We start from the raw sequence: 55532 nt of genomic DNA on the forward strand, positions 1-55532 counted from the left end.
GGGTCATGGCCGCCGAGGTGTTCGACGATGACGACAAGGTGGTGGTGCGCCTGGAGGCCCCCGGCATGGACAAGGCCGCCTTTGACATACAGGTGATCGACGATCACCTGGTGATCCGCGGGGAGAAGAGCGTACAGAAGGAACACACCCAGGGGCGTTATCATATTGCCGAGTGTGCCTACGGCCGCTTTGAGCGGGCGATTCCGCTGCCGGGGCCGGTGGAAACGGAGCAGGCCAAGGCTTCCTACGAACACGGGGTGCTGCGTATCGAGCTGCCTCGCCTGATCGCCCGGGTGGGGCGTCGGATCCCGGTGGTTGTGGGGTAGGCCGCCTTGGAGCAGATCCAGGCCCCCATGGGGGAAGTGATCGAGCTGCGGCAGGTGCTGCATGAGTCCGGAGTGCCCCTGCTGCGGGTGCTGATCCGTGACGGCGAGCGTTATACCCACCTGGATCTGGATCCGGCCACGGCGGATCGCTGGGGTGATCTGATGCAGGTCTGGGCCCGAGCTGCGGCGGAGCGTCCGGGCGACGGTCAGGAGGGGTAGGGAAAATGCACGAGGCCCGTGATGCGGGCCTCGTGCACAGGACCTCGCTGGAGCGAGGTCATCAGCCAGGTCGTGCCGGGTACTACTTGATCTTGGCTTCCTTGTACATCACATGCTGGCGCACGACGGGATCAAACTTCTTGATCTCCATCTTGTCGGGCATGTTGCGCTTGTTCTTGGTGGTGGTGTAGAAGTGGCCGGTTCCGGCGCTGGACACCAGGCGGATCTTTTCGCGAACACCTTTTGCCATGGTTGCGTCTCCTTAGACCTTTTCGCCGCGGGCGCGCAGCTCGGCGAGGACCGTATCGATCCCCTTCTTGTCAATGATGCGCATGCCCTTGCTGCTGGTCCGGAGCTTGACGAAACGATTTTCGCTCTCCACCCAGAAACGGTGCTCATGCAGATTGGGAAGGAAGCGACGCTTGGTCTTGTTGTGGGCGTGGGATACGTTGAACCCAGACACTGGACGCTTACCCGTGATTTGACAGACTCGGGCCATTGGATATTCTCCGGAAAAACCAGGCTGATTTGAATAAAGCCGGGAACGATAGCAGAAGGGGGGGGAAGTCTCAAGCCTGAAGGGTGGTCCTTCCCTGCGTCTCTGCATGCCTTTATAGTCGCTTCCCATGGATATCGTCTACATTCGCGACCTCAGGGTCAAAACCACGGTCGGCATCTTCGACTGGGAACAGAGCATTCAGCAGACCGTGCGTCTGGATCTGGAACTGGGCTGTGACATCCGCAGGGGTGCGCAGAGTGACCGCATCGAGGACGTGCTGAACTACAAGGCGGTGGCCAAGCGGGTGATCGAACTGGTGGAAAACAATCGGCGGCAGCTGGTGGAGGCCATGGCCGAGGACGTCGCCCGGATGATCATGCAGGAGTTTTCCGTGCCCTGGCTCCGGCTCACCCTGGGTAAGCCCGGGGCGGTGAGGGGGGCCTCGGAAGTGGGGGTCACCATTGAGCGGGGTGAGCGGAACTGAATGATGCGTCGGGCCTACATCAGTATCGGTACCAATGTGGACCGGGTTCGTCATGTGCGGGCCGGAGTGGAGGCACTCAGGGCCGCCTTCGGCCCGGTGCAGATCTCTCCGGTGTATGAAACGGGGTCGGTGGGATTCGAGGGGCGTACCTTCTATAACCTGGTGTCGGCGGTGGATACCGCGTTGCCGCCGGAGTCGCTGGTGGCCTGCTTCAAGGCCATTGAGGATCGGCATGGTCGGCAGCGGGGGGGCGACCCCTATTCGGACCGCACCCTGGACCTGGACCTTTTGCTGCTGGGGGACTGCGTTCTGGAATCCGGGCGATTGCATCTGCCCCGGCGGGAGATCACTCGCCATGCCTTTGTGCTCAGACCGCTGGCGGACATAGCCCCTGATCTGGAACATCCGATACTGAAACAAACCATGAGGGCGCTGTGGGCCGGTTTTGATGACCCCGCTCAGTGGCTGCGCCCGGTGGATTTTCCCTGGTAGCTTGAAGTGGCGCGCCGGCCTACTGGGCCGTGGTACGCCCGCCATCCACCGCGATCACCTGCCCGGTGATGTAATCTGCGTCACGGATCAGGAACAGGGCCGTGCGGGCGATGTCGTCCGGACCCCCTTCCCGCTTGAGGGCGGTGCGCTGGATCATCTCCTTATGGCTGGCTGCATTTTCCTCCGCTTCGGGCCATAGGATCGCCCCCGGGGCAATGCCGTTCACCCGTACCCGGGGACCCAGCTCCCGCGCCAGGGACTGGGTGAGCAGCCAGAGTCCGGCCTTGGCCGCGCAGTACACCGGGTAGTCCTTCAGGGGGCGCAGGGCATGGATGTCGACAATGTTGATGATGCAGCCTTCACGCGCTGTCAGGGCCGGGGCCAGGGCCTGGGAGAGGAACAGTGGGGCCTTGAGATTGGTGCCCATGAGATCGTCCCAGTGGGCCTCGGTGATCCGACCCAGCGGGGTGGGGTAAAAGGTGGAGGCATTGTTGATCAGGACGTCCAGGCCGCCGAAGGCTGCCGCCGCTTCCCGGGCCAGTCGCTCGGTAGCGCCTGGTTCCAGCAGTTCCCCGCCGACCAGAGTGACGGAGTTTGCGCGCCGTTGCTCCAATGCATCCTGCAAGGCGCGGGCGTCGTCGCTGGAACGACGGTAATGGATGACCAGATTCATGCCCTGGGCATGAAGGCGTCGCGCGATGGCGGCGCCGATGCGCCGGGCGCCGCCGGTGATGAACACGGTCTTGCCTTGAAGTGAGGGGGTGTCCGGTTGTGCCACTCTGCTTCCTTTTGCCTGTTTAACGATTTGACGCGGCCGGGGGGTGCTGATCCGGTGGGGAATCCTGCCTCGGCGTCCGTGCTGTCCCTCTCGTGATCAGGTTAAGTTACCCTAACCCCCCTGCCGGACTTAATCAAAATTTCGACCATGCCGCTGAACAAGGATTCCCGACTGCCTTCACCCGTCCCCGAGGCCCTGGTCCTGAGTGATCGTCTGTTGCAGATGATGCAGGACGAGAGTAGCGCAACCGGGGGCTGGCTGTCGTTTCATCGCTACATGGAACTGGCCCTCTACGCTCCCCGTCTTGGCTATTACGCAGCGGGCAGCCACAAGCTGGGCGCGGCCGGGGACTTTGTCACCGCGCCGGAGATATCCCCCTTGTTCGGCCACTGCATGGCCCGTCAGTGCGCCCAGGTGCTGGATGCCCTCGGGAGCGGCGAGGTCCTGGAGTTCGGGGCTGGTACCGGCCGGCTGGCGGCCCATGTGTTGGAGACCCTGGCCGGGATGGACGCACTCCCGGACCGTTACCTGATTCTGGAGACGAGCCCGGATCTGCGGGAACGGCAGCAGGCCGCGTTGTCCCTGTTGCCGCAGGCATTGTCGAGCCGGGTGCACTGGCTGGACGGTCTGCCCGAGCCCGGCAGCTTCCGGGGGGTGATGCTGGCCAACGAGGTGCTTGACGCCATGCCGGTGGAGCTGTTTGTCTGGGGCCGGGACGGGGTGATGCGCCGGGGGGTGCAGGTGTCGTCCGCAGCGTTGGCCTGGGCGGACCGGCCCGCCGATGCATGGTTGGTCCGGCAGGTGAGGGCGCTGCATCAGGCGGCCGGCGCGAACTGGGGGGAAGGCTACGTGTCGGAACTCAATCCGGGGCTGGCCCCCTGGCTGGCGGCGGTGTCCGAGGCCATGGCGGCCGGGGTGTTGTTGCTGGTGGACTATGGCTATCCCCGCCGGGAGTACTACAGTGCCGAACGTTGCCGGGGCACCCTGATCGCCCATTACCGCCATCGCATGCTGGAGCATCCCCTGCTGTGGCCGGGACTGATGGACATCACCGCCAACGTGGACTTTTCGGCGGTGGCCGAGGCCGGTGCGGCGGCGGGCCTGTCATTGCTGGGCTATACCAGCCAGGCTTGGTTCCTGTTCGGCACGGATCTGGAAGCGGCCTTTCAGGCCCGTTGCTCCGAAGATCTCAAATCCCAGCTGGCGCTGGCCTCTCAGGTCCGCACGCTCACCCTGCCGGGGGAGATGGGAGAGCGGTTTCAGGTCATGGCCCTGGGACGGGGCGTAGAAACACCCCTGATGGGGTTTGCCCGGCAGGACCTGAGCCACCGCCTCTGACCCGTTGGTCGATTCAGGAAGCGCCTGCCGCCCTGGTCTCGTGGGCCTGCTTGAGCTCGGTGAGCGCCTCGATGCGCAGTCGACGCAGGGCCTGGGTGATGGCCTGTCCCTTGAGACCCTGTGCCACCAGTTCCCGTGCCTGGATGTCCAGGCAGCGGGCATGGGCCCGGCGCACATAGTCCGCCTGGGGGTAGGGGCGCTCTTCGAATCCGGTTCGGCCCCGGTAATCGGCCTCGCAGGCCAGCAGGACTCCTTCCATGCGCTCGGGCCGACGGTAGGCATCCAGTCCTTCCAGGGTCTTGGCCAGGGTGTCCGGACGCAGCTCGAAGACCCTGTGCATGTGGCCGTGGTAGCGGGCTACCATCCGGGCCGGTTCCCGATAGCGATTGGGGATACGGTAGCGGTCGCAGAGCTGATCGATCAGCACCACACCGCGCTGCTCATGACCATGGTGGCTGGGCAGGATGTCCCGGGGCGTGTTGCCCTTGCCCAGATCATGGGTGAGGGCGGCGAATCGTACCACCGGGTCCGGGGACAGCCGTTCGGCCTGGTCCAGCACCATGAAGGTATGGACGCCGGTATCCACCTCCGGGTGGTGTCGGGGTGGCTGGGGGACGCCATAGAGGCATTCCAGCTCCGGAAACAGCACGGCCAGGGCGCCGCATTCCCGCAGGACCTGGAAGAATCGGGAGGGGCAGGGGCCTGTCAGGGCGCGCTCCGTCTCCTGCCAGACCCGTTCCGGCACCAGGGCATCCACTTCGCCGGCGGCCACCATGCGGCGCATCAGGGTCATGGTCTCGGGCGCTACCGTAAAGCCCATGGGGGCCAGGCGGGCGGCGAAGCGGGCCACCCGCAGGATCCGGACCGGATCTTCGGCAAAGGCACAGGAGACATGGCGCAGCCGTCGTGCCTGCAGATCTGCCTGACCGCCGAAGGGGTCGATGAGCCGGCCCTGGTCATCCCGGGCCATGGCATTGATGGTCAGATCCCGGCGTTCAAGATCCTCTTCCAGGGTGACCTCCGGTGCCGCATGGACCTCGAACCCCCGGTAGCCGGGCGCGGTCTTGCGTTCGGTGCGGGCCAGGGCATGTTCTTCGTGGGTCCGCGGGTGCAGGAAGACGGGGAAATCCCGTCCCACCTGCCGGAAGCCCCCGGCCAGCATCTCCTCCACCGTGGCGCCCACGACCACCCAGTCCCGTTCCTGCACCGGCAGTCCCAGCAGGGCATCCCGGACCGCGCCGCCGACCAGATAGATGTCCATGGTCAGCGCGGCCCGCTGCGCAGACGCTGCAGCCGGGCATGTCGCTCCCGGTCACCGAGATAGCCCGGGACGATGGATTCGATGGCGGTGGGACAACAGCCGCCGGCGCGGCAGACACTGTCCCGGCTCATGGAATGATAGTTGTCCAGGCTGAAGGGCTTGCCGGGGACATATTCCATGATCCGGGCCTGCCACAGGGACAGGCCGTCCGACAGGCCGAGGATCAGACGGCGACGGGCCATGACCTGGGCGGTGTAGCTCACCAGTTCCTTCAGGCTGTAGACGGACGGTCCACACAGCTCGATGCGTTGTCCCCAGGTTCCGCGGTCTTCCAGGGCATCGACGAAGTGCTGGGCCACATCGCCCACGTAGACCGGCGCAAAGCGGGCCTCGGGGCAGGCCAGGGGCAGGACGGGGCTCAGTCGCAGCAGGCCGGCGAAGCGGTTGAAAAAGCTGTCCGTGGGACCGAAGATCACCGAGGGGCGGAAACTGGTGACCCGCACGCTGCCCGCCATGGTATGGACGATGTTTTCCGCCTCGCCCTTGGTGCGCAGGTAGTGGCTGGGGCCGCTGGCCGCATCCGCGTTCAGGGCGCTCATGTGCAGGAGGCGTTTTACCCCGGTCTCTCGAGCACATTCGATCACCTTGCGGGCCAGTTCCACATGGGCATGACGGAACCCGCTGCCGTCCCGGCCCCGTTCGTTCAGGATGCCCACCAGGTTGATGACCCCGTCGCAGTCACTGAAATGCTGTCGCAGGACCTGCGGGTCGTGGCAGTCCGCTTCCACCAGCCGTACCCCCGGCAGTACCAGGAGATGCCGGTGGCGGCTGACATGGCGGGTGATGACCTTGACCTGGCGGCCACCGGCGGCCAGTCGTGCCACGACATGGGTACCCACGAAGCCGGTGCCCCCCAGGACACAGATCGTCCGGATGTTCATTGTTCGAATTGTCCTATGTGACGAATGCATGCAAGCGCCGTCGAGTGCTGTGATCTGGATTGTGCCTGTGCCGGACAAATGCAAGGCCCTGCCGGGGACAACATACCCCTTGCCGATGTCCAACCTGTGAATGCCCGGGACAGGCCCCCGTGCCGATCCTGCAAACAAGCTCCTGTTCCAGGGCCGAATATACTATTGTATGCGCCCTCTGCATCCAAAGGAGTCCCCCAAGTGCCTCTGAGTTCCGTCAATCCCGCCAACGGTTCCGTGCTCCATGTGTTCGAGACCTGGGACCGGCCGCGCATTGACAAGGCCCTGAGTCAGGCCGCCCGCATCGTCCCCGAGTGGCGCGAGATCCCGCTGGATCAGCGCGCCGTGCTGGTGCGTCAGGCCGCCCATGTGCTGCGTCATCGCCGGGATCATTTTGCCGTCATGATGACCCAGGAGATGGGCAAGCTTCTGACCGAGTCCAGGGCCGAGATTGACCGCTGTGCCTTGGTCTGCGACTACTACGCCGATCATGCCGCTGAGTTTCTGGCCGATGAATCCATGGCTGCCGGTGAACTCAATGCCCGGGTGGTGTTCCAGCCGTTGGGCACCATTCTGGGCGTGATGCCCTGGAACTTCCCCTTCTGGCAGGTGTTCCGATTCGCCGCGCCGGCGCTGATGGCAGGCAACACGGTACTGCTCAAGCATGCCTCCAATGTACCCCGCTGTGCCCTGGCCATCGAGGAAGTCTTCCGGGATGCCGGTTTCCCGTCCGGGGCCTTCCAGACCTTGATGATCGCCTCTGACGAGGTCAGGCGCGTGATCGAGGATCGCCGCGTCCATGGGGTCACTCTGACCGGCAGCGAGGCCGCCGGGCGGGCCGTTGCCGCCGTCGCCGGTGGTGTACTCAAGCCCTGTGTCCTGGAACTGGGCGGGTCCGATCCCTTCGTGGTGCTAGAAGATGCCGACCTGGACCTGGCGGTGGCGCAGGCCGTGGTGTCCCGTTATCGCAATGCAGGCCAGAGCTGCATTGCCGCCAAGCGCTTCATCCTGGTGCCCCAGGCGGCGGACGGTTTCCTGTCCCGGCTCAAGGATGCGGTGGCGGCCATTCGCCCGGGAGATCCCATGAAGGAGGAATCCGGTATCGCGCCCATGGCCAGGATGGATCTGCGTGATGAATTGCACCAGCAGGTGAAGGACTCCATCGCCGAAGGGGCCATCCCTGTCATGGGCTGTGAGCCGTTGCCGGGCAAGGGTGCCTGGTATGCCCCTTCCATCCTGGACCGGGTGGTCCCCGGCACTCGGGCCTATGAAGAGGAGATCTTCGGGCCGGTGGCCTGCATCCTGCGGGCCGAAGACGAGGGCGACGCCCTGCGCCTGGCCAACGATACCCGCTTCGGACTGGGGGGCAGCGTGTGGACCCGCGACATCGCCCGGGGCGAGGTCTTTGCCCGTCGCATGGCCTGTGGCAGTGCCTTCGTCAATGCCATGGTGAAGAGTGACCCGCGCCTACCCTTCGGCGGTATCAAGGACTCCGGCTTTGGTCGGGAACTGGCCCGCCCCGGCATCCGCACCTTCATGAATGCCAAGACCCTGGTCATCCGCTAAGCCTTGTCTGAGTCCTCGCCATGGAACTGACCGAACTGGTGGTTGATGCCATCCAGACATATGGCTACTGGGCCCTGGGTCTGTTCCTGATCGTGTTGGCCCCGGAGGCCCTCATGCCCTTTGCCGGCTTCCTGGCCCACGAGGGGATGGTGGGGCTCTGGTGGGCGGTACTGGCGGGGAGTCTGGGCGGGACCCTGGGTTCCACCCTGATCTATCTGATGGTGCGCCGGGTGGGGGAGACCCGGGTGCGCGGCATGCTGCAGCGACGCGGCCGCTGGCTGCTGATGCGGGAATCGGACCTGGACGGGGTGTTGGAGATCTACGGTCGCCACGGCAACTGGATCGTGGCCGGCGGGCGTCTGATTCCCACCGTGCGCAGCCTGGTGTCCATCCCGGCCGGCCTGCTGCCCATGCCCCTGGCCCGTTTCGTGGGCCTGACCTTCCTGGGTACCTTTGCCTGGAATACCGTGCTGGCCCTGACCGGCTATGTCCTGGGTGCCAAGTGGAACCTGTTGGAACCCTACCTGGGTTTCTATGGTTCTCTGGTCGTCGTGCTAGTGTTGGCGGTAGTGGCCATTTTTGTCGCCAGGCGTCTGGGAGAAACCTGGCGTGACGGGTGACGGGTGACGGGTGACGGGTGGAGGTACTGATGAGGGCGGGACTGAATGATCGAGATGCTGGGACGTATTGGAGTCGGGCTCTGTATCCTGCTGGTCATGCTGAGCGGCGCGGCCTGGGCAGTCGAGTCCCCCGATGACACCCCGGCGGCGCCCCGTGTCCATCAGGGGTTGCTGATCTCGGATATTCGCTTTGAAGGTCGGCGTATCACCCGGGAATCCGTGCTGCTGCAGGAAACGGTGCTCAGGGCGGGGGATGTCCTGGATGCCCGCCAACTGGAGCGTGACCGGCAGGCCATCATGAACCTGGGACTGTTCAAGACCGTGACGGCCAGGACGGATGAGGAAGCCGGAGAGATCCGGGTGACCTACGTGCTGGAGGAAAAATACTATCTCTTTCCCCTGCCTCGACTGAGCCGGACCTCCGACGGAGATCTGCGCTTTGGCGGCGAGTTGCGCGTCGACAACCTGCTCGGACTCAACCAGGAGCTGCGCATCCTGGCCGAGTGGGAAGACGCCGGCAGTGACACTACGGAAGAAGAGTCCCGCACCCTGAGCGTGGACTATGACATCCCCCGTCTGCCCTGGACCGCCTGGGGGCTGAACATCTCCTTCAAGGATCAGTACACCCTGGAGTCCGAATCCGACGACGGCGAATACGGCCCACACCGGGAAGATGCCCGCCAGGTGGGTCTCTCCATCAGTCGCTGGCTGGATCGCCGTGGCCCCAGTGCCGGCTGGCGAGCGGGTCTGGGGATCGCCTGGGACGGCCGGCGCTATCGTGCCCTGGAAGAGGGCGCGACCATTCCCCGGGATGGTGAAGACGTGAGCTGGTCGGGCAGTCTGACCTTTTCTGAGGTCAATGACCTGGGCGTGAGGCGGGAGGGTGTTGCCTACGGGGCGCGTTTTTCCTGGGGCAGCGATGTCCTCGGGGCAGGACGATCCCATCAGCGGCTGGATCTGTTCTATCGCGCCTACCGTCCCTGGCGCGATGCCCCCCTGTCCGCCAACCTGAACTATCAGGCCCGCTTTGGTATCGCCAGCGGCACACCCTTCGGCGACGAGGCCTATGCCCTGGGGGGCGGGGGCAATCTGCGCGGATATCCCCGGGATTACCGGGAAGGGGATGTGTTCATGCTGCTGAACATGGAGTACCTCAAGCCGATCATGGGCAATACCGCCGTGCGCGGCGTGGGCTTCATGGACCTGGGGGGGGTCTGGGAGCGGGATGACATCGACCTGGCGGATGTCCATGGCAGTGCAGGTTTGGGGATGCGAATCAACCTGCGCTGGTTCGTGCGGACCCACCTGCGCTTGGACTACGCCTATGCCTTCACCACCGGCGAGACCCGGGTCTATGCGGGCACCAGTCATACCTTCTGAGCGGGCCAGGCGCGGTGCGGTGCATCGGTGCCGCTATTCCAGTATCCTTTTCGCCCCGCCTTTTCTGATCGAACCAGACAACGAGACATCACATGGCCGGACATAGTAAGTGGGCGAATATCCAGCATCGCAAGAATGCCCAGGACGCCAAGCGCGGCAAGCTCTTCACCAAGCTCATCAAGGAAATCACCGTGGCGGCCCGCATGGGCGGGTCCGATCCAGCCACCAACCCCCGGCTGCGACTGGCGGTGGACAAGGCCCTGGATGCCAACATGACCAAGGACACCATCGATCGTGCCACCAAACGGGGCGCCGGTGAGCTGGAAGGGGTCAACTACGAGGAACTGCGCTACGAAGGCTACGGGCCCGGTGGTGTCGCCATCATGGTGGATTGCATGACCGACAACCGCAACCGCACCGTCTCCGAAGTGCGTCATGCCTTCAGCAAGTGCGGCGGCAACCTGGGTACCGACGGCTCCGTGGCCTATCTGTTCGAGAAGACCGGCATTCTCAGCTATCCCGCCGACAGCGATGAGGAGCAGGTCATGGAAGCCGCCCTGGAGGCCGGCGCCAACGATATCCTGGTGAACGACGACGGGTCCATCGACGTGCTGACCAGCCCCGAAGACTATGACGCCGTGCGTGAGTCCATGACCGGAGGGGGGCTCAAGCCCGAGCGCAGCGAGGTGACCATGCGTGCCGCCACCGGCAGCAGCGTGGCGGACACGGACACGGCCAAGGCCCTGCTCAAGCTGCTGGACATGCTGGACGACCTGGACGATGTGCAGAACGTCTACACCAATGCCGACTTCCCCGATGAGGTCATGCAGGCCCTGTGACGGCACCCATACGCATCCTGGGGATCGACCCGGGCTCGGTGGTCACCGGCTACGGCATCGTCGATACCGATGGCCGTCGCAGTACCCATGTGGACAGCGGTTGCATCCGTGTCAGGGGCGAGGACCTGCCGGCCCGTCTGGGCCATATCCTGGTCGCGGTCGCCGAGCTGGTGGCCCGCCACCAGCCCCAGGTGATGGCTATTGAACAGGTCTTCGTCTCCCGCAACGCCGCCTCTGCCCTCAAGTTGGGGCAGGCGCGGGGGGCGGCCATCTGCGCGGCGGTGCAGGGCGGGCTGGCCGTGGCCGAGTATGCCCCCCGATCCATCAAGCAGGCGGTGGTTGGGACCGGTGCCGCCGACAAGACCCAGATGCAGCACATGGTCACCATGATTCTGGGGCTGGCCGCCCGGCCCGCCGCCGATGCCGCCGATGCCCTGGCGGTGGCCCTGTGCCACGCCCATACCCAGGCCACCTTGTCCCGCCTGCCGGCGGGGTATGTGAGGAGATCCCGATGATCGGAAGACTGCGTGGTGTGCTGATCCACAAGCAGCCCCCCCACCTGATGCTGGATGTGCAGGGCGTGGGCTATGAGCTGGAGGCCCCCCTATCCACCTTCTATGACCTGCCGGCGGAAGGGGCCGAGGTGACCTTGCACACCCATCTGCATGTGCGCGAGGATGCCCATGTCCTCTATGGTTTTGCCGGTGCGCGGGAGCGGGCCCTGTTCCGTAGCCTGATCCGGGTGAGCGGTGTCGGTGCCAAGATGGCCCTGGCCATCCTCTCGGGCATGACCACCGAGGCCTTCAGCCGCTGCGTCATGGACAACGACATCACCCAGCTCACCCGCCTGCCGGGTATCGGTCGCAAGACGGCGGAGCGGTTGGTGATCGAGATGCGCGACCGGGTGGCGGCACTGGGAGAGGGGGCCATCCTGCCCGGCATGACCGGCGGCGTCTCGACGCCGCGTCCGGCGGACCCGGTCTCCGACGCGGTGGCGGCCCTCATCTCCCTGGGTTACAAGCCTCAGGAGGCCAGCCGCCTGGTCAGTCTGGTGGAGGATGAGGCCCGTACCAGCGAAGAGCTGATCCGGCTGGCCCTCAAGTCCACCCTCAACAAGTAGTAATGTGACATGTCCGAGCGCATCATCAGTGCCGACACCGCCCCCGACGATGAAACCCTGGAACGCTCCATCCGTCCCCAGCGTCTGGCGGACTACGTGGGTCAGCCGGTGGCCCGGGAACAGATGGAGATCTTCATCTCCGCCGCTCGCGCCCGCGGCGAGGCCCTGGACCATGTGCTGATCTTCGGTCCGCCGGGGCTGGGCAAGACCACCCTGTCCCATATCATCGCCCAGGAACTGGGGGTGAACATGCGCCAGACCTCCGGCCCGGTGCTGGAACGCCCTGGCGACCTGGCGGCCCTGCTGACCAACCTGGAGCCCCATGATGTGCTGTTTGTGGACGAGATCCACCGGCTCTCCCCAGTGGTGGAGGAGGTGCTGTACCCGGCCCTGGAAGACTTCCAGCTGGACATCATGATCGGTGAAGGCCCGGCGGCCCGCTCCATCAAGCTGGACCTGCCTCCGTTCACCCTGGTGGGCGCCACCACCCGCGCTGGTCTGCTCACCTCACCCCTGCGGGACCGCTTCGGCATTGTCCAGCGCCTGGAGTTCTATTCCAACGAGGATCTGGCCCATATCGTGCGCCGTTCCGCCCGTATCCTGGGGGCGGAGCTGGACGGGGAGGGGGCCGTGGAGATCGCCCGCCGTGCCCGTGGTACCCCCCGAATTGCCAATCGTCTGCTGCGGCGCGTCAGGGACTATGCGCAGATCAAGGCTAATGGCATTATCAGCGCCCAGGTGGCGGATCGTGCCCTGAACCTGCTGGATGTGGACGCCCATGGTTTTGATGCCCAGGACCGGCGGCTGCTGCTGTCGGTGATCGAGAAATTCGATGGCGGCCCGGTGGGGCTGGACAGTTTGGCGGCAGCCCTGGGGGAGGAACGAGGGACGATCGAAGATGTGATTGAGCCCTATCTGATTCAGCAGGGCTTTCTCATGCGCACCACCCGCGGCCGCATGGCCACCAGCAACGCCTACCGGCACTTTGGTCTGCGAGTGCCCTCGGCCCTGGAGGCCCGGGTCGCCCTGCCGGATCTGTTTGAATCCGCCGCTACGGTGACGGATTCAAGCCCTGAAAACCCCAAACTGTGACCGATCTCCGTGCCTGACACACCCCCATCCCCCACCATGAGCCCCGCTTTTGTCTGGCCTGTCCGCGCCTACTACGAAGACACCGATGCCGGCGGCGTGGTGTTCTATGCCAACTACCTCAAGTACATGGAACGTGCCCGCACCGAATGGCTGCGCCACCTGGGGATCAGCCAGGAACGGCTGCGGCAGGAGCAGGGGGTGATCTTTGCCGTACGCGCCGCCTCCCTGGAGTATCTGCGCCCGGCAGTGCTTGACGACCTGCTGCATGTCACCGCCCGGGTCACGGATCGGCGCCGGGCCAGCCTGGTGATCCGGCATGAGATCTGGCGCCGTTATGAGACCGAGACACCGGAACTGTTGAACCACGGCGAGGTCAAGATAGCCTGTCTCGATGCCGGGAAATTTGCCCCTCGCCCCCTCCCTGACCTGATTGTGGACGCCATGACCGCCGGAGACCCTGAGCAGTGAGTGTCGATCTTTCCCTGTACCGCCTGATCCTGGACGCCAGCCTCATCGTCCAGTTGGTGATGCTGATCCTGGTGCTGGCCTCGGTGTTCTCGTGGATGATCATTGTCCTCAAGTGGCGGGTGCTGCGGGAGGCCCGCCGGGTGGCGGACGAGTTCGAGGAGCGTTTCTGGTCCGGCGTGGATTTGACCCACCTGTATGACGGCATCCGGCGCAAGACGGAGGTCTCCGGGTTGGAGCACGTGTTTGCCGCTGGATTCAAGGAATTCCTGCGCGGGCGCAAGCAGCTGAGGGATCCCACGGTCGGGGTCTTGGTGACCGGCGGCACTGAGCGTTCCATGCGGGTGGCCATCTCCCGGGAAGGGGATGGGCTGGAGTCGTACCTGAACGCCTTGGCCACGGTGGGTTCCACCAGCCCGTATATCGGCCTGTTCGGCACGGTATGGGGCATCATGCATGCCTTCATGGGGCTGTCCGGGGCCCAGCAGGCCACCCTGGCCATGGTGGCCCCCGGCATTGCCGAGGCGCTGATCGCCACGGCCCTGGGCTTGTTTGCCGCCATCCCGGCAGTGATTGCCTACAACAGCTTTTCCTCGGATATCGACCGTCTCATGGCCCGTTACGACAACTTCTCCGAGGAATTGGCCACCCTGCTGCAGCGTCAGATGGGCGGTCGCGAACGGGACGAGGTCGAGGCATGAACTTGCGCGCCCCAAATTCTGTTGACGCGATCGCCTGGGGGCCGCCGCCATGGCGGTAGCCTCCCGTCGCACGGGGCGTCGTCGCTCCATGTCCCAGATCAACGTGGTGCCTTTCATCGACGTGATGCTGGTGCTGCTGATCATCTTCATGGTCACCGCACCCTTGCTGCAGCAGGGCGTGGAGGTGGACCTGCCGGAGGCGGATGCCCAGCCGCTGCAGGATGAAACCAGCCAACGGGAGGCCATTGTGGTCACCGTCACCCGCGACGGGCAGCTGAGCCTTAATCAGGGGCCCCAGGTGGGTGTCCCCCTGGACCGGGAGACATTGCGTGAGATCGTGGCCGGCCTGCTGGGGCAGCATCCGCAGACCCAGGTCTACGTGCGGGGGGACCGCTTCGTGGACTACGGTCAAGTGGTGGATGCCATGGTCAGCGTCCAGTCCGCCGGTGCCCAGCGGGTGGGACTGATCACCGACCCCCCCGATGTCTCGGCCAGGGACCGCTGATGCCATGTGGTCCCTGCTGCGCCGACATTATGGTCTGTTCGGGGGCATCCTCGGTATCCACCTTTTGCTGTTCGTGTTGCTGGGACTGAATATTCATTTCAAGTCCCGGGACGAGGCCGGCGCTCTGCAGGCCAATCCGGATGCCGCCGTGGAGGTCATCGAGGCGGTGGCGGTGGATGGTCGCACCTTCGACCGCATCGAACAGCAGCAGCGGGATACCGAGCAGCGAGCCCGGGCGGAGGCGGAACGCCAGCGCCAGGAGGCCTTGCGGCGAGAACAGGAAGAACGGCAACGTCAGGCGGAGGCCGAGCGCCAACGCCAGGAACAGGTCCGCCAGGCGGCGGAACAACGGCGCGCCGAAGAACAGCAGCGGGCTGAAGCGGCCCGTCGCCAGGAAGAGACTCGACAGCAGGAGGCGGAACGCCAGCGCCGTGCCGATGAACAGCGCAAGGCGGAAGAACAGCGCCGTGCCGATGAACAGCGCAAGGCGGAAGAGCAGCGCCGTGCCGATGAACAGCGCAAGGCGGAAGAACAGCGCCGTGCCGATGAACAGCGCAAGGCGGAAGAGCAGCGCCGTGCCGATGAACAGCGCAAAGCGGAAGAACAGCGCAAGGCCGAAGAGGCGCGCCAACAGCGTCTGGCGGAAGAACGGGCCGCCGAGGAGCGCCGTCGGCAAGAGGCAGCGGCCGCCGAACAGCGCCGCCAGCAGGCGGAAGAGGCCGCCCGGCGTCAGGCCGCCGTCCGGCAGGGCCAACAAAATGAATACATGGCCGCCATCCGCGCCGCCGTGGAAAGCCGCTGGCACCGTTCGGCCGGTCATCAGTCCGGTTACCGTGCCGTGGTCTTCATTCGCCAGGCCCCGGGGGGCTACCTCCACGAAGTCCGGGTGGAACAATGCTCGGGCGATCGGGCCTTCTGCGACTCCGTGGAACGGGCGGTGCGCCTGGCCGAGCCTTTGCCAAGTCCGCCCAGCCCCGATGTCTTTGCCCGCGAGATCCGATTCACCTTCGAGCCCGCCTGAACGGGGGCCATGAGATACCGGTCATGATTCAGATCCGACACGTCATCTTTTTGCTGCTGCTCTGTCTGCCCCTGGCGGGACAGGCCGCCCTGGAGATCCGCATCACCCAGGGCGTGGAAGGGGCCATGCCCATCGCCATCGTGCCTTTCGGCTGGCAGGGCGAAGCCCAGGTCCCCGAAGACCTGGCCACCATCATCGGTGCCAATCTCCACCGCAGCGGGCGTTTTGCCCCGGTGGATCGGCAGACCATGCCCCAGCGGCCCACCCGGGCCGATGAGCTGGACTTCCCCGCCTGGCGCGGTCAGGGCAGCAATTACGTGGTCATCGGCCGTCTGCAATCCACCGGAGCCGACCGTTTTTCCGTCCAGTTCCAGCTCTTCGACGTCGCCGGTGGGCGCCAGCTCACCGGCTACAACATCCCAGTGGAACGGGCCGACCTGCGCCGGGCCGCCCACATGATCAGCGACATCATCTACGAGCGCCTGACCGGTGAGCGGGGGGCTTTCGATACCCGGGTGGCCTATGTGAGCGTCACTGGGCAGGGCGGTGAGCGCCGCTTTGCCCTGCAGGTGGCCGATGCGGATGGTCATCATCCGCGCACCATCTTCCGCTCCGCCCAGCCCATCCTGTCCCCGGCCTGGGCCCCGGATGGTCGCCGGATTGCCTATGTGTCCTTCGAGAACGGCCGTTCCGAGGTCTTCGTGCAGAACGTGGACGGCGGGGATCGTACCCGTCTGGCTGCCTTCGAGGGCATCAACAGTGCCCCGGCCTGGTCCCCGGACGGCCGGCGTTTGGCACTGACCCTGTCCAGGGACGGGGCTCCCGACGTCTATGTGATGAATCTCGCTGACCGCTCGGTCACCCGCGTCACCCAAAGCCGGTCCATCGACACCGAACCGGCCTGGATGCCCGATGGCCGCTCTTTGGTCTTCACCTCGGACCGGGCGGGTCAGCCCCAGCTCTATGAAGTGCCGGTCACCGGCGGCCAGCCCCGGCGCCTGAGCTTTGAAGGACGTTACAACGGCGGCGCCAGCATTTCCCCGGATGGGCGTCGCGTGGCGATGGTGCATGGTGCCGGCGGTGGTTTTCGCATCGCCATACTGGACCGCCAGACCCGCCTGTTCCGGGTGTTGACCGATGGCCGTGCCGATGAGGCTCCGAGTTTTGCCCCCAATGGCAGCATGATCATCTACGCGACCTCCGAGCGCGGCCGGGGTATTCTGGCGGCGGTCAGCGAAGACGGCCGCGTCCACCAGCGTCTGGTGTTGCAGGAGGGCGAGGTTCGAGAACCCGCCTGGTCGCCGTTTCGTGAGTAAATCGAGCACCGAAGTTCAGATGCAGTACCCCTTGATCCTCCGGGATCAAGGCATTTAACAACCTAACCGATACCCCGAGGATTACCTCAATGCGCAGTTCCCATGTCATTAGTCGTTCCCTGCTGTTCGTCCTGATGGCCATCGTTCTCCTGACCCTGGGCGCCTGTGCCTCGGTGGACAAGACTGCAACCACCGATCCGGTGCTGGTGGGTGATGTCCATGACGATGGCCGCGCCCCGGGCGACCGCTACCCGGGTGAAACCACCCCCCTGGGCCGCGATGGCCGCCTGACGGCCGATGCCCTGTCCGATCCCTCCAGCCCTCTGTCCCAGCGAGTAATCTATTTCGAATTCGACCGTGACGATGTCCGTGCCGACTTCGTCGACGTGGTGGCGGCTCATGGTGCCTATCTGGCCCGCAATTCACAGACCCGCATCCGTCTTGAAGGTCATACCGATGAGCGCGGCACTCGCGAATACAACCTTGGCCTGGGCGAGCGCCGTGCCCATTCTGTGCGTCGCATGCTGCTGCTGCAGGGGGCGTCCGGTGACCAGATCCAGGTGATCAGCTATGGTGAAGAGATGCCCGCCGCCATGGGCAGCAGTGAACAGGCCTGGCAGCAGAACCGCCGGGTGGAATTGATCTATGAGGGGCACCGCAGATGAAGGGATCGATGACCGCTGTTCTGGTCGTAACGGCGCTGCTGGCAGCGCCGTTGTCCCCCGTTCAGGCCCAGAGCCGCGCCCAGGCCGCGGCTCTGGAGGAGCGCATGCAGCAACTGGACGTTCGCCTGGAGCGTCTGGAACGGCTGCTGGAAAGCGAGGCCCTGATGGAATTGATGCAGCGGGTGGACGCCATGGACCGGGATGTGAGGGAGCTGCGGGGTGAATCCGAAACCCTGCGCCATGAGCTGGAGGGGCTGCGGGCCCGTCAACGTGACCTGTACCTGGACGTGGACGGACGCCTGGAAAACCTGGAGCGGGGCGGATCTTCCGCGCCTGCACCCGCCTCCGGGGCGGCGCCCGCCACATTGCCGGATGGGGCTGCCGCTGCCGTGGATCAGGGCGATGGGGCGGCCTTCGGCGAAGTGATCGTCGGCACCGACAGCGATCCCGCGTCGGAGCAGGCGGCCTATCAGGCCGCTTTCGAGCTGCTCAGGCAAGGTCGGTATGAGCCGTCGATCACCGCCTTTCGCGGCTTCCTGGAGCGTTTTCCCAATGGCAACCTGGCATCCAATGCCCAGTACTGGATTGCCGAGGCCTACTATGTGACCCGTGATTTTCCCCGCGCCCTGGCGGAGTTCAAGCTGGTGAACGAACGCTATCCGGGCAGCAACAAGGGGAGTGACGCCCTGCTCAAGCAGGGCTTCACCCACTATGAGCTGGAGCAATGGGCCGAGGCCCGGCGTGTACTCACCCAGGTTCGGGATCAGAACCCCAGCAGCTCGGTGGCCCGGCTGGCGGAACAGCGGCTGCAGCGCATGAACGAGGCAGGGCGTTCGTGACCGTGGTAGGTCGATTGCGCATCACCGAGATCTTTCTCTCCCTGCAGGGGGAGTCCCGCAGCGTGGGCTGGCCCACGGTCTTCGTACGTCTGACCGGCTGTCCCCTGCGCTGCGGTTATTGCGATACCGCCTATGCCTTCACCGGCGGCTCCTGGATGACCCTGACGCAGATCCTGGCGCAGGTGGCCGGGTACGGTGTTCACCATGTCTGTGTGACCGGCGGCGAGCCCCTGGCCCAGCCGGACTGTCTGCCCCTGCTCACCGCCCTGTGTGATGCCGGCCACGAGGTGTCTCTTGAGACCAGTGGGGCGCTGGATCTTGCCCCGGTGGACCCTCGTGTCATCAAGGTCATGGACCTCAAGACACCGGCCTCCGGGGAGTCCGGGCGCAACCGCTGGGAGAATCTGCAATGCCTGGGTTCGGCGGACCAGATCAAGTTCGTCCTCTGCGACCGGGCCGACTACGAGTGGGCACGGGAGGTAATGCAGACCCACGACCTGGCGTCCCGGGCGGAGATCCTGTTCTCCCCCGTACACGATCGTCTATCGCCCCGCGACCTGGCCGAATGGATCCTGGCGGACCGCCTACCGGTCCGTTTCCAGATCCAGCTCCACAAATGGCTCTGGGATGACGCCCGGGGTCGATGAAAGCGCCCCCCCCCCGGAGTCCGCCATCCCCGATAATTAACCCGGTGATTCCCGATAATTGGCCCCGTCATTCCCGCGAAAGCAGGAATCCAGCGAGGCCCCCCCTGGACTCCCGCCTTCGCGGGAGTGACGATACCAACCCAACCCCGTCATTCCCGCGAAAGCGGGAATCCAGTCTCTCGGAGTAACCATGAAAAACGCAGTCGTCCTACTCTCCGGCGGCATGGACTCGGCCACCGTCCTGGCCCTGGCCAAGGCCGATGGTTTTGCCTGCCACTGTCTCAGCTTCCGCTACGGCCAGCGTCACAGCGCCGAACTGACGGCAGCGGCGGAACTGGCCCGCAGCCTGGGCGCGACGGATCACCGGGTGGTGGACCTGAACCTGGGCCTGTTCGGTGGTTCCGCCCTCACGGACGACACCATCCAAGTCCCGGACCAGCTCTCCGACGGTATCCCCGTCACCTATGTCCCGGCCCGCAACACCGTGTTTCTCGCCGTGGCCCTGGCCTGGGCGGAGGTGCTCAAGGCCCGGGACCTGTTCATCGGCGTCAACGCGGTGGATTATTCCGGCTATCCGGACTGCCGCCCCGAGTTCATCCAGGCCTTCGAGACCATGGCCAACCTGGCCACCAAGGCCGGCGTGGAAGGGGATCGCATCCGCATCCGCACCCCCCTCATCGACCTGAGCAAGGCCGAGATCATCCGCCGGGGCGTAGCCGCGGGCGTGGACTTCTCCCGCACCGTCTCCTGCTACAGCGCCGATGCCGAGGGACGCGCCTGCGGCACCTGCGATGCCTGCCGCCTGCGGGCCAAGGGCTTCGCCGACGCCGGCATCCCCGACGTCACCCGCTACCGCCCCTGAACATGCCCGACGGCTTCTACACCAGGAAAACTGATCCGGACATACAAAACACTGAATGTCCCGGTCAGCGGCCTGTTGCACAATGACGCCGACATGACAAGAATCAAGTCGGCGGTCCGATTCGGAACAAGACCGACCTGCACCCAAGGCAAGCCTAGCCGCCGGCTGGCAGCCGGCCCCGGGGCCCCAGGAGGAGATCCATGCTGTTCGAGAGCTTTCCCACCGCCGCCGCCGCCGTGCTGGCCTCCATCTTCGTGCTGGCCTTCATCCTCGGCGCGGTGGCCAACAAGACCAACTTCTGCACCATGGGTGCCGTCTCCGACTGGGTGAACATGGGGGACACCGGGCGCATGAAATCCTGGTTCCTGGCCATAACCGTCGCCATGCTGGGGGTGATCCTGTTCGAGGCCTTCGGCCTCATCAGCGCGGATGGGGCCTTTCCTCCCTACCGTTCACCTCAGTTCGCCTGGGTGGAGCACCTGTTGGGCGGCCTGATGTTCGGCATCGGCATGACCCTGGCCAGCGGCTGCGGCAACAAGACCCTGGTACGGGTTGGCGGCGGCAACATCAAGTCCATCATGGTGCTGCTGATCATCGCCGTGATCGCCTACTTCATGATCAATCCGTTCCCGGGTACCGCCCACACCCTCTATTCCCTGCTGTTCTACCCCTGGACCAATCCCCTGAGTATCAGCCTGTCGTCCCAACAGGACCTGGGCTCCCTCGTGGCCGGCAACGAACATGGGGCGATGGCGCGACTCATCATCGGTCTTGTGATCGGCGCGGCGGCCCTGTTTCTGATCTTCCGCAAGGCGGACTTCCGAGGCAGCTTCGACAACATCCTCGGCGGCCTCGTGGTGGGGCTGGTGATCGTCGGGGCCTGGTACGTTACCAGCACGGTACAGATCGACGACGGCATGGACGGTCGGCACAGCCTGCAAAGCTATGTCCAGGACTGGGACTTCCTGGCCGATGATCCGGGCGGACGCCCCGGCGAGGCGGCCCCCTGGGCCGCCCAGTCCTTCACCTTCATTAATCCCATGGGGCAGACCCTGCGCTATGCGGGCAGTGGTTTCGACGCCACCCTGCTATACATCGGCGTTATCGCCCTGGTGGGGGTGATCGTGGGTTCCCTGTTCTGGGCCATGGTCTCAGGCGCCTTCCGGGTGGAATGGTTTGCCTCCCTGAGGGACTTCTTCAACCACGTCATCGGCGCCATCCTGATGGCCTTCGGCGGTGTCCTGGCCATGGGCTGCACCATCGGCCAGGGCATCACCGCCATCTCCACCCTGGCCCTGGGCGGTTTTCTCACCTTCGGCGCCATCGTCCTGGGCGCAGCCATGACCATGAAGATCCAGTACTACAAGATGCTCTACGAAGACGAAGCCACCTTCTTCAAGGCCTTTGTCACCGGCTTGGTGGACCTGCGCCTGCTGCCCGCCCGACTCAGAAAGCTGGAGGCCATGTAGCCGTTATTTTCCGCCCTTCTCCCCAAAGGGGAGAAGGGCGGGGGATGAGGGGGGTGACCTTTCCTGCAAAAAAACTTGCACTTCCCGGAAAATCCAGTAAGATACCTGCCCTTTCCAGGGGTAACCAAAACCCTGGAACATCCCTCCCAGTGGGTCGTTAGCTCAGTTGGTAGAGCAGGAGACTTTTAATCTCTTGGTCGTAGGTTCGAATCCTACACGACCCACCATTTAAATCAGGCGCTTACGCCACCCTCCCGCTCCCGATGATTTCAGGATTATGGTGCCGGGCGTCGCTGTGGCACCTAAGCGGCCATCGCGCTGCCGCGATCCGTATCGATCTGTTACTGCCCCTGTGCCCCTATGGTTGATGGGCTTTCAGGTGCTTTTTTGCGTGGCATTTTGTGATTTTCCTCGCAGAGCGAAGAAAATGCTTTGCCAAACGCACACACGGTCCCGAGTCTGTAGATGCCGCTTAGCGGCTAATGGCTAATGGCTGGAGGGTCGTGGACCGGGCTGTGCCCGGTACGGACTGCACGCGACGCCGGCAGTCTGTTACTTCACAGAACAGAATGCTCTTTTTTGTAAATAAGGGGGCATTGGAGATTTTACTGTGGCCGCCCTCAGGTTAGTTCTTCCGCTCCGAGGGATACATTTTTGTCCGGGCTATCACTTCCCTTTATCAGTTATGTAAGGGACTTTCACCACCCCCAAGTCATCCCGAGGCGCCATCCTCGGGAACAGCGCCCTTCTCGGCATGAACCCCGTCGACTGGCGCTCATGGGCAAATACCCGCAATGACAATCCCCAGAGGTCCCTTGCGGTCCGCGCAGGACTGATGGCTTCTCCCATCAAGACCAAGCCCGCATGGGCAGTGAGGGTGCGGCGAGGGGACTGTTCCAGGCGCGGCGCTTGGCGGGGCATGTGGGTTCACCCAGCTGGTGCAATGGAATGCGCTTATTTTCTTATGCATCTCTTTGTTTTTAAAGCAAAATAATCAAATTCTCCGGAAGCTCTTCACGGATTTAGGTCTTCTTCAATGGCGACAGCACGCATGGTTTTGCCAAGGTGCTCTTGAAAATCACTGAAACGGACTCGGAAGGCAGCCAGTGTTTCGTGGTTTTCCTGGGTCAATCGCATGATTTTTTGGATTTGCTCCGTGCCTTGACCTCACTATAGTGTAGAAATCGTCTTTGAACCATTCACTCGAACAGAATGCACGATAACGGAGGATTTCCATGCCCAAGCCATGTCTGCTTGCCCTGTCCGGCAGTGCCCGCCGGGATTCCCTGAACCGCAAGGTGCTGGCCGTGATGGTGCGCGGTGCCGAGGCGGCGGGGGCCGAGGTCCGGGTGGTGAGTCTGGGCGACTACCCCTTGCCCCTCTATGACGGCGACCTGGAAGACACCCAGGGGTTGCCCGACAATGCCGCCCAGTTGCAGCAGTTGTTCGCCGATCATGACGGCCTGCTGCTGGCTTCCCCCGAATACAACGGCTTCTTCACCCCCCTGCTCAAGAACGCCCTGGACTGGGTGTCTCGTCCGCTGCCGGACGGCTCCGGCCGGCCGGGCACCGCTTGTGTGTGGGGCAAGCCTGCCGGCATCGCTGCCGCATCCCCCGGTGGTTTGGGTGGTATCCGTTCCTTGCAGCATACCCGCCAGTACCTGGCCAATCTGGGTTTCCTGGTGGTGCCGGAGCAGATGGGGGTGGGCCAGGCGGACAAGGCGTTCACGGACGCCGGTGAGCTCAGGGACGAGGGCGTTCGCAAGGCGGTGGAGGGTGTGGGCGCCGCGGTGGTGCGTGTGGCCATGGCCGTCAAGGCGAGCTGATCAGCCTCAGCCAGGCTTGCCATTCCCGCATCAGGTCGGGGCTTGCTGCACATACCGCGGAGCGGGGGCGCAGGTCCAGGGTGTCGGATGCCGGTCCCGTCAGGGTGGCAAAGTGGCCGCCTGCCTCGCTCAGGATGAGCTGGCCGGCGGCGTAGTCCCACAGGCCCTGCCGGCCGTGCACATAGACGGCAAAGCGTCCGGTGGCCACCCAGCACCACTCCAGGGCAATGGAGCCGATGGAGCGCTGGGAGGCGTAGGGCGGGGCATTGGCCAGCCGGGTGGCCAGTGCCTTGGGCAGACGTTTGAAGTCCACGCCCGCCAGGGCCTCGCACAGGGGTGGGGCATCGTCGGGGGCCAGCTTCATGGGGGCACCGTTGAGTTGCGCGCCGGCGCCTCGTCGGGCGGAAAAGGTCTCGTTGCGGCAGGGGTCATGGACTAGGCCAAAGACCGGTTGGCCGCGTTCCAGCAGGGCCAGGCTGGTGGCGTAGGCCGGCAGGCCCATTCTGAAGTTGCTGGTGCCGTCCAGCGGGTCCAGTACCCAGACCGGACGATCCTCGGCCAGGGCAGCCTGTTGGCGATCCGGGGACATCTCCTCCCCCAGAAATCCGGTCTCGGGGTAGTGCCGTCCCAGCCAGGATTGCAGGCCGTGCTGAATGTCCAGGTCTACTTGGGTCACCCAGGAGCCGTCACTCTTGCGCGTGGCGGCGGGTGTTTGTGCCTCCAGGGCCCGGCTCACCTGGCTGCGGACGGCCTGGATGACGGCTTCGGGATCGATGGTCAGGGACATGTCGGTCGCGTTGCTCCTGGGACGGTCGGCTCTGGCTGGGCTACTGTATGCTTCCGATCCATGGTGGTGAGTGTAGTCTGGCATGAGTGGGGAGGAAAATGATGACGCCCGGCGTCCAGCAGGTGAAAAGGGCAGGGGTTGCGCACACGGTGCACGAATATGACCACGATCCATCCAGCGCCGCCTATGGCAGGGAGGCGGCGCAAAAGCTGGGCCTGCCGGAAGGCCGGGTCTTCAAGACCCTGGTGGTGAGCCTGGACGGCGCAGGGTTAGCCGTGGCCGTGGTGCCCGTCTCCTCCATGCTCAACATGAAAGGCATCGCCCGGGCCGCCGGGGCCAAGAAGGCCGCCATGGCGGACAAGGCCCTGGTGGAGCGTACCACTGGTTATGTCCTGGGCGGTGTCAGCCCCCTGGGCCAGAGAAGGCGCCTGACAACCTATATCGACGACTCAGCCCAGGGTTTTCCCACGATGTTCGTGAGCGCCGGTCGCCGGGGCCTACAGATCGAACTGTCTCCCCGGGACCTGGCGCGGCTGACTCAGGCCCGGTTTTTTCCTCTGTGCCAGTAGCGGCTTCCGGGCGGGCGAGACCCGTTCACATCCAATCCTGATACCGCTTGAGACCCCTCGGTCGTGGTATGGCTGCTCATGCAGTCGCCTTGAGGCACCGCTTTCCCTTGTGAGTGCTTTTGCGCTGGCGCACCTGGGTAATTCCCATTGCCTTGATTCGGGAGGCCAGGGTGGTGGCCGGAATGCCCAGCAACTCGGCCGCGCCGCTTCGGCCAAACACCTTCCCGTGACAGGCCTCCAGGGCGGCGATGATGTTCTGCCGGTCCCGTTCCCGGCGCTCCGCTTCCGTGAGCACGGGGTGTGTCTTCTGCGCTTCCTCCGCAGCCGCCGTGGCCTCGGTACGTTTCTCGCGAGGCTCAGACGCTTCACCCAGGGCTACCAGCAGCAGTTTCCGCTTTTGCACCGTCACGGCGCGAATGGAGCAATTCACTTCAAGCAGCGCGCCATCGACCAAGCCGATCTCCAACGCCTGCGTACCAGCCTGGCCTTCAGTCACGGCTTGCTCCACCATGCGGACCAACTGCCGGGGCCGGCCGGGAGCCCAGTGTGTCGGCTTTATGCCCACTACGTCCTGAATCGGCCGCCCCAGCAGGGCGCAGGCCCCATGACTGGCGTCCAGTACCCGCATGTCATCCGGTTCCAGCAACAACAAGGCCGCCGGGCTTGCGCTAAACAGAGCACGGTAGGCCGCATCGTCCGGAACCCCCTGATCCGTCGGGTTTTCCGGCTTGGCCATGATCATCCTTGGTGCGGCATGGCCAAGCGTGTGCATCAGCCTGTCTTCCGATGCGGGTTGTTGCTGATAAACGCTTTTTTTTGTATGGTTTTTCATTATGTTACGGGCTCACTGTCGGATCGGGTCGCCACGGCTCCGAAGTTCCGAACACGGGAAACGATGCCGGAACAGGCTGGAGCGGCTATCGGGGCTGCACTGATTCCGTGCGTATCAAGGGCACTTGGGCCTGCAAACACTGGAGGTATGATTTTTTAGCACGATGCGTGCCAGGCGGGTCGTCATTCGCGGGGCGGGATGGGACCGACCGAAAGGGCAGGAATGGGGAAACGCCGATTCTGCGGCGTGATCAGACGGCCAGGGGGGCTCTGAACAGATCTCCCCCGCTTGGGCGGGGGGGATGGTAGGGGGAGTTGATCCGGTGTGCGGCAGGCCGTCACTTGAGTTGGCGGTTGATGATGTCGCTGTACTTTCTTTCGATCACATGACGCTTTTTCTTGAAGGTGCTGGTGATTTCCTCTCCCGGAGTGAACTCCTTGTCCAGGAAGTAGATGCTGTGCAGCTTCTCGTGGGGCCTGAAGCCCTTGCGGGGGTGGAGCAGCTTGTTCATCTCACCGCGGAGGCGATCCAGCAGATGTTTGTCCTTGAGGGCCTCGTCGGCTTCTCCCACGATTTGGTTGTACTTTTCCTGGACAAACTCCCGCAGCTTCTCCATGTCGGGCACGATGAGGGCGCCCAGTCCTTTCTTGTCCTGCCCCACCAGCACGGCGTCCTTGACGAAGGGGAACATGGACAGGGTGGCCTCAATGTTGGTCGGGTCCACGTTCTCGCCGCTGGCCAGGACGATGATGTCCTTGGCCCGTCCGGTGATGACCAGTTCTCCGGTCAGGGTCATGCGCCCCAGATCACCGGTGCGCAGGAAGCCGTCGTTGGTGAAGGCCTGCGCATTGGCGATGTCGTTGTCGTAATAGCCCTTGAATACCTGGGCGCCCCGCACCTGGATTTCCCCTTCGGTGCCGGGGGGGAGCGGTTGATCGGTGGCGTCCACGATGCGCAGTTCCGTTTCGCCCACCGCCGGACCCAGGGTGCCGAACACATTGCATTCCAGGCCGCGACCGGCAATGCCCGGTGAACACTCGGTCATGCCGTAGGCATTGATGATGCGGATGCCGATGGCGTCGATCCATTCGTCCAGATAGGGCGGCAGGCTGCCGCCGCCGCTGATGGCGGCCTTGAGGCGGCCCCCGAACTTCTCCTGGACCAAGCGGAATTTCTTGCGTGCCAACAGGTTGGGCAGGAACAGCAGGACGTTGGTCAGTGCCGCCCGAGTCTTGTCCCCGGCCTGTCGCAGGACGGGGGGCTTGGCAAATACCGGCAACTGGTCCCTCAGGATGCGCTGATTGCGCCGGTAGGCGGCGGATACCCGGACCAGCAGACTGAAGATCCTGGCCTTTTTCGGATCCTTTTTCTTCAGTTCGGTGGTGATCCGGGTGTGCAGGGCCTCCCACACACGGGGTACGGTGGCCACCAGAGTGGGCCGGTAGGTCTCCAGGTCCTGGGCAAAGGTCCGGATCGAGGAATAGACCAGGCAACTGCCGCGGGCGATGCCGATGTATTCGGCGGTCCGCTCGAAGATGTGCCAGGAGGGCAGGATCGATACCCAGACATCCGTCTCATCGAGCGCGATGAGCGGCGGCAGGGTGCGGATGTTGTGCATGATGTTGCTGTGGGTGAGCATGACCCCCTTGGGCGTGCCGGTGGTGCCCGAGGTATAGATGATGGTCAGCAATTCTTCAGGCTGGATGTGCTCCGCCAGCCCCTTGAACCACTCGATGTCCCGGGGTTCGATGGTGCGGTCAGCCAGGATCTCGGTGTAGGACACCACCTTGTGGAACCAGGTATGCTTTTCCGCCCCCACCATCACGAACACGCCCCGGGGCTTGAGGCTGTGCAACAGGTCCTGGTGGGCTTCGTAGACCGCATCCGTTTCCACGATCACGAATTCGGCGCCGGAGTGGTTGATGATGTACTCGATCTCGCCAGCGGGGGTATCGCAACCGCGGGGCACGCTCACCGCGCCCAGGGCCTGCAGCGCCATGTCGGTGACGATCCAGGCGTAGCGGTTGTCGGACAGCAGAAAGACCTTGTCGCCCCGCCGGATCTTGCCGGCCTTGAAGGCCCGCGCCAGCAGCAGCACGTCCTCGAAGAATTTTTCATAGGTGACCCGGAATTCCTCCTCGCCCACCCGGTAGATGAAGGCCAGGCGGCCGTTGAAGTGTTCACAGCTGTTGAGGAAGGTGTGAAACAGGGTCGGCGCGTGCAGCATGGATGGGTTCACTTTTGGCATTGATCCCTGACCGGCACGGACGCGAAAGATGTTGCGTCGCGGCAAATCAGACGTGGTGGGCAAGGGGGCAATCTATGCCAGAGATCCCATTAAAAACAATGATGCAGGCCATTCAATGACCGGTTCGCACGTATCCCATTCATGGTCGGTGGCGTATGGCGCAAGCGGCCTCCCGCAACCGCGTCCATCCAGGTATGCTGGGCACTCCGCGGCAGACGCTGACGCTGCCCAACACCTGGGCCGCTGACATGTTGCTCAAACGCTGGGTTGTTCAACCAAGGCTTGCGATCATTACGCTGGTCATCGGCGTCCTGCTTTCGGTACTGGTCGCCGATCAGGTGCGCCGTGCCACCGAGCGGGATGCCATCGCCGGTTTTGCCTTCACCAGTGATCAGTTGACCATCAAGGTCCAGGAACGCCTCAATGCCCATACCCTGGTCCTGCGTGGCGGTGCCGGGTTGTTCGAGTCTTCCGATGATGTCACCCGTGATGAGTGGCGGTCCTTCATCCGGAAGCTGCGGGTGTCCGACATCATCTCCGATGCGCAGCACTTCGGTTTTGCGCCGCTGATCCGTCCGGAACTGCTGGAAGGCCATGTGGCCGAGCTGCGGGCCGGATTTCCGCATTACACCGTGCATCCCCGCGGGGCCAGGGAGGCCTATGTCCCCGTGCTCTATCTGGAGCCCTTCGATACCTTGGGTCTGCAGGTCCTGGGCATGGATCTGCTGACGGACGAGGCGATACAGGCCGCCCTGATCCACGCCCGGGACAGCGGTCTGTCCACCCTGACCGGCAAGATCGATATGTTGCGGGAGGCCACGGGCGATGCGCAGCACACGATCCTCATGGCCATGCCGGTCTATCTGCAGGGGGCTTCGGTCGACACGGTGGCGCAGCGTCGCGCCGCTCTCGTGGGCTGGACGTTCAGTCCGTTTCTGATGAATGACTGGATGGGCCGGATTCTTCAGGACTGGGGGCGGTTGAATGGGCGAGGTATCGCCCTGCAAGTCTACGATGGCCTGGAAGCCGATTCTCGACACCTGCTGTTCAGTAATCATGGTGCGGCGTTCGCCCCATCAGGCCCGTTGCTCCAGAAGCGGACCATCAGTTTCAATGACCGCCGCTGGTTACTGGTGTTCGATGAACCGGCCCCGGACGCCGGTATCCCATACGGCATGGCCTGGACGACCTTAGCCGCAGGCCTGAGCCTTTCCGGTCTGCTGTCGGCGTTGATCCTGTCCATGGCCACGACCCGTACTCGTGCCATCCGTCTGGCGGATCAGCTTACCGAAGAGATCAAGGCAAGGGAGGCTCAGCTCGAGGAGAGCGAGTTCCGTTGGCGTTTTGCCATTGAGGGCTCCGGCGCAGGGCTATGGGACTGGAACCTGGATGATGGTTCGGTGTTTTACTCGGGGCGCTGGAAACACATCCTCGGGTTCAATGCGGAAGATATCGGCGTCTCTGTGGATGAGTGGCAAGATCGTCTGCACCCGGATGACAGGTCGCGGGCCCTGGATGCCCTGCACGGTTGCCTGGGCGGTGAGGCTGCCGTGTACAGTGACGAGCACCGGATGCAGTGCAAGGACGGTCGCTGGAAATGGCTGATGGAACGGGGCGTCGTGGTCAGTCGCGCTCCGGACGGCCGCCCCGTGCGCATGATCGGGACCAGCACGGACATTTCCCGGCGTAAGGCCCTGGAAGCCGCCCGTGAAAGTCTACTGGACCAGTTCCAGACCATTGCCGCCCGTGTTCCCGGCCTGGTGTTCGAGTTCAGGCTATATCCCGGTGGTCGTGCCTTTTTCCCCTATGTGAGCGAGGGTATTCGTCAGCTTTACGGGCTGGCGCCGGAAGCGATCAGGGAGAACGCCCGGTCGGCACTCAAGGCCGTGCATCCGGAGGATCGCCGGGAGTTCGTTGCCTCGATCAATCGCTCGGCCGAGGACCTGTCTCCGTGGCAACAGGAATATCGGTCACGGTTCAGGGATGGGACCATACGCTGGCTATTCGGCGATGCGCTTCCCCATCGCGCCGAAGATGGGGCCATCAGCTGGTATGGCGTCATCACTGATATTACCGAGCGCAAGCAGTCCGAACTGGCGCTGTGCCGCGCCCATGCCGAGAACCGCCGTTTTCGCGAGGCGCTGGATCACGTTTCTTCATACATCTACATGAAAGACGTTCATTACCGCTATATCTATGCCAATCGGGCAACCCTGAGGCTGTTCAACTGTTCCACGGAGGCGCTGATTGGCGCCGAGGACAGCGATTTCTTTCCCTCTGTTTCGGTACGCCGTCTGCGGCAGATCGACCGACGGGTGTTGCAGGGCGAACAGACCAGCGAGGAAGTGGAACTGGAGGACAGCCAGGGTCGCAACAGGACTTATCTGGAGATCAAGACCCCGATTCATGATGAGACGGAAGCGCGGATTGTTGTTGGTCTGCTGGGCATCTCCACCGACATCACCACACTCAAGGAACATGAAATGCAACTGGAGCGCATCGCCCACTATGATGCGTTGACCAACCTGCCTAATCGGGTCCTGCTGGCTGATCGTCTGCATCAGGCCATGAGTCAGGCCCAGCGCCGCGGTCTGCACATTGCCGTGGTGTATCTGGACCTGGACGGTTTCAAGGCCGTCAATGACCGGTTTGGTCACTCCGTGGGGGATCAGTTTCTGATGGCGCTGGCCGGCCGCATGAAGGAGTCATTGCGCGATGGTGACACCCTCTCACGTCTGGGGGGCGATGAGTTCGTGGCGGTGTTGCTCGACCTGCCGGCCCCGGATGCCGGTACGCCTCTGCTGTTGCGCCTGCTGGATGCCGCTTCCCGCGGCATCCGGATCGAAGGTCATGTGCTCCAGGTGTCAGCCAGCCTGGGAGTGGCCTTCTACCCTCAGGAAGAGCCCATCGAAGCCGACCAGCTCCTGCGGCAGGCGGACCAGGCCATGTATCAGGCCAAAGTGGCCGGCAAGAATCGCTTCCACCGGTTTGATGCGGATCTGGATCGCAGCCTGCGCACACGGCACGAAAGCATCGAGCGTATCCGGGGTGCCCTGGAGGGTAATGAGTTCGTGCTTCATTACCAGCCCAAGGTCAACCTGCGCACCGGTGAGATCATTGGTGCCGAGGCGCTGATTCGCTGGCAGCATCCGGAACGGGGGTTGCTGTCCCCCGCCTATTTTCTGCCCGAGATCGAAGAGCATTCTCTGGGTGTTGCCGTTGGCGAATGGGTGATTGATACCGCGCTGAGACAGGCTGCTTACTGGCAGGCGGAGGGTCTTGGGATGCCGGTGAGCGTCAACATTGGTGCCAGACAGCTACGTCAGAGTGACTTCACGGCCCGTCTCAAGGCACTGCTGGCAAGGTATCCCCAGCTGCCGCCGGATCATCTGGAGCTGGAGGTACTGGAGACCAGCACCTTGGGCGATCTGGTCCAGGTCTCTCGCCTGCTGGAAGAATGCCGGGCCATCGGGGTGAGTATCGCCCTGGACGATTTCGGCACCGGGTACTCCTCACTGACCTACCTGAAGCGACTGCCGGCGGGCGTGGTCAAGGTGGACCAGAGCTTTGTGCGGGATATCCTGGAAGACCCGGATGACCTGGCCATCCTGGACGGAGTGCTGGGGCTGGCGGGTGCGTTTGGTCGCGTGGTGATTGCGGAAGGGGTGGAGACCCTCTGCCATGGCGACATGCTGCTGCGGATCGGCTGTGAGCTGGGTCAGGGCTACGGTATTGCCAGGCCGATGCCGGCGGCGTCCTTGCCGGGGTGGGTTCGGCAATGGCAACCCAGCCCCCGCTGGGCCGGACTGCGACGCCTGAACCGTCAATATCTGCCATTGCTGTATGCCCAGGTGGAGCATCGTGCCTGGATTCAGGAGCTGGCAGATGCCCTGAGGGCGGGCGGTCGCGAGTTGCCCCATCCGGTTCATGATCAGTCCATCTTCAGCCGCTGGATGGATCAGTCCGGCCTTCAGCCATGCCCGGGGTTCGATACCGTGGACCGGCTGCATCGGCAGATCCATGAGCTGGCCGGGGTGCTCTACCAGTTGCATGCGCGGGGCGACGCTCAGGCCGCCTGCCGCCGTCTGGATGAACTCACTGCCCTGAGGGATGCCCTGTTCAAGGCACTGGATGAATATCTGGATTGAGCCGGGCTGAGCGGTGCCGGATACTTACCCGGAAAGCAGTTCCCTGGTTACTTGGTGTACCGTCATGACGTCTTCTCGGGTGCAGTCGAACTGCCCGACCTGTACCCGTATGACGAAGCGGTCTTGATGCCGGGTCTGGGTGAGGTAGACTCGGCCATCGTCATTGATGCGGGTGAGCAGTACCTCGGTGGCGACATCGCCGGCCTTGAGGGCAAAGCTGAACAGGGACAGGTTAGGGGGGGTGATGATCTCCACACCCGGCAGTGCGGCCATGGCGGCGGCCAGTTCCTGAGACCAGGCGACGTGGTTGCGGATGCGTCGGCGCAGGCCTTCCAGGCCGTAGGCGCGGAGGGTGAACCAGATCTTCAGGGCCCGGAAGCGACGCCCCAGGGGGACCGTCCACTCGTTGTAGTTGGTGATCTCCGACTGTCCCAGGGTTTCCAGGTAATCGGGACGCAGACCCAGGGTGCGGACCTGGGGGACGGGGTCGGCCAGAAGCTGGATGGAGCAGTCCATCTGTATGCCGAGCCATTTGTGGGGATTGAAGACGATGCTGTCGGCACCATCAATGCCTGCCCAGAGGCCACGGAACTCCGGGCAGATCATGGCCGATCCGGCCCAGGCGGCGTCCACGTGGGTGGTCAGGCCGTGGCTCCTGGCCACCGGGATGGCGTCCTGAAGCCGATCGCAGGCACCAATGCCGGTGCCACCCACGCAGAGGATCACCCCGGCTGGCCGGTAACCGGCGGCCAGATCGGCGCGGATGGCGGCGTCCAGGGCCGCGGTATCCATGGCATGGTGCTCATCGGTGGGGATCCTGACCAGGTTGTCCTGGCCGATGCCGGCGATGCGGATCGCCTTGTCGATGGATGAATGGACCTGGGTGGAGGCATAGACGCGCAGGCGGGGCTGGTCCGTGAGCCCTTGGGTGTTGCCGGTCCAGGACAGGGCCCGTTCCCGCATGGTGAGCACCGCCGAGAGGGTGGCGATGGTGGCGGTGTCGTGGATGGTGCCGGTGAAGTGGGGCGCCAGTCCCAGGGCGTCGCGCAGCCAGCCGATCATCACGGTTTCCATCTCCGTGGCGGCGGGGGAGGTTTGCCAAAGCATGGCCTGGGCGGCCATGCTGTTGGCCAGCTGCTCCGCCAGCATGGAGGCCGGCGCGGCGTTGCCGGGGAAGTAGGCGAAGAAGCGGGGGTGCTGCCAGTGGGTCATGCCATCGGGCACGATCCGGGCGAAGTCTTCAAAGATCGTTGCCATGGGCTCGGGCTGTTCCGGGGCGGCCTCGGGCAGGTGGGCGGCAATGTCGCCGGGCCGTGTCTGCGCCCGCACCGGACGGTCGCGCAGGCTGGTATGGTATTCATGGGTCCAGTCGGCGGCGCGTTTTGACCAGTGGCGAAGATCGTCGTGGTTCATCGGGGACTCCGGGGGCAGGGGAACGGGAGCGTTTTTGTTGGGTGTACAGGATATTCATTGCCATGAATAAAGTCCGCGATTTCATCCTGGATCTGGCCCGCGGTTTTTCCGTGGTCGGTTTGCTGGTGGGGACCCTTTTCTTTGCCTTTTCCCTTACCCCCAGTCTGGTGCCCCGGCCCTTCGGCATTCAGGGGCTGATCTCCGGCCTGTCCCTGACCGCAGGCTATGCCGTGGGCTTTTTCTTTCGCTGGCTGTGGATCTACGTGGAATTGCCGGTACCCCGACGCCGTAACGAGTTGATCCTGAAGTCACTGGCAGCCCTGGTCTGCGCCGTGGTGGTGGTCACCTTTCTATGGCAGGCCACCGAGTGGCAGAACGCCCTGCGCACCCTCATGGGCATGGAGCCCATCGGCGGCATGCCCATGGTGGGGATCGGTCTGATGACCCTGTTGATATTCACGGTGCTGTTGGTGATGGCACGCCTGTTCAAATACACCTTCTTCTTCCTCTCCAGCCGGCTGCAGCGTTTCGTGCCCACCCATGTCTCCCATGTGGTGGGGGTGCTGATCGCGGGTATGCTGTTCTGGTCGCTGATCGACGGGGTGATCTTCTCCCTGGCCCTGCGGGCGGCGGACAACTCCTATCAGCAGGTGGACGCCCTGATCCAGGATGATCTGGCCCGTCCAGAGGAGCCTCTCAAGACCGGCAGCAGCGCCTCCCTGATCCCCTGGGCGGAGTTGGGTCGTCAGGGGCGTAACTTCATCTCATCGGGACCCTCAGCTGCTGAGATCGCGGACTTTACCGGTACCACGGCCCAGGAGCCGCTGCGAGTCTATGTGGGACTGAATGCGGCGGATACGGCCCAGGAACGGGCTCGGCTGGCCCTGGAGGAACTCAAGCGGGTCGGCGGATTCGAGCGTTCCGTGCTGCTGTTGGTGACGCCGACGGGCACGGGATGGGTGGATCCGGCGGCCCAGGATACGGTGGAGTATCTGCATCGGGGGGATATCGCCACGGTGACGGCCCAGTATTCCTACCTGCCCAGCGCCCTGTCCCTGATCGTGGAGGGGGAGTACGGGGCCGAGATGGCCCGGGCCCTGTTCGAGAAGGTGTACGGCTACTGGACCGGGCTGCCCCGGGACGCCCGGCCCGCCCTGTATCTCCATGGCCTGAGCCTGGGGGCGCTCAATTCCGACCGCTCCTTCGATGTCTACGACATCATTCAGGACCCCTTCCATGGCGCCCTCTGGAGCGGCCCCCCGTTTCGCAGCGAGACCTGGCGCAAGGCCACCCAGGAGCGGGACCCGGATTCTCCGGCCTGGCTACCCCGGTTCCGGGACGGCGCGGTGGTGCGTTTCATGAATCAGACCCGGGGGCTGAACGACGAGACGGGTCCCTGGGGGACATTCCGCATCGCTTACCTACAGCACGCCAGCGATCCGGTCACCTTCTTCGACACCCATGCCTTCTTCCGTGAACCGGAGTGGATGCTGCCGCCCCGGGGGCCGGATGTGTCGCCGGATCTGCGCTGGTACCCGATCGTCACCATGCTGCAACTGGCGGCGGACATGGCGGTGGGGTCTACTCCTCCCGGGTATGGCCACACCTTTGCGGTCGAGCATTATATCGATGCCTGGCATGCGCTCACGGAGCCGGAGGGCTGGTCAGCGGCGGATCTGGCCCGCCTGAAGGCCCTGTTCTCCCGCTGAGGCAGGGCTTACCGGCCGTTGAGCCAGCGATCCAGTTGATTGGCGAAGGCCTGGCGGTCACGCTGATTCAGGGCATCGGGTCCGCCCGTATCGATGCCGCTGGCCCGCAGGGTTTCCATGAAGTCCCGCATCTGCAGGCGCTCCTTGATGCTCTCCGGGGTGTAGCGTTCACCCCGTGGGTTGAGCACATGCACGCCTTTGTCGATCACCTCCGCCGCCAGGGGGATGTCAGCGGTAATGACCAGGTCGCCGGCCTGGGCCTGGCGGACGATTTCCTGGTCCGCCACGTCGTAGCCATGACTTACCTGGATGGCGCGTATGAACGGGGACCGGGGCACCCGTATGTGCTGGTTGGCCACCAGGGTGACCGGGGTGCGGGTGCGCTGGGCGGCGCGGAACAGGATGTCCTTGATCACGGCGGGGCAGGCATCGGCGTCGACCCAGATGCGTTGACCGGGAGGTATGGTGGTATCGGCAGGCATGGGCACAGTATACGCCATTGGGCCGAAGACTCTGTGCCGAGGGTTGAGGCAGGTGGGTTATGCACATCTCGCCAAGGGCGTTATCGATCCTGTACATATTTGTCAAGTCGCAGGTCGTGCCTGATGATTATTTTTTAAGTTTTTGAAATTAAACATTTTTTATTGAATTGGTTATTTTTTGTTCAAATTGTCATGGCCTGTGATGGGGCCTGCCGCAGGGGCGGTTTCGGACATGCTTTCCACAGAGTTATCCACAGGTTCTGTGGATAGAGGGTGATCGGCACGGCTGACGGCGCGCAGGCGCAGTCCCAACAGCAGGGCGGCGACGGTGAGACCCATGATGAGCCCGATCCAGTAGCCATGCACGCCCAGGGGGGAGATTTCGCCCAGACCCCGGGTGGCCAGCCCGTGTCCGGCGGCCAGGCCCACGGCCCAGTAGGACAGCAGGGTGATCAGCATCAGGACTCGGGTGTCCTTGTACCCCCTCAGGGCGCCGGCCATGTTCAGTTGCAGGGCATCGGAGAGTTGGAAGAGCACCGCCAGGAAGATCAGTGACAGGGCCAGTGCCCGTACCTGGACATCATGGGTATAAAACCCGATGACCGTTTCTCCCAGCAACAGCAAAAAGACACCGTTGATGAGGGCGGTCAAGAGGGAGATCACCACGCCGTTCCAGGCCACGAATCGCGCCTGCCGTTTCCGACCGGCCCCCAGCGTGTGGCTGACCCGGACGGTCAGGGCCATGCCCAGGGCCAGGGGGAGGACGAAGATGAAGGAGGTGATGTTCAACGCCACCTGGTGGGCGGCCACGGTGATCTCCCCCAGACTGGCCACCAGCAAGGCGATGACGGTGAACAGGGTGACCTCCACGAAGATGGCGACGCCGATGGGCAGACCCACGAACAGCAACTCACCGATCAGGGCCGGGCGAGGCGGCGTCAGCCGTGACCACAGGGCTACCGGGGTGTAGATCGGGCTGCGCCGGGTGTAGATCAGCATCGCCAGGCCCATGGTCCAGAAGGACAAGGCCGTGGCGATACCACAGCCCAGGGCCCCCAGGGCGGGCAGATCAGCCAGGCCGGCGGGCGTCAGTGGACCGAGTAGTGCCGCCACGCCGCTGCCGCCGTGGATCAACAGGTAGTTGGCGGGGATGTTGATCCCCAGGCCGAGGAGACCGATCCACAGAGCGGGGCGGGTGTGGCTCATGCCGTCGGAAAAGGCCCTCAGAGCCAGGAACAGGGCAATCCCCGGCATGCCCAGGGCAACGCCCGCGAGGTAGTCGCTGGAAAGGGCGGCAACCTCCGGCGGCACGTCCATCCACTGGAAGATGGGGGCGGACAGTTGCCGGAGTATCAGGCCCACCAGCGTACCCATGATCAGGCTGATCCACAGCGCCTGATGGACCCGGGCCCGGATCCGGTGGTGGTCTCCTGCGCCCAGGCGTTCGCTGACGATAGGGGTGAGCCCCATCAGGGTACCCAGCATGAACAGCATCATGGGCATCCAGAGGCTGGCGCCGACGGAGACGGCGGCCAGATCGGTTGCGCTCAGACGGCCGGTCATCATGACATCGGCCACCCCCATCCCGGCTTGGGTGAGCTGGGCGCCGCAGATGGGCAGGGCGAGCAGGAGCAGCCGCCGGGTTTCCATACCGCTGCGGCGGAGCCATGGGGGGAGCAGGATATCTGTCAAGCGGATCAGAGGCATGTCATGCGGGAGCGGCCTTCGGCCGCGAATGGGTACCGGTGCAGCAGGCATGCCGGGGGGACGGATGGTTCCCCCGGTGACGGGCTCAGTCATCCAGGGGGATGACGTGCTCCGCCTGCAGACGGCGTCCCTGGTCCGGTGCATGGCTGAAACGGCCCGTGACCCGGACTTCACGGCCTAGGTAGGGAGCGATCAGCGCATCGGGCAGAATGGCCACGCGGCGCAGTTGGGCATCCTCGATCCAGTAGTGGAGGGGGTCTTCCACCCGCCGGACGGTGCCCTCGGTGGTGATCAGGCGGCCGTCATGGCTGGCCGGCTGATTGACCAGCATCATCAGTGGTACCGCCTGGGGCGACGGTGGGGCTTCGCCGCAGGCCGACAGGAGCCACAGCAGGGGGAGGGCGGCGGTGAGGGCCTTCAGGGGGCGTAAGGGCATGGGATCACTTCAGGGGTTACAGAAGAGGAGAGACGGTGTTGCCTGTGCAGGGTACCAAAAACCGAAGACCTTGGCTGGTTGCCGGGCGGGCAGCCCTTCGTGATCCTGAAGCCTTGCCCTTCAGTCGGCTACCGGTCGGGGCGCGTTCAGGCAGCGGTGATAGCAGCGAATGCCGGTGAACAGGTTCCAACTCAGCAGGCCGTTGGAGGCGGCAAAGAGCAGCATTGCCGGGATCAGCAGGACGGGCCAGGCTAGGGCCGTCAGGCCGGCGACGAGGGCCGCCAGGTGCAGGTGGAGCTGGAGTCGGGTCAGCCCCAGGGGGATGACCTCGTGCATGTTGGGTACCCGCATCTCGAAGTTGCCGGAGCGCATGCGGGTTTGGTTCAGATGCAGCCAGACCAGGAAGGGCACGATCTTGTACAGCATGCCGTTGATCACCGACACGGCAAATCCGGCCACGAACAGCCAGGCCGGCACCAGTGCCCAGACACCCCACAGGCCCCGGCCCGGGAGTAGCTGGATCACCGTCCAGACCAGTACCGCGGCCAGCAGCGAGACCATGCCGATGCGCCAGAACCGGACCGTGACATCCGCGTTGCGGCGGCGGCGCCTGGACTGCAGCCACAGGGTGACCCCGGCAAAACCCGCCATCAGGGCTGCCAGCATGCCACTGCCGGTCATGTTGATGACCTTGGCTGCGGCCGCCGGTACCGGCAGCAGGGCCGTCAGGGTCAGCACGGTCAGGACGGCAAATACCAGCGGGGCATGCAGGCGGGCCGGTAGGGCGGGGTACTCCGGCGTCATCTGGAACATGGGCACCACCTGATAGGCGGCGCCGGCCACCAGCAGTGCCACCCATCCCAGCAGGCCCCAGGCCAGGTGCAGGTCGGTCATGTGTCGGGGCAGGGGCCAGCCCAGACCCAGATGGCCTCCGGCCAGCCACCCGCCCATGACCGCCGTGACCAGCAGGGCGATGACCGCTAGGGTCATGGCTTGGGTGGTGGGTCCGCGCGCCTGACTGCGGGCCAGAGCGATCAGGGCGGTGAGGGTGAACAGCCCCAGACTGCCCAGCACCAGGGCGCCGCCGACGGCGATCCAGAAAGGTTGGTGCAGGATCAGGCCGATACCGAGCAGGGGCGTGCCCAGTGCCAGCAGGGTGAAGCTCAGACGGCCGGTGACGAGCCCCCGGGGGACGGGGGCGCCGGCTACCACCGGCAGCATCTGCTGCATGGCGCCGAACATGACCATGGCCACATAGCCCAGGACCAGCAGATGGGCGGCGCCGATCATGCCGGGCATCCAGCGCGACACCAGCACCTGCGGGCCGAGCAGGATCATGGCCACGGCAAACAGGACGCCGAACAGGGGGGCGACCGCCATGAACTGCAGGGGGACCCACAGGGGGGGCGTGCGGTCCAGGGACAGGCGGGACAGATTGTTCATGCTGGATCCTCCGGGACCGGCTCGTCGGCACGCCAGATCAGGATCTCGAAGGGGGCGTGGGGCGGGGTGACGACCCGCCAGTCAAAGCCCATGTCCCGCAGGATGGGATAGAGGGGAAAGGGTTCGCGCCGGTGCCGCATGCACAGGATTTCCCCCGGCGCCAGCCGGGGGAGCAGGTCCAGTACCTGCTCCATGGGTTCCGGCGGCGGCAGGTCACGCACATCCAGCACACGCACGGGGCGCTGACCGCTCACGGCGCCAGGACCTTGACTTGCTCCATCAGATCGTCGCGTTGGGTCTGCAGGAAGCGGTCGGCCATGGGGTAAAGGATCTGCTCTTCCTTGACGTTATGGAGCTGGATCATGGTCATGAGGGTTTCGATGACCCCGAGGGTGGTGTTGTCGTCCCGCTGATCCTTGGCGATACGGATCTCGTCGATGAGGGCACGCATCTGATCATGTTCCCGTCGCATGACCTCGGTGGGACCCATGGTGCTGCCGCTGACGGTCTCGATGGCCGGGAACAGCAGGGCTTCTTCCCGTTGCAGATGGCGCTCCATGTCGTGATGGAACTCCCGGAAGCAGGTTTCGGCCGCCTCCCAGTCGCCGTCGGCGATGGCGGATTCCAGGTCCGCCAGACGATAGTCGCATTCCCGGTGGTCGGCGGTGAAGAAGTCCTGGATGGTTTCCATGATGGGGGCCTTGAAAATGGTGAGTTTGAGCGCAAACTATCAGTCGGGACAGGGGCTTGCACTTGACCCTGGTCAAGGCAGGCAACCGTGCTGAAATCCGCTATGATGACCGGCTTGAGACGGACGACATGCCGTGTCCGCACCCATTCGCTACACAGGAGTCCATCGTGGCAGAAACTCCCGGGACCGTGGCCCTGGCCTTCACCGGGGCCTCCGGGGCCCAGTATGGCCTGCGTTTGCTGGAATGTCTGATCCAGGCGGGCGTGCGTGTCTATCTCATGGTGTCCCGTCCCGCTCAGGTGGTCATCAGCATGGAAACGGACCTCTCCATGCCCGGTCGCCCCCGGGAGATCGAGCACTTCTTCTCCGAACGGTTCAATGCGGCCCCGGGCCGGTTGCGGGTCTTTGACCGGGAGCAGTGGACCGCCCCGGTGGCCAGCGGGTCTTCACCGCCCGATGCCATGGTCATCTGTCCGTGTACCACGGCCACCCTGGCCGCCGTCTCCGGCGGTGCCAGCCGTTCTCTCATCGAACGGGCCGCGGATGTAGCCCTCAAGGAGCGCCGTCGCCTGATCCTGGTGGTGCGGGAGACACCGTTTTCGGAGATCCATCTGGAGCACATGCTGCGGCTGGCGCGCATGGGGGCGGTGATCATGCCGGCCAATCCGGCCTTCTATCATCGGCCGGAAGGGGTGGATCAGTTGGTGGATTTCGTGGTGTCGCGGATCTTGGATCATCTGCACGTTCCCAATGACCTTATCCGTCGCTGGGGCGCGGAACCTGTCGGGGAGGAATGAATGGAACTGCCGCTGTTTCCCCTCAATACCGTCCTGTTTCCCGGCGGGGTGTTGCCCCTGCGAATTTTCGAGACCCGCTATATCGACATGGTGTGTCATTGCCTGCGCACCGACGCCCCCTTCGGGGTGATCCTCATCCGCGAAGGGGGTGAGGTGGCGGGGCCGGCCGAGGTCCATACCGTGGGCACCTGGGGGCGGATCATCGACTGGGATCAGCGTCCCGACGGTCTGCTGGGTATTACGGTCCAGGGGGAGGCCCGCTTTCAAGTGGGGCGTACCTGGGTGCGCAAGGATGGCCTGATGATGGGCGAGGTCACCGAACGTCCCATGCCGGCGGACGTGCTGCTGCCTGCTGAATTCCTGCCCCTGTCCGAACTGCTGCAGCGCCTGTTGCAGGAACTGCCGCCCCCCTACCGCGACATGACGGGTGAGTTCGACCGGTGCGGCTGGGTCGGCGCCCGCCTGACGGAACTCATGCCGGTCAATTTGGCCCAAAAACAGGCGATGCTGGAGATGGATGATCATCTGGCCCGCCTGTTTCACTTGCGTGATGCCCTTGTCGGCCTGCATTCGGGCTGACCATCAAACCCTGAAGACACAAGGAGCGGCCATGGCCGTCATCGAGATCACCCAGGATAACCTGGATGCAGCCGTGCAGAACAATGACATCCTGATCCTGGATTTCTGGGCGCCCTGGTGTGCTCCGTGTCGGGCCTTTGCCCCCATTTTCGAGGCGGCTTCGGCGTCTCATGAAGGGGTGGTGTTCGGCAAGATCAATACGGAGCAGGAGCAGCCGCTGGCGGCCCTGTTTCAGATTCGGTCCATCCCTACGCTGATGGTTTTCCGTGAACAGGTCATCGTGTTTTCCCAGCCGGGCATGCTGACGGCCTCCCAGCTGGATGAGGTGTTGGGCAAGGTGGCGGAACTGGATATGGACAAGGTGCGAAGCCAGCTGGAATCTCAGTCCCGGGCAGACAAGGCGTAGTGCTTCCTGCGGGCTGTTTTCGGCGGCAGGCCCGCTCAGCCCAGCAGCATGCGCAGGCCCAGCAGGATCAGCAGCACCGCGAAGAAACGCCGCACCAGCGGCACCGGCAGGCGATGGGTCAGCCACGCCCCCCAACGGGCGGTGAAATAGCTGGCTAAAGCGATACCGGCAAAGGCCGGCCAGTACACGTAACCGCTGGAGAAGTCCGGCAGGGCCGGGTTGCCCCAGCCATGGACGAGGAAGCCGGCCGTGCCCGCCAGGGCAATGGGTAGTCCCGCCGCCGCCGCCGTGGCGATGGCCTGGCGCAGGTGCACGTTGAACCACACCAGGAACGGCACTGTCAGGGTGCCGCCACCGATACCGAGCAGGGCGGAAATCCCGCCGATCACGCCACCACCCGTACTCAATACCACTGCACCCGGCAGGGGACGACCCGCCTTGGGCGGCAGGTTGAGCAGTAGATACAGGGCCACCAGGATCTCGAACACACCGAAGACCTGGCGCAACAGCCCCGCACTCATGAATTCGGCCAGGGTGGCGCCCCCGAGCGCCCCCAGGATGATGCCCGGTACCAGCCGTCTGAGGACATCCCAGCGCACGGCTCCGTGACGGTGGTGGGCGCGGGTGGAGGCGATGGCGGTGGGGATGATGGTGGCCAGGGAGGTGCCGATGGCCAGGTGGGTGACAACGCCGGGATCCATCTGCTGCCGGGTGAACAGCCAGACCAGGGCGGGGACGATGATCAGCCCCCCGCCCACGCCCAGCAGGCCGGCAATGACCCCGGTAAAGGCCCCCAGGGCCAGGTAGATGGTGATCTCCCCCATGGCGCAACGCATCTCCGGTACGCGATGAACAAAAAGGGCCGCCCGGTGGGCGGCCCATGCAGAGCTGATAACGGCAAACGCCGTCTTTGAATCAGGCCAGGGCCTTGAAGGCGTCGGCGGCGGCCTTGATGGTGGCCTCCAGATCCTCTGCACTGTGGCTGCTGGACAGGAAGCCCGCCTCGAAGGCGGAGGGGGCCAGGTAGACGCCCCGATCCAGCATCAGGTGGAAGAACTTGCCGAAACGGGCCACGTCGCACTGGTTGACCTGATGGAAGTTGGTCACTTCCGGCTGGTCGGTGAAGAACAGGCCGAACATGCCACCCACCTGATTGGCGGCCATGGGAATGCCGGCCTTTTTCGCCTCGCCCAGGATGCCGGAGACCAGGGTCCCGGTCTTGGCGGTGAGGTCCTCATGGAAGCCCGGGGTGGAGAGGATCTCCAGAGTCTTCAGGCCCGCGGTCATGGCGATGGGGTTACCGGACAGGGTACCCGCCTGATAGACCGGACCCAGGGGGGAGAGGTATTCCATCACCTGACGACGGCCACCGAAGGCGCCTACCGGCATGCCGCCGCCGATGACCTTGCCCAGGGTGGTGAGGTCGGGCTTGATGCCGTAATAGGCCTGAGCACAGCCCAGGGCGACGCGGAAACCGGTCATGACTTCATCGAAGATCAGCAGGGCGCCGTATTCGTCGCAGACACTGCGCAGACCTTCCAGGAAGCCGGGGGCCGGGGGGATGCAATTCATGTTGCCCGCCACCGGCTCGACGATGATGCAGGCGATCTCGTTGCCCACCTGGGAGAAGACATCCTTGACCTGCTCCAGGTCGTTGTAGCTGACGGTCAGCGTGTGTTCCGCCAGGGAAACCGGTACGCCGGGGGAATTGGGCTCACCCAGGGTGAGTGCGCCGGAACCGGCCTTCACCAGCAGGGAGTCACCATGGCCGTGGTAGCAGCCCTCGAACTTGAGGATCTTGTCGCGACCGGTGAAGCCACGGGCCAGACGGATGGCGCTCATGGTGGCCTCGGTGCCGGAGCTGGTCATGCGCACCATTTCCATGGAGGGCACCAGTTCGCAGACCCGATCGGCCAGTTGGATCTCCAGTTCGGTGGGGGCACCGAAGGACAGGCCATTGAGGGCCGCCTCGCGCACGGCGGCGATGACTTCCGGGTGGGCGTGGCCGGCGATCATCGGACCCCAGGAGCCCACGTAGTCGATGTAGCGCTTGCCGTCCGCATCGTACATGTAGGCGCCCTGGGCGCGTTCGATGAAGATCGGATCGCCGCCCACGCCCTTGAAGGCGCGGACCGGAGAGTTCACGCCACCGGGGATGTGCTTCTGGGCTGCCTGGAAGAGATCATGGGATTTTGTCATGAGGTGATCTTTCGCTGTGTTGGCTGGTGAATGGGGGCTGTCGCAAATAAAGCCCTACAAGATACTCGATACCGCGCGCCGGGCAAAATCAAAGCAGGGCAAACCTTGCCTGGATCAAAAACGGGCGCTCAAGCGGGCTGCGGCGGCCCGGATATCCTTGGCGCCGAACACGCCCTGCACCACGGCCAGCATCCCGGCACCAGCCTGGATGACCGCGTCGGCATTGTCCTCGGTGATGCCGCCGATGGCCGTGATGGGCAGGGCGAGGGTCCGGCGGGCTTCCCGGATGAGGCTCAAAGGCGCGTGGACGGTCTCCGGCTTGGTGCCGGAGGGGAACACGGCGCCGAAGGCCACGTAGTCCGCTCCTGCCGCCGCCGCCCGGCAGGCCAGTTCCAGTCGGTTGTAGCAGGAGACGCCGACGATCCGTTCGGGGCCGACCAGGGCGCGTGCTTCGGCAATGCCGCCATCATCACTGCCGATGTGGACACCATCCGCCGCCACCCGCGAGGCCAGTGCGGCATCGTCATTGACGATGAACAGGGCCTGATGGCGACGGCACAGCCGGCGCAGTGCCGTCGCCTCGGCGAGGCGACGGTCATGGTCACGGCTCTTGTCCCGGTACTGGAGGATACGTGCGCCGCCGGCCAGGGCTGCTTCCGCCTGTCGCAGCAGGGCCTCGCCGCCATCCTGGGGGGTGATCACATAGAGTCCCCGCAGTGGCCGAACATGCCTAGAAATGGGCGGTATCGTCATGTTCCGGCTCTTCATCCTCGGATTCGTCACTGGCCCAGAACAAGCGGTTGGGGATGAGCTGGCCCATGCCCAGCCGGTGGGCCCGGTCCAGGGTGTGCCAGGTGTAGGTGAGGGCCTCATGCACGGCGGAAGCCGGGTCGATGCCTTGGGCCAGTAGTGCGGCGATCGCCGCCGAGAGGGTGCAGCCGGAGCCGTGATACTCTCCAGCCAGACGGTCCGCCGGATAGGTTTCCAGGCGACGGTGGTTGCCGTAAAGCACATTCTGCACCCGTGGCGTGTTTTCATGGGTGCCGGTGATGAGCACATACTCACAGCCCTGATCCAGCAGGAACATGGCACAGGCATCCAGGGTGTCGCAGCCCTGGGCCAGTACCCGGGCTTCCAGGGTGTTGGGGGTGAGCAGGGTGGTGAAGGGCAGCAGCAGGTTGTTGAGGGCGTCCACCATCTCTTCCGTGGCAAGGGCGGTGCCGGCCCCCGAGGCCAGTACCGGATCCAGGACCACCGGCAGGTCCGGGTAGTCGGTGAGCAGGGTATGGATGGCCTGCGCAGCCTCGATGGAGCCGATCATGCCGATCTTGATCGCGGCTACCGGCATGTCTTCCAGCACGGCCCGCGCCTGCTGGACGATGAGTTCTGCCTCCAGGGGCGCGATGCCGATCACGTCGGCGGTGTCCTGCACCGTGACGGTGGTGATCACGGACACAGGATGACAGCCCATGCTGAGGATGGCTTCGATGTCGGCCTGAATGCCGGCGCCTCCGGTGGGGTCGTGCCCCGCCAGGGTCATGACGACAGGAACCGATGGAGTGGCGGTCATGATAAGCTCCCAATGGGTAATCCATCAGAGTGTATCACTTGCCCGGGCCAGGCCAGGGGCATCACACCAGCGGAGGTCGGTTTGCCGTGAAGACTTATCAATGCGTGATTTGCGGATTCGTCTATGACGAGGCCAAGGGGTTACCGGACGACGGCATTGCGCCGGAGACGCCCTGGGTAGATGTGCCTGAAGGCTGGGTGTGTCCCGAGTGTGGTGCGGAGAAATCGGATTTTGAGGAAATGGCCGGCTGACTTTCCCCTTCCCTTCATCCCCGGCCCTTCTCCCCCGGGGGAGAAGGGCGCAGGTCGGGTGGGCGGTTTCAGCGAAGGGATATCTGCTGCCAGCCCCGATTCCTGGCCGTGACGGTGAGCTTCTCGTCACCGTCCACCACCACCGGATTGTCGACTCGCTCCAGCAGCGGCAGGTCATTGTGGGAGTCGCTGTAGAACCAGCTCCCTTGCAGTCCCATGCCGGGCCGCTGCGCCAGCCATTGTTCCAGGCGTCTCACCTTGCCGCCCTGGAAGCAGGGTATCCCTTCCAGTTCTCCTGTATAGGCGCCGTCGCGGAATTCCGGTTCCGTAGCCAGCAGATTGTCCACCCCCAGGGCCTCGGCGATGGGCTGGGTGACGAAGCGGTTGGTGGCGGTGATGATCAGCAGGGTGTCACCAGCCTCCCTGTGCCGGTCCAGGACCTCCTCTGCGCGGGGAGCGATCAGGGCGTTGATCCGGGTTTCCATGAATTCCTCGCGCCAGGCCAGCAGGTCCTCCAGGGTATTGGCCGCCAGCGGCGAGAAGGAGAAACGGCAGAATGCCAGGATATCCAGGGTGCCGGCCTTGTAAGCTTCAAGGAACTCCAGGTTGCGGGCCTGATACACATCGGCGTCTACGATCCCCCGATCCACGAGGAAACGCCCCCACTCGTAATCGCTGTCTCCTGCCAGGAGGGTGTTGTCCAGGTCGAACAGGGCAAGGCTCACTGCGTGTCTCCTCTATCATCGCTTGCTTGAATCGTGACATTCTACTCAGCACGGTCGGGTCAAGGCCATCATGCCTGAAGCTTGCCCTGGAGCATTTGCCGATCGGCTCCGCTTGTGAAAAAATGCAATTCACAGACCAGCTTCCAAGTGACCTCGTTAAGTGATTGATTGTGATGGCTATAGGCCCAACGTCGGTATCATCCTGTGCAATCGGGACCGACGCCTGTTCTGGGCCAAGCGCATCGGGCAGCAGGCCTGGCAGTTTCCTCAGGGGGGGATCCGAAGGGATGAGTCGCCGACGGAGGCCATGTACCGCGAACTGGCGGAAGAGACCGGCCTTGAGCCTGCCGATGTGGAAGTCGTCGGCTACACCCAGGACTGGTTGCGCTACCGTCTGCCCAAGCATCTGATCCGGCGTCGGCCGGGGCCTCTGTGCATTGGTCAGAAACAGGTCTGGTTTCTGGTGCGGCTGGTGGGGGATGACGGTCGTGTCCGTCTGGACGCCGCGCCTCATCCGGAGTTTGATGCCTGGCGCTGGGTGGATTACTGGTACCCCATGCGTGAGGTGGTCTTCTTCAAGCGTCACGTGTACCGCCAGGCCCTGCGGGAGCTGGCACCGTTACTGTTTCAGGAGGATGTGCCCTCCTATCCTGCCGAGCGGCGCTACCGCCCCCGCCGGCTCTGAGTCACCCGGGCCGCGGCGGCGGTCCCCTCTACCGGCAACCCTATCCCATGCTCCATGTTCTCAGACGCATCGTTCTGGAGGTAAGCGCCGCCGACAATCTGACGTCGGCCCTGGGCATCATCGTCCGACGCGTCAAGCAGGAACTGGATATCGATGTCTGTTCCGTCTATCTGAGCGAACCCGGGGGGCAGCGGCTGCTGCTGATGGCCTCCGAGGGCCTCAATCCCGATTCCGTCGGTCAGGTGGAAATGTCCGCCGGCGAAGGTTTGGTGGGCCTGGTGGCGGAGCGGGCGGAGCCGGTCAACCTGGAGAACGCCCCCGACCACCCTCGCTTCAAGTATTTCCCCGAAACCGGTGAGGAACGTTATCACGCCTTCCTGGGCGTACCTATCGTGCACAATCGGCGCATGCTTGGGGTGCTGGTGGTGCAGCAACGGGAGCGTCGGCGCTTCGATGATGAGCATGTGGCCTTTCTCATCACTCTGGCGGCTCAGCTGGCCGGTGCCATCAGTCATGCGGAGCTGATCGGCGAGGTGGGGCGGCGGCGGGAGCGCCCGGCCCAGGAAAACCTGCAGATCACCGGCATTCCCGGTGCCGCCGGCGTAGCGGTGGGCCAGGGGGTAGTGGCCTATGCCCTGGCTGACCTGGATTCCGTGCCCGATCGCGATGCGGAGAATGTCCACGAGGAAGAGCAGATCTTTCGCGAGGCGGTGCGAGCGGTTCAGGATGAGCTCAACGAGATCAAGCGCCGCATGCAGGACATCTTACCGACAGAGGAGCTGTTGCTGTTTGATGCCTACGTGATGATGCTGGGCAGCGATAGCCTGGTGAACGGCACGGTAGAGCGCATCCGGGCGGGAAGCTGGGCGCCTTCCGCCCTGAGGGACACCGTGCGGGAGAGTACCCGGGCCTTTGAAGAAATGGATGATCCTTATCTGAGCGAGCGGGCCACCGATGTGCGGGATATCGCCCGGCGTATCCTCATGCGCCTGCAGTCCCATGTGCGTGGTCCTGAAGATTTCCCCGAACGCACCATCCTGCTGGGGGAGGACGTGACCGCCACCCAGCTGGCCGAGGTGCCGGCGGACCGTCTGGCCGGGGTAGTGTCGTCCAAGGGTACTGGCTCATCCCATGTGGCGATCCTGGCCCGGGCCATGGGGGTCCCGGCCGTGATGGGTGTGTCCGATCTGCCGGTGGGGCGGCTGGAAGGCCGTGAGATCGTGGTGGATGGCTACCGGGGCAGTCTCTACATTCAGCCCAGCCCCGAGTTGCTGGAGCAGTTCAAGCATCTGCAGGAAGAGGAGCAGGAGCTGGCGGACGGCCTGCGGACCCTGGCCCAGGAGCCGGCAATCACCCAGGACGGTTGCGAGGTGCCGGTGTATGCCAATAGCGGCCTGCTGGCGGATATCGCCCCGTCCATTCAGTCGGGTGCCGATGGTATCGGCCTCTATCGCACCGAAGTCCCCTTCATGATCCGGGACCGTTTCCCCGGGGAGGAGGAACAGACGGAGATCTACCGTGAGGTCCTGATGTCATTCAACCCGCGATCGGTAACGCTGCGGACTCTGGACGTGGGCGGGGACAAGGCCTTACCCTATTTCCCGGTGGTGGAAGACAACCCCTTTCTGGGCTGGCGAGGGATCCGCATCACCCTGGACCACCCGGAGATCTTTTTGACTCAGCTACGCGCCATGCTGCGCGCCAGTCAGGGGCTGAGCAATCTCCACATCCTGTTCCCCATGATCAGTTCCCTGGGCGAACTCAAGGATGCCCTGCAATTGTTGCAGCGGGCACGGGACGAGCTGCTGGATGAGCATTATGTGATTCCGGTGCCCCGGGTGGGGGTGATGGTCGAGGTCCCTTCAGCGGTCTATCTGTCGGAGGCCCTGGCGCGCAGGGTGGACTTCCTGTCCGTGGGCACCAATGACCTGGTCCAGTATCTGTTGGCGGTGGATCGCAACAATGCTCGGGTGGCGGATCTGTACAACGCCTTGCACCCGGCGGTACTGCACGCCCTGAGCCATGCCGCCCGGGGCGCTCATCAGGCCGGCAAGCCCATCAGTGTCTGCGGGGAGATGGCCGCTGATCCGGCTTCGGTGATCCTGCTGCTGGGCATGGAGATTGATGCCCTCAGTGTGAACGTGGCCTCCTTGTCGCGGGTGAAGTGGGTGATTCGCAGCTTCTCCCGGGCGCGCGCCCGGGAGCTGCTGACTCAGTGCATGACCATGGAGGAGCCGGCGGCCATCCGTGCCCTGCTCAACAACGCCCTGGTCCAGGCCGGACTGGGTGGATTGGTGCGGGCCGGCAAGACCTGATATTCAGCCCGTCTTACCGCAATCCGCCATCACCTACAGCCACCGGGAGAGATGGCGTTCCACCTGCTGCCAGTCCATCTCTCCCACCTTTTGGTAGACGATCCGTCCGTTGGGGGCGATCAGGAAGGAGGTGGGGGTCAGGCGCACGTTGCCGAAGGCCTCGGCGACCTCGCCGGTGGTGTCCAGTCCCACGGTGTAGTTGATACTTCTTCTCCGGGCCATCTCCGCCACTTGCTCCGGCGGGTCGTAGGCCATGGCCACGCCGATTACCTTCAGGCCGCGCTCATGGTAGCGATCGTGGATATCCCGTAAATGGGGGATTTCCTGCACGCAGCTGATGCAGGTGGTGGCCCAGAAGGTGAGAAGTACCGGACGGCCTTCCAGTGAGGCCAGGTCCACCTGGGACTGATCCAGGGTTTGTACCGCCACCCTGGGCATGGGGCGCAGGCCTTCCGGGGCCAGCCACAGGGCAAGCAGCCCGCCCAGCAGCACCACCAGGAAGGCACCTATCAGCAGGTCTCTCTTGTTCATTTTCATCAGCCGTGTCCGTGTTGCAAAGGGCAGGGGCCGTATCTTAATCGCCCACGGCGCTGCACGGCCATATTCGATCTTAAACCGGTGGTCATGGGCATGTATGATGATCCCCCTGGGCGGGGGTATCATCCCCTGGACCGAGTGTTTCATAGCTGAGCGGGAGATCATGTGGTGATAAGGGCAGGCATTGTCGGGGCCACCGGGTATACGGGTGTTGAATTGTTGCGGCTGTTGCTGGCCCACCCGAAGGTGGAGCCGGCGGTGGTCACCTCCCGCGGCAATGCCGGCGAGCCGCTGGAATCCCTGTTCCCGAACCTGCGGGGGCAGGGGCCGCTGGTGTTTCAGGAACCCGATCCGGGCGCCTTGGGCGAGTGCGATGTGGTTTTCTTTGCCACCCCCCACGGCGTGGCTCATGCCATGGCCGGTGAGCTGCTGGCCCGGGGCACCCGTGTCATCGATCTGTCCGCCGATTTCCGTCTCAAGGACCCGCGGCTGTGGAGCCGGTGGTACGAGCAGCCCCATGGGGCGCCCGAACTGCTGGATGAAGCGGTCTATGGGTTGCCTGAGCTCAACCGTGAGCGAATTCCCCAAGCCCGTCTGATCGCCGTGCCCGGTTGCTATCCCACCGCCGTCACCCTGGGGTTCCTGCCCCTGTTGGAGCAGGGCGTGGTGGACCTCGACCGGTTGGTGGCCGATGCCAAGTCCGGCGTCAGCGGCGCCGGGCGCAAGGCCCAGGTGGGTTCGCTGCTGTGTGAGGCTGCCGAGAACTTCAAGGCCTATGCCGTGCCGGGGCACCGGCATTTGCCGGAGATTCTGCAGACTCTGTCCGCGGTGGCCGGGCAACCGCCTGGGCTGACTTTCGTACCCCATCTGGTGCCTATGATCCGCGGCATTCTGGCCACCCTCTATGCCACGCTGACCCATCCCGATGCGGATCTGCAGGCCCTGTATGAACAGCGCTATGCCGACGAACCCTGCGTGGATGTGCTGCCCGCCGGCGGCCACCCGGAGACCCGGAGTGTCCGCGGGACCAATCTGTGCCGTCTGGCGGTGCACCGGCCCGGCGGCGGCGATACGGTTGTTGTGCTTTCCGCCATCGACAATCTGGTCAAGGGTGCCTCCGGGCAGGCGGTGCAGAACATGAATCTGATGTTCGGACTGCCGGAGGCGCTCGGGTTGGAATCCATCGCTGTGCTGCCCTGACAGGATGGTCAGGCGACGGGTTCATGCCGGGTATCACCACGCCGGCCAGTGGCGCCCCTGGCAGCTGTTCCTGGTGGCAGTGACGCTGTTGGGGGGCCTGCTGCTTGCCGGGTGGCAGAGTTATCGGCTGGGCTATGATCACGGCCTTTTGTATGGGCAGGACACTGATCTGCAGATCGCGGAACTGGGCCCCCGTTACAAGGATCTCGAAACCGCCCACCGTCGGCTCAGGCAGCGTCATGCGGCTCTGGAACGAGATCTCATGATCGAACGGGAGGCTTCAGCGCGGGTCCGCTCGTCGATCCATGAAATGGAGCAGCGTATTTACCACCTGACGGAGGAACTGGATTTCTACCGCAACATCATCTCACCCGAAGACCTGGAGCGGGGGTTGCATATCCAGCGGGTGCGGCTGGAACCCGACCCGGAACATCACGGCCATTACTTCTACCAGGTGGTGCTGACCCAGGTGCAGGGCAGTCAGGTGGTGGAGGGTATCCTTCGGTTGGGGCTGGAAGGGCGTAATGCCGGTGAGCAGGTGCGTTATGACCACGCGGCCATTTCCCCGGATCAGGCCCGGGGCCGGGGATTTTCCTTCCGCTATTTTCAGGTGCTCGACGGGCGTCTGGTGCTCCCTGAGCATCTGCTGCCGGAACGGTTGATCATCCAGGCCGAGCCCGGTGGCGGCGGGCTTCGCGCCACGGAGCAGTCCCTGCCGTGGCAATCCCTTTTCAATCTCAGTGGAGGCAGTCCCTGATGTGGTCCCGTCGTAAGAAGCTCAAGGCGGCCCGGGTGGATACCATCGTGGGTCGTAACACGGTCATCACCGGTGACGTGAAATTTTCCGGTGGCCTGCACCTGGAGGGTACGGTCCGGGGCAATCTGCTGGCCGATGATGAGGGGCAGGAGTCCATTCTGGTGCTTAACCAGGGTGCCTTGGTGGAAGGGGATGTCAGGGTCCCTCGGGTGATCATCAATGGTTCCGTGGAAGGGGATGTGCATGCCTCCGTGCATGTGGAACTGGCTCCCCATGCACGGATTCGCGGCAATCTGCATTACACTCTGATCGAGATGGCCGCCGGCGCCGAGGTCAATGGCAGTCTGGTCAGGCGGTCCGATGAGCCCATGCGGCTGGAACATCTGGATGTGCCGGCAGAGAAGGCACGGCACGATGTCGGCAGGAAGGGCATTGATGAGGCCGAACCCAAGACCAGGCTGCCGAGTACCGCAACCAAGGATTCTTGACCATTTCCGTAAGCCAATGATAGCGTAGCGTGATCGCCCACTCCGGGCACGAGACAGCGACCATGGAGAAGCAGACAAAATGAGCGCAACCGAAACCAGCACCGATGCCATGCCCAGCCCGCTGGTGTTCACCGATTCCGCGGCCGCCAAGGTGAAGTCCCTGATTGATGAGGAAAACAATCCTGAGCTGAAGCTGCGCGTCTTTGTCAGCGGCGGCGGTTGTTCCGGGTTTCAGTACGGTTTCACCTTCGATGAAGAAGTCAACGAAGGTGACACCGCGGTGGAGAAGGCGGGGGTGACCCTGCTCATCGACCCGATGAGCTTCCAGTACCTGATGGGGGCCGAGATCGACTACACGGAGAGCCTGGAAGGGGCTCAGTTCGTGATCCGTAACCCCAATGCCACTACGACCTGTGGTTGTGGGTCTTCATTCTCTGTCTGACGGGATTGTCGGCATGAATCTCTCCCGGCTGGTTGCCCTGATCCGTTTCGGTTGGTACCGCATGATGGCCCAATTGGGTCATGACACCGGCCGTTTCAATGTCGGTTACATGTATGCCAGGGGGCAGGGCGTCCGTCAGGATGATGCCGAGGCGATCCGCTGGTACCGGATGGCGGCCGAGAACGGTGATCTGAATGCCCAGGGCAACCTGGCCCTGATGTACGTCCATGGTCGGGGTGTCGACAAGGATGAGGCCCAAGCCATGCACTGGTACCGCCTCGCCGCGGAGCAGGGCAGTACCAGTGCCCAGTGCAACCTGGCCTACCTGTATCTGCACGGCATTGGTGCGGACCAGGACGAGGTTCGGGCCGCCCACTGGTACCGGGTGGCGGCAGATCTGGAAAATCCTTCGGCCCAGTCCAATCTGGGGGTGCTCCACGCCAATGGTCGGGGCGTTTCGCAGGACATGGTCCAGGCCTACATGTGGACGCAACTGGCCGCGTTTCAGGGTTATGCCCAGGCCGAGGAGAATCTCAAGCAGTATGCCGCCGAGATGACACCGGAACAGGTCGACAGGGCTCTCCGGCTGGCCCGGGACTGGGATGCCGAAGCCTCTTCGGCACAGGCCCGATCGATGGTCGCAGATCGGATGGTAGAGCCGGCCCGGGAGGCCTGATCCTCCCGGCGGGATGCCGCCCCCCGGTCACGGGGCATGAATCCCCCCCAGTATCACGGCCCTGGATGCCCCCGTCACCGCGGGCAGATTCCCCGTTCTTCCCTGCATGCGTTCCCTGGCCAGCCAGGCAAAGGCCATGGCCTCCACCCAGTCCGGGTCCAGCCCATGGCGGCTGGACGGCTCCACGATGCAACCCGTCAGCAGTGTTTGTAGGCGAGCCAGTAGGGCGCCGTTGTGTACGCCGCCGCCGCAGACAATCACCCGGTCGGTTCCGGGGGCATGGGTCTCGATGGCCCGCACGACGCTCCCGGCCGTGAATTCCAGTAGAGTGCGTTGCACGTCCACTGCCGACACCCCTGAGCAGGCCGCCAGATGGGCCTGCAGCCAGGCCGGGCTGAAGTATTCCGTTCCCGTGCTTTTGGGCGGCGGCAGGCCCAGATAGGGGTCCGCCATCCAGCGCGTCAGCAGCGCTTCCACCACCTGTCCTGCCATAGCCCAGCGCCCATCCTCATCATGCTGTTCATGGCGATGATGCCGAACCCAATGATCCATCAGTGTATTGGCGGGGCCGGTGTCAAAGCCTTGGGCGGGAGATTGGATCGAGGCCGGGAGGGAGGTGATATTGGCGATTCCGCCCAGGTTCAGTATCACGCGGTTTTCCTCCGGATGGCGCAGCATGGCCTGATGAAAGGCCGGCACCAGTGGTGCGCCCTGGCCGCCGGCGGCCATGTCGGCGTTGCGGAAATCCGCCACCACAGTCAGGCCGGTGATCCGGGCGATTCGGGCCGGGCTGCCGATCTGCAAGCTAAAGGAGGGGCGCGCATCCGGACGGTGGCGCACCGTCTGCCCATGGCTGCCGATGGCTGTGATGGTGGCGGCAGGGACCTGCGTTTGTGCCAGCAGGGACAGGGCCGCTTGGGCGAACAGGTCGCCGGTCAGGGCGTCCAGGCGCCCGTACTCATCCAGATCACCCCGCCAGTCCGGTGACGCCAGTCTTCTCAAGTCCTGTCTTAATGAGTCGGGAAATGGGTGCGCGATGGCCCCCAGGCATCGCAGCCCGTCGGCGTCGGATTCCACCAGGGCGGCGTCCACGGCATCCATGCTGGTGCCTGAGATCAGGCCGATGTAGCGTTCGGGCATGCAGGTTCTCGCAAAGGTCGTCAAAGGGTGGGGCCGTGTACCGGGCCGTTTCTTTGGTTATCATCGCCTTCCATCCCGATGTCAAATCGCCGCCCTTCATGCAAGCATCCAAGAGACAAGAGAAAGGAAATGATTGAAGTTTCAGATCAGATTGAGCTTATTCGTCGTGGCTGTCATGAGCTGTTGTTGGAAGATGAGCTGCGGGAGAAGCTCAAGGCCGGACGGCCCCTGAAGATCAAGGCCGGTTTCGATCCCACGGCGCCGGATCTGCACCTAGGGCATACAGTGCTGCTGAACAAGTTGCGCCAGTTCCAGGATCTGGGGCATGAGGCCATCTTTCTGATCGGCGACTTCACCGGCATGATCGGTGACCCCAGCGGCAAGAACAGTACCCGTCCTCCGCTCACTCCGGAGCAGGTGGCCGAGAATGCCCGTACCTATCAGGAGCAGATCTTCAAGATTCTAGATCCGGAACGCACCCGGGTCAGCTTCAATTCCACCTGGATGGGCAAGCTCACGGCTGTTGACATGATCCAGTTGGCGGCTCGCCATACCGTGGCGCGCATGCTGGAACGGGACGATTTCCACAAGCGCTATAGTTCGGGTCAGCCCATTGCCATCCACGAATTCCTTTACCCCCTGATCCAGGGCTATGACTCGGTGCAGCTGCAGTCCGATGTGGAACTGGGGGGAACCGATCAGAAGTTCAATCTTCTCATGGGGCGTGAACTGCAGAAGCAGTACGGGCAATCCCCGCAGGTGGTGCTGACCATGCCCATTCTGGAAGGGATGGATGGCGTGCAGAAGATGTCCAAGTCCCTGGGGAACTACATCGGTATCACCGAGGCACCCGAGGAGATGTTCGGCAAGATCATGTCCGTGTCCGACGCGCTCATGTGGCGTTATTTCGAACTGCTGTCCTTCCGGCCGATGACGGAGATCGAGGGTTTCCGCCGCGCCGTGGCCGAGGGCGCCAATCCCCGTGACATCAAGTTCCTG

Annotated in this window: 60 protein-coding genes and 1 tRNA gene (2 of these 61 running past the window's edge); 39 read left to right on the forward strand and 22 right to left on the reverse strand. The window is 64.1% G+C overall.

The annotated features are described in order from the left end of the window. Positions 1-326: the 3' portion of an Hsp20/alpha crystallin family protein gene (locus LQ956_RS09980; protein ID WP_238622279.1), read on the forward strand. 190 nt of this gene lie to the left of the window's left edge; the window shows 326 of its 516 coding nt (coding positions 191-516); the start codon falls outside the window, past its left edge; its stop codon occupies positions 324-326. Positions 327-332: 6 nt separating this feature from the next. After that, entirely contained in the window at positions 333-545 is a 213-nt protein-coding gene (locus LQ956_RS09985) for a DUF6967 family protein (protein ID WP_238622280.1), read from the forward strand. Between the two features lie 82 nt (positions 546-627). Here the strand turns inward: LQ956_RS09985 and rpmG are convergent, their stop codons facing one another. Next, positions 628-795: a 50S ribosomal protein L33 gene (rpmG, locus tag LQ956_RS09990; protein WP_008931018.1), complete on the reverse strand. Its 168-nt coding sequence runs from the start codon at positions 793-795 to the stop codon at positions 628-630. 12 nt (positions 796-807) lie between these two features. Further along, positions 808-1044 (reverse strand): 50S ribosomal protein L28, encoded by a 237-nt coding sequence (rpmB, locus tag LQ956_RS09995; protein ID WP_090207946.1) that lies wholly within the window; start codon positions 1042-1044, stop codon positions 808-810. A 127-nt stretch (positions 1045-1171) separates the two neighbouring features. Between rpmB and folB the strand changes: the two genes are divergently transcribed. Together folB and folK are read left to right on the forward strand one after the other, a co-directional pair. Then, complete coding sequence (folB, locus tag LQ956_RS10000; RefSeq protein ID WP_238622281.1) at positions 1172-1528, forward strand: dihydroneopterin aldolase; 357 nt, start codon at positions 1172-1174, stop codon at positions 1526-1528. Continuing rightward, positions 1529-2020 (forward strand): 2-amino-4-hydroxy-6-hydroxymethyldihydropteridine diphosphokinase, encoded by a 492-nt coding sequence (folK, locus tag LQ956_RS10005; RefSeq protein ID WP_238622282.1) that lies wholly within the window; start codon positions 1529-1531, stop codon positions 2018-2020. It abuts the gene before it with no gap. 19 nt (positions 2021-2039) lie between these two features. On the opposite strand, the gene LQ956_RS10010 is transcribed toward folK, so the two are convergent. Next, complete coding sequence (locus tag LQ956_RS10010) at positions 2040-2798, reverse strand: pteridine reductase (RefSeq protein WP_238622283.1); 759 nt, start codon at positions 2796-2798, stop codon at positions 2040-2042. A gap of 147 nt (positions 2799-2945) precedes the next feature. Here LQ956_RS10010 and LQ956_RS10015 point away from each other — a divergent pair, with 147 nt between their 5' ends. Beyond that, complete coding sequence (locus LQ956_RS10015; RefSeq protein WP_238629457.1) at positions 2946-4136, forward strand: class I SAM-dependent methyltransferase; 1191 nt, start codon at positions 2946-2948, stop codon at positions 4134-4136. A 13-nt stretch (positions 4137-4149) separates the two neighbouring features. Here the strand turns inward: LQ956_RS10015 and LQ956_RS10020 are convergent, their stop codons facing one another. Beyond that, positions 4150-5397 (reverse strand): multifunctional CCA addition/repair protein, encoded by a 1248-nt coding sequence (locus LQ956_RS10020; protein ID WP_238622285.1) that lies wholly within the window; start codon positions 5395-5397, stop codon positions 4150-4152. 2 nt (positions 5398-5399) lie between these two features. After that, on the reverse strand, positions 5400-6338 hold the full coding sequence (locus LQ956_RS10025; protein ID WP_238622286.1) for a complex I NDUFA9 subunit family protein: 939 nt from the start codon (positions 6336-6338) through the stop codon (positions 5400-5402). 231 nt (positions 6339-6569) lie between these two features. Between LQ956_RS10025 and LQ956_RS10030 the strand changes: the two genes are divergently transcribed. The 19 genes from LQ956_RS10030 (at position 6570) to LQ956_RS10120 (ending at position 23301) form a co-directional block, all read left to right on the forward strand. Continuing rightward, positions 6570-7934 (forward strand): NAD-dependent succinate-semialdehyde dehydrogenase, encoded by a 1365-nt coding sequence (locus LQ956_RS10030; protein WP_238622287.1) that lies wholly within the window; start codon positions 6570-6572, stop codon positions 7932-7934. Between the two features lie 20 nt (positions 7935-7954). Further along, positions 7955-8554: a DedA family protein gene (locus tag LQ956_RS10035; RefSeq protein WP_238622288.1), complete on the forward strand. Its 600-nt coding sequence runs from the start codon at positions 7955-7957 to the stop codon at positions 8552-8554. A gap of 45 nt (positions 8555-8599) precedes the next feature. After that, complete coding sequence (locus LQ956_RS10040; RefSeq protein ID WP_238629458.1) at positions 8600-9934, forward strand: BamA/TamA family outer membrane protein; 1335 nt, start codon at positions 8600-8602, stop codon at positions 9932-9934. Positions 9935-10026: 92 nt separating this feature from the next. Then, on the forward strand, positions 10027-10773 hold the full coding sequence (locus tag LQ956_RS10045) for a YebC/PmpR family DNA-binding transcriptional regulator (protein ID WP_238629459.1): 747 nt from the start codon (positions 10027-10029) through the stop codon (positions 10771-10773). Further along, complete coding sequence (gene ruvC, locus LQ956_RS10050; protein WP_238629460.1) at positions 10770-11288, forward strand: crossover junction endodeoxyribonuclease RuvC; 519 nt, start codon at positions 10770-10772, stop codon at positions 11286-11288. The genes LQ956_RS10045 and ruvC overlap by 4 nt, the downstream gene beginning before the upstream one ends. Further along, entirely contained in the window at positions 11285-11893 is a 609-nt protein-coding gene (gene ruvA, locus LQ956_RS10055; protein ID WP_238622292.1) for a Holliday junction branch migration protein RuvA, read from the forward strand. The genes ruvC and ruvA overlap by 4 nt, the downstream gene beginning before the upstream one ends. Before the next feature lie 9 nt (positions 11894-11902). Continuing rightward, the gene (gene ruvB / locus LQ956_RS10060) at positions 11903-12985 is read left to right on the forward strand and encodes a Holliday junction branch migration DNA helicase RuvB (protein WP_238622293.1); all 1083 of its coding nucleotides are present in this window, start codon (positions 11903-11905) and stop codon (positions 12983-12985) included. A 36-nt stretch (positions 12986-13021) separates the two neighbouring features. Beyond that, positions 13022-13453, forward strand: a complete 432-nt coding sequence (gene ybgC, locus LQ956_RS10065) for a tol-pal system-associated acyl-CoA thioesterase (RefSeq protein ID WP_238629461.1) — start codon at positions 13022-13024, stop codon at positions 13451-13453. After that, complete coding sequence (tolQ, locus tag LQ956_RS10070; protein WP_238622295.1) at positions 13450-14151, forward strand: protein TolQ; 702 nt, start codon at positions 13450-13452, stop codon at positions 14149-14151. Before ybgC ends, tolQ begins: the two co-directional genes overlap by 4 nt. Positions 14152-14200: 49 nt before the next feature. Continuing rightward, positions 14201-14656: a protein TolR gene (gene tolR / locus LQ956_RS10075; protein ID WP_238622296.1), complete on the forward strand. Its 456-nt coding sequence runs from the start codon at positions 14201-14203 to the stop codon at positions 14654-14656. A 4-nt stretch (positions 14657-14660) separates the two neighbouring features. Continuing rightward, positions 14661-15677, forward strand: a complete 1017-nt coding sequence (tolA, locus tag LQ956_RS10080; RefSeq protein ID WP_238629462.1) for a cell envelope integrity protein TolA — start codon at positions 14661-14663, stop codon at positions 15675-15677. A 23-nt stretch (positions 15678-15700) separates the two neighbouring features. Next, a complete protein-coding gene (tolB, locus tag LQ956_RS10085) occupies positions 15701-16993 on the forward strand; it encodes a Tol-Pal system beta propeller repeat protein TolB (RefSeq protein WP_238622298.1) in 1293 nt (430 codons plus the stop codon). An 89-nt stretch (positions 16994-17082) separates the two neighbouring features. Beyond that, positions 17083-17658: a peptidoglycan-associated lipoprotein Pal gene (pal, locus tag LQ956_RS10090; protein ID WP_238622299.1), complete on the forward strand. Its 576-nt coding sequence runs from the start codon at positions 17083-17085 to the stop codon at positions 17656-17658. Between the two features lie 8 nt (positions 17659-17666). Continuing rightward, positions 17667-18497: a tol-pal system protein YbgF gene (ybgF, locus tag LQ956_RS10095; protein ID WP_238622300.1), complete on the forward strand. Its 831-nt coding sequence runs from the start codon at positions 17667-17669 to the stop codon at positions 18495-18497. Continuing rightward, positions 18494-19144, forward strand: coding sequence for a 7-carboxy-7-deazaguanine synthase QueE (gene queE / locus LQ956_RS10100; RefSeq protein ID WP_238622301.1), 651 nt, complete (start codon positions 18494-18496; stop codon positions 19142-19144). Before ybgF ends, queE begins: the two co-directional genes overlap by 4 nt. 190 nt (positions 19145-19334) lie before the next feature. Further along, positions 19335-20006: a 7-cyano-7-deazaguanine synthase QueC gene (queC, locus tag LQ956_RS10105; RefSeq protein ID WP_238622302.1), complete on the forward strand. Its 672-nt coding sequence runs from the start codon at positions 19335-19337 to the stop codon at positions 20004-20006. Positions 20007-20206: 200 nt separating this feature from the next. Then, positions 20207-21475, forward strand: a complete 1269-nt coding sequence (locus LQ956_RS10110; protein WP_238629463.1) for a YeeE/YedE family protein — start codon at positions 20207-20209, stop codon at positions 21473-21475. Positions 21476-21626: 151 nt separating this feature from the next. Beyond that, positions 21627-21702: transfer RNA gene (locus LQ956_RS10115), tRNA-Lys, on the forward strand. Between the two features lie 1008 nt (positions 21703-22710). Next, positions 22711-23301 (forward strand): NADPH-dependent FMN reductase, encoded by a 591-nt coding sequence (locus LQ956_RS10120; RefSeq protein WP_238622206.1) that lies wholly within the window; start codon positions 22711-22713, stop codon positions 23299-23301. Here LQ956_RS10120 and LQ956_RS10125 read toward each other — a convergent pair. Beyond that, positions 23288-24088 (reverse strand): inositol monophosphatase family protein, encoded by an 801-nt coding sequence (locus tag LQ956_RS10125; RefSeq protein WP_238622207.1) that lies wholly within the window; start codon positions 24086-24088, stop codon positions 23288-23290. The genes LQ956_RS10120 and LQ956_RS10125 overlap by 14 nt on opposite strands. Positions 24089-24189: 101 nt before the next feature. On the opposite strand from LQ956_RS10125, the gene ybaK reads away from it, so the two are divergent. Beyond that, positions 24190-24657 (forward strand): Cys-tRNA(Pro) deacylase, encoded by a 468-nt coding sequence (gene ybaK, locus LQ956_RS10130; RefSeq protein ID WP_238622238.1) that lies wholly within the window; start codon positions 24190-24192, stop codon positions 24655-24657. A 76-nt stretch (positions 24658-24733) separates the two neighbouring features. Here ybaK and LQ956_RS10135 read toward each other — a convergent pair whose 3' ends face one another. Continuing rightward, on the reverse strand, positions 24734-25429 hold the full coding sequence (locus LQ956_RS10135) for a helix-turn-helix domain-containing protein (RefSeq protein ID WP_238629464.1): 696 nt from the start codon (positions 25427-25429) through the stop codon (positions 24734-24736). Between the two features lie 397 nt (positions 25430-25826). Further along, a complete protein-coding gene (locus LQ956_RS10140) occupies positions 25827-27716 on the reverse strand; it encodes an AMP-dependent synthetase/ligase (protein ID WP_238629465.1) in 1890 nt (629 codons plus the stop codon). 176 nt (positions 27717-27892) lie between these two features. Between LQ956_RS10140 and LQ956_RS10145 the strand changes: the two genes are divergently transcribed. Next, complete coding sequence (locus tag LQ956_RS10145) at positions 27893-31885, forward strand: EAL domain-containing protein (protein ID WP_238629466.1); 3993 nt, start codon at positions 27893-27895, stop codon at positions 31883-31885. 24 nt (positions 31886-31909) lie between these two features. Here the strand turns inward: LQ956_RS10145 and LQ956_RS10150 are convergent, their stop codons facing one another. Further along, on the reverse strand, positions 31910-33298 hold the full coding sequence (locus LQ956_RS10150) for a pyridoxal phosphate-dependent decarboxylase family protein (protein WP_238629467.1): 1389 nt from the start codon (positions 33296-33298) through the stop codon (positions 31910-31912). 62 nt (positions 33299-33360) lie between these two features. Here LQ956_RS10150 and LQ956_RS10155 point away from each other — a divergent pair, with 62 nt between their 5' ends. Then, positions 33361-35007: an alpha/beta hydrolase gene (locus tag LQ956_RS10155; protein WP_238629468.1), complete on the forward strand. Its 1647-nt coding sequence runs from the start codon at positions 33361-33363 to the stop codon at positions 35005-35007. Between the two features lie 8 nt (positions 35008-35015). On the opposite strand, the gene LQ956_RS10160 is transcribed toward LQ956_RS10155, so the two are convergent. The 6 genes from LQ956_RS10160 to LQ956_RS10185 form a co-directional block, all read right to left on the reverse strand. Then, the gene (locus tag LQ956_RS10160; protein WP_238622213.1) at positions 35016-35489 is read right to left on the reverse strand and encodes a YaiI/YqxD family protein; all 474 of its coding nucleotides are present in this window, start codon (positions 35487-35489) and stop codon (positions 35016-35018) included. A gap of 171 nt (positions 35490-35660) precedes the next feature. Next, positions 35661-37181, reverse strand: coding sequence for an MATE family efflux transporter (locus LQ956_RS10165; RefSeq protein WP_238622214.1), 1521 nt, complete (start codon positions 37179-37181; stop codon positions 35661-35663). A 100-nt stretch (positions 37182-37281) separates the two neighbouring features. Beyond that, a complete protein-coding gene (locus tag LQ956_RS10170) occupies positions 37282-37632 on the reverse strand; it encodes a hypothetical protein (RefSeq protein WP_238629469.1) in 351 nt (116 codons plus the stop codon). A gap of 120 nt (positions 37633-37752) precedes the next feature. Next, a complete protein-coding gene (locus LQ956_RS10175) occupies positions 37753-39075 on the reverse strand; it encodes a hypothetical protein (protein ID WP_238622216.1) in 1323 nt (440 codons plus the stop codon). Next, positions 39072-39329 carry a DUF2249 domain-containing protein gene (locus tag LQ956_RS10180; RefSeq protein ID WP_238629470.1) on the reverse strand — a complete coding sequence of 86 codons (258 nt, stop codon included), beginning with the start codon at positions 39327-39329 and terminating at the stop codon, positions 39072-39074. Before LQ956_RS10180 ends, LQ956_RS10175 begins: the two co-directional genes overlap by 4 nt. After that, positions 39326-39766 (reverse strand): hemerythrin domain-containing protein, encoded by a 441-nt coding sequence (locus tag LQ956_RS10185; protein ID WP_238622218.1) that lies wholly within the window; start codon positions 39764-39766, stop codon positions 39326-39328. Before LQ956_RS10185 ends, LQ956_RS10180 begins: the two co-directional genes overlap by 4 nt. Before the next feature lie 167 nt (positions 39767-39933). On the opposite strand from LQ956_RS10185, the gene LQ956_RS10190 reads away from it, so the two are divergent. From LQ956_RS10190 to LQ956_RS10200, 3 genes are read left to right on the forward strand one after another with little or no spacing between them, the layout of a single operon-like run. Next, the gene (locus LQ956_RS10190) at positions 39934-40563 is read left to right on the forward strand and encodes a flavin prenyltransferase UbiX (RefSeq protein ID WP_238622219.1); all 630 of its coding nucleotides are present in this window, start codon (positions 39934-39936) and stop codon (positions 40561-40563) included. Continuing rightward, a complete protein-coding gene (locus tag LQ956_RS10195; RefSeq protein WP_238622220.1) occupies positions 40564-41142 on the forward strand; it encodes an LON peptidase substrate-binding domain-containing protein in 579 nt (192 codons plus the stop codon). 31 nt (positions 41143-41173) lie between these two features. Next, on the forward strand, positions 41174-41548 hold the full coding sequence (locus LQ956_RS10200; RefSeq protein ID WP_238629471.1) for a thioredoxin family protein: 375 nt from the start codon (positions 41174-41176) through the stop codon (positions 41546-41548). Positions 41549-41583: 35 nt separating this feature from the next. Here the strand turns inward: LQ956_RS10200 and LQ956_RS10205 are convergent, their stop codons facing one another. From LQ956_RS10205 to thiD, 4 genes are all read right to left on the reverse strand, one after another. Beyond that, positions 41584-42372: a sulfite exporter TauE/SafE family protein gene (locus LQ956_RS10205; RefSeq protein ID WP_238622222.1), complete on the reverse strand. Its 789-nt coding sequence runs from the start codon at positions 42370-42372 to the stop codon at positions 41584-41586. Between the two features lie 91 nt (positions 42373-42463). Continuing rightward, positions 42464-43747: a glutamate-1-semialdehyde 2,1-aminomutase gene (hemL, locus tag LQ956_RS10210; protein ID WP_238629472.1), complete on the reverse strand. Its 1284-nt coding sequence runs from the start codon at positions 43745-43747 to the stop codon at positions 42464-42466. 114 nt (positions 43748-43861) lie between these two features. Next, the gene (gene thiE / locus LQ956_RS10215) at positions 43862-44449 is read right to left on the reverse strand and encodes a thiamine phosphate synthase (protein WP_238629473.1); all 588 of its coding nucleotides are present in this window, start codon (positions 44447-44449) and stop codon (positions 43862-43864) included. A 28-nt stretch (positions 44450-44477) separates the two neighbouring features. Then, positions 44478-45317, reverse strand: coding sequence for a bifunctional hydroxymethylpyrimidine kinase/phosphomethylpyrimidine kinase (gene thiD / locus LQ956_RS10220; RefSeq protein WP_238622225.1), 840 nt, complete (start codon positions 45315-45317; stop codon positions 44478-44480). An 86-nt stretch (positions 45318-45403) separates the two neighbouring features. Between thiD and LQ956_RS10225 the strand changes: the two genes are divergently transcribed. After that, positions 45404-45568, forward strand: coding sequence for a rubredoxin (locus tag LQ956_RS10225; protein WP_238622226.1), 165 nt, complete (start codon positions 45404-45406; stop codon positions 45566-45568). A gap of 68 nt (positions 45569-45636) precedes the next feature. On the opposite strand, the gene LQ956_RS10230 is transcribed toward LQ956_RS10225, so the two are convergent. Further along, the gene (locus LQ956_RS10230; RefSeq protein WP_238622227.1) at positions 45637-46293 is read right to left on the reverse strand and encodes a histidinol-phosphatase; all 657 of its coding nucleotides are present in this window, start codon (positions 46291-46293) and stop codon (positions 45637-45639) included. 160 nt (positions 46294-46453) lie between these two features. On the opposite strand from LQ956_RS10230, the gene LQ956_RS10235 reads away from it, so the two are divergent. Next, the gene (locus tag LQ956_RS10235; RefSeq protein ID WP_238622228.1) at positions 46454-46978 is read left to right on the forward strand and encodes an RNA pyrophosphohydrolase; all 525 of its coding nucleotides are present in this window, start codon (positions 46454-46456) and stop codon (positions 46976-46978) included. A gap of 47 nt (positions 46979-47025) precedes the next feature. After that, positions 47026-49293: a phosphoenolpyruvate--protein phosphotransferase gene (ptsP, locus tag LQ956_RS10240; protein WP_238622229.1), complete on the forward strand. Its 2268-nt coding sequence runs from the start codon at positions 47026-47028 to the stop codon at positions 49291-49293. A 33-nt stretch (positions 49294-49326) separates the two neighbouring features. Here ptsP and LQ956_RS10245 read toward each other — a convergent pair whose 3' ends face one another. Further along, the gene (locus tag LQ956_RS10245) at positions 49327-49830 is read right to left on the reverse strand and encodes a peroxiredoxin family protein (protein WP_238622230.1); all 504 of its coding nucleotides are present in this window, start codon (positions 49828-49830) and stop codon (positions 49327-49329) included. A gap of 168 nt (positions 49831-49998) precedes the next feature. Between LQ956_RS10245 and argC the strand changes: the two genes are divergently transcribed. The 5 genes from argC to LQ956_RS10270 all read left to right on the forward strand — a co-directional run bounded on the left by argC (position 49999) and on the right by LQ956_RS10270 (position 53393). Then, on the forward strand, positions 49999-51030 hold the full coding sequence (gene argC, locus LQ956_RS10250) for an N-acetyl-gamma-glutamyl-phosphate reductase (RefSeq protein ID WP_238629474.1): 1032 nt from the start codon (positions 49999-50001) through the stop codon (positions 51028-51030). Positions 51031-51034: 4 nt separating this feature from the next. Beyond that, positions 51035-51787: a DUF6776 family protein gene (locus tag LQ956_RS10255; RefSeq protein ID WP_238622232.1), complete on the forward strand. Its 753-nt coding sequence runs from the start codon at positions 51035-51037 to the stop codon at positions 51785-51787. Further along, complete coding sequence (locus tag LQ956_RS10260) at positions 51787-52275, forward strand: bactofilin family protein (RefSeq protein WP_238629475.1); 489 nt, start codon at positions 51787-51789, stop codon at positions 52273-52275. Before LQ956_RS10255 ends, LQ956_RS10260 begins: the two co-directional genes overlap by 1 nt. A gap of 79 nt (positions 52276-52354) precedes the next feature. Continuing rightward, a complete protein-coding gene (erpA, locus tag LQ956_RS10265; protein WP_238622234.1) occupies positions 52355-52717 on the forward strand; it encodes an iron-sulfur cluster insertion protein ErpA in 363 nt (120 codons plus the stop codon). Positions 52718-52730: 13 nt separating this feature from the next. Then, positions 52731-53393 carry a tetratricopeptide repeat protein gene (locus LQ956_RS10270; protein WP_238622235.1) on the forward strand — a complete coding sequence of 221 codons (663 nt, stop codon included), beginning with the start codon at positions 52731-52733 and terminating at the stop codon, positions 53391-53393. 27 nt (positions 53394-53420) lie between these two features. Here LQ956_RS10270 and LQ956_RS10275 read toward each other — a convergent pair whose 3' ends face one another. Further along, positions 53421-54533, reverse strand: a complete 1113-nt coding sequence (locus LQ956_RS10275; RefSeq protein WP_238629476.1) for an anhydro-N-acetylmuramic acid kinase — start codon at positions 54531-54533, stop codon at positions 53421-53423. 129 nt (positions 54534-54662) lie between these two features. Here LQ956_RS10275 and tyrS point away from each other — a divergent pair, with 129 nt between their 5' ends. Next, positions 54663-55532, forward strand: the 5' portion of a protein-coding gene (tyrS, locus tag LQ956_RS10280) for a tyrosine--tRNA ligase (RefSeq protein WP_238629477.1). It continues 330 nt past the right edge of the window; the window shows 870 of its 1200 coding nt (coding positions 1-870); its start codon is at positions 54663-54665; its stop codon lies off the right edge, out of view.

This window comes from Ectothiorhodospira lacustris, from assembly GCF_022227845.1.
In the GTDB taxonomy this organism is placed as follows: Bacteria; Pseudomonadota; Gammaproteobacteria; order Ectothiorhodospirales; family Ectothiorhodospiraceae; genus Ectothiorhodospira; species Ectothiorhodospira lacustris.

Excerpts from the sequence above, each read along its gene's own strand:
- rpmG (WP_008931018.1), bottom strand. The coding sequence starts at position 795 with ATGGCAAAAGGTGTTCGCGAAAAGATCCGCCTGGTGTCCAGCGCCGGA.
- rpmB (WP_090207946.1), bottom strand. The coding sequence starts at position 1,044 with ATGGCCCGAGTCTGTCAAATCACGGGTAAGCGTCCAGTGTCTGGGTTC.
- folB (WP_238622281.1), top strand. The coding sequence starts at position 1,172 with ATGGATATCGTCTACATTCGCGACCTCAGGGTCAAAACCACGGTCGGC.
- folK (WP_238622282.1), top strand. The coding sequence starts at position 1,529 with ATGATGCGTCGGGCCTACATCAGTATCGGTACCAATGTGGACCGGGTT.
- LQ956_RS10015 (WP_238629457.1), top strand. The coding sequence starts at position 2,946 with ATGCCGCTGAACAAGGATTCCCGACTGCCTTCACCCGTCCCCGAGGCC.
- LQ956_RS10020 (WP_238622285.1), bottom strand. The coding sequence starts at position 5,397 with ATGGACATCTATCTGGTCGGCGGCGCGGTCCGGGATGCCCTGCTGGGA.
- LQ956_RS10025 (WP_238622286.1), bottom strand. The coding sequence starts at position 6,338 with ATGAACATCCGGACGATCTGTGTCCTGGGGGGCACCGGCTTCGTGGGT.
- LQ956_RS10035 (WP_238622288.1), top strand. The coding sequence starts at position 7,955 with ATGGAACTGACCGAACTGGTGGTTGATGCCATCCAGACATATGGCTAC.
- LQ956_RS10040 (WP_238629458.1), top strand. The coding sequence starts at position 8,600 with ATGATCGAGATGCTGGGACGTATTGGAGTCGGGCTCTGTATCCTGCTG.
- LQ956_RS10045 (WP_238629459.1), top strand. The coding sequence starts at position 10,027 with ATGGCCGGACATAGTAAGTGGGCGAATATCCAGCATCGCAAGAATGCC.
- ruvA (WP_238622292.1), top strand. The coding sequence starts at position 11,285 with ATGATCGGAAGACTGCGTGGTGTGCTGATCCACAAGCAGCCCCCCCAC.
- ruvB (WP_238622293.1), top strand. The coding sequence starts at position 11,903 with ATGTCCGAGCGCATCATCAGTGCCGACACCGCCCCCGACGATGAAACC.
- ybgC (WP_238629461.1), top strand. The coding sequence starts at position 13,022 with ATGAGCCCCGCTTTTGTCTGGCCTGTCCGCGCCTACTACGAAGACACC.
- tolR (WP_238622296.1), top strand. The coding sequence starts at position 14,201 with ATGGCGGTAGCCTCCCGTCGCACGGGGCGTCGTCGCTCCATGTCCCAG.
- tolA (WP_238629462.1), top strand. The coding sequence starts at position 14,661 with ATGTGGTCCCTGCTGCGCCGACATTATGGTCTGTTCGGGGGCATCCTC.
- tolB (WP_238622298.1), top strand. The coding sequence starts at position 15,701 with ATGATTCAGATCCGACACGTCATCTTTTTGCTGCTGCTCTGTCTGCCC.
- pal (WP_238622299.1), top strand. The coding sequence starts at position 17,083 with ATGCGCAGTTCCCATGTCATTAGTCGTTCCCTGCTGTTCGTCCTGATG.
- ybgF (WP_238622300.1), top strand. The coding sequence starts at position 17,667 with ATGACCGCTGTTCTGGTCGTAACGGCGCTGCTGGCAGCGCCGTTGTCC.
- queC (WP_238622302.1), top strand. The coding sequence starts at position 19,335 with ATGAAAAACGCAGTCGTCCTACTCTCCGGCGGCATGGACTCGGCCACC.
- LQ956_RS10110 (WP_238629463.1), top strand. The coding sequence starts at position 20,207 with ATGCTGTTCGAGAGCTTTCCCACCGCCGCCGCCGCCGTGCTGGCCTCC.
- LQ956_RS10120 (WP_238622206.1), top strand. The coding sequence starts at position 22,711 with ATGCCCAAGCCATGTCTGCTTGCCCTGTCCGGCAGTGCCCGCCGGGAT.
- LQ956_RS10125 (WP_238622207.1), bottom strand. The coding sequence starts at position 24,088 with ATGTCCCTGACCATCGATCCCGAAGCCGTCATCCAGGCCGTCCGCAGC.
- ybaK (WP_238622238.1), top strand. The coding sequence starts at position 24,190 with ATGACGCCCGGCGTCCAGCAGGTGAAAAGGGCAGGGGTTGCGCACACG.
- LQ956_RS10135 (WP_238629464.1), bottom strand. The coding sequence starts at position 25,429 with ATGCACACGCTTGGCCATGCCGCACCAAGGATGATCATGGCCAAGCCG.
- LQ956_RS10140 (WP_238629465.1), bottom strand. The coding sequence starts at position 27,716 with ATGCTGCACGCGCCGACCCTGTTTCACACCTTCCTCAACAGCTGTGAA.
- LQ956_RS10145 (WP_238629466.1), top strand. The coding sequence starts at position 27,893 with ATGGCGCAAGCGGCCTCCCGCAACCGCGTCCATCCAGGTATGCTGGGC.
- LQ956_RS10150 (WP_238629467.1), bottom strand. The coding sequence starts at position 33,298 with ATGAACCACGACGATCTTCGCCACTGGTCAAAACGCGCCGCCGACTGG.
- LQ956_RS10155 (WP_238629468.1), top strand. The coding sequence starts at position 33,361 with ATGAATAAAGTCCGCGATTTCATCCTGGATCTGGCCCGCGGTTTTTCC.
- LQ956_RS10160 (WP_238622213.1), bottom strand. The coding sequence starts at position 35,489 with ATGCCTGCCGATACCACCATACCTCCCGGTCAACGCATCTGGGTCGAC.
- LQ956_RS10170 (WP_238629469.1), bottom strand. The coding sequence starts at position 37,632 with ATGCCCTTACGCCCCCTGAAGGCCCTCACCGCCGCCCTCCCCCTGCTG.
- LQ956_RS10175 (WP_238622216.1), bottom strand. The coding sequence starts at position 39,075 with ATGAACAATCTGTCCCGCCTGTCCCTGGACCGCACGCCCCCCCTGTGG.
- LQ956_RS10185 (WP_238622218.1), bottom strand. The coding sequence starts at position 39,766 with ATGGAAACCATCCAGGACTTCTTCACCGCCGACCACCGGGAATGCGAC.
- LQ956_RS10195 (WP_238622220.1), top strand. The coding sequence starts at position 40,564 with ATGGAACTGCCGCTGTTTCCCCTCAATACCGTCCTGTTTCCCGGCGGG.
- LQ956_RS10200 (WP_238629471.1), top strand. The coding sequence starts at position 41,174 with ATGGCCGTCATCGAGATCACCCAGGATAACCTGGATGCAGCCGTGCAG.
- LQ956_RS10205 (WP_238622222.1), bottom strand. The coding sequence starts at position 42,372 with ATGGGGGAGATCACCATCTACCTGGCCCTGGGGGCCTTTACCGGGGTC.
- hemL (WP_238629472.1), bottom strand. The coding sequence starts at position 43,747 with ATGACAAAATCCCATGATCTCTTCCAGGCAGCCCAGAAGCACATCCCC.
- thiD (WP_238622225.1), bottom strand. The coding sequence starts at position 45,317 with ATGACCGCCACTCCATCGGTTCCTGTCGTCATGACCCTGGCGGGGCAC.
- ptsP (WP_238622229.1), top strand. The coding sequence starts at position 47,026 with ATGCTCCATGTTCTCAGACGCATCGTTCTGGAGGTAAGCGCCGCCGAC.
- LQ956_RS10245 (WP_238622230.1), bottom strand. The coding sequence starts at position 49,830 with ATGAAAATGAACAAGAGAGACCTGCTGATAGGTGCCTTCCTGGTGGTG.
- LQ956_RS10255 (WP_238622232.1), top strand. The coding sequence starts at position 51,035 with ATGGTCAGGCGACGGGTTCATGCCGGGTATCACCACGCCGGCCAGTGG.
- LQ956_RS10260 (WP_238629475.1), top strand. The coding sequence starts at position 51,787 with ATGTGGTCCCGTCGTAAGAAGCTCAAGGCGGCCCGGGTGGATACCATC.
- erpA (WP_238622234.1), top strand. The coding sequence starts at position 52,355 with ATGAGCGCAACCGAAACCAGCACCGATGCCATGCCCAGCCCGCTGGTG.
- LQ956_RS10270 (WP_238622235.1), top strand. The coding sequence starts at position 52,731 with ATGAATCTCTCCCGGCTGGTTGCCCTGATCCGTTTCGGTTGGTACCGC.
- LQ956_RS10275 (WP_238629476.1), bottom strand. The coding sequence starts at position 54,533 with ATGCCCGAACGCTACATCGGCCTGATCTCAGGCACCAGCATGGATGCC.